The sequence below is a fragment of the Paenibacillus cellulosilyticus genome (assembly GCF_003182255.1).
In the GTDB taxonomy this organism is placed as follows: Bacteria; Bacillota; Bacilli; order Paenibacillales; family Paenibacillaceae; genus Paenibacillus_T; species Paenibacillus_T cellulosilyticus.
The window spans coordinates 1-57671 of record NZ_QGTQ01000010.1 but is presented as its reverse complement, the minus strand read 5'-3'; the positions used below and the strand labels follow the sequence as shown (position 1 = coordinate 57671).

The 57671-nt window shown below is 49.6% G+C and carries 38 protein-coding genes and 1 tRNA gene (1 of these 39 running past the window's edge); 5 read left to right on the top strand and 34 right to left on the bottom strand.

Annotated features, from left to right (window positions below):
- The 10 genes from DFQ01_RS14680 to DFQ01_RS14635 all read right to left on the bottom strand — a co-directional run.
- A protein-coding gene (locus DFQ01_RS14680) for a carbohydrate ABC transporter permease (protein WP_110044650.1) crosses the window boundary here: on the bottom strand, window positions 1-714 show its 5' portion. Its footprint begins 216 nt before the window's first position; only the first 714 of its 930 coding nucleotides appear in the window; the start codon lies at window positions 712-714; its stop codon lies beyond the left edge, outside the window.
- 123 nt (window positions 715-837) lie between these two features.
- Window positions 838-2178 carry a response regulator transcription factor gene (locus DFQ01_RS14675; protein WP_110044649.1) on the bottom strand — a complete coding sequence of 447 codons (1341 nt, stop codon included), beginning with the start codon at window positions 2176-2178 and terminating at the stop codon, window positions 838-840.
- Window positions 2179-2463: 285 nt separating this feature from the next.
- Window positions 2464-4287, bottom strand: a complete 1824-nt coding sequence (locus DFQ01_RS14670) for a cache domain-containing sensor histidine kinase (protein ID WP_342769992.1) — start codon at window positions 4285-4287, stop codon at window positions 2464-2466.
- A gap of 197 nt (window positions 4288-4484) precedes the next feature.
- Window positions 4485-4976, bottom strand: a complete 492-nt coding sequence (locus DFQ01_RS14665) for a hypothetical protein (protein WP_110044648.1) — start codon at window positions 4974-4976, stop codon at window positions 4485-4487.
- A gap of 843 nt (window positions 4977-5819) precedes the next feature.
- Window positions 5820-7217, bottom strand: a complete 1398-nt coding sequence (gene sufB / locus DFQ01_RS14660; protein WP_110044647.1) for a Fe-S cluster assembly protein SufB — start codon at window positions 7215-7217, stop codon at window positions 5820-5822.
- A 69-nt stretch (window positions 7218-7286) separates the two neighbouring features.
- The gene (gene sufU, locus DFQ01_RS14655) at window positions 7287-7715 is read right to left on the bottom strand and encodes a Fe-S cluster assembly sulfur transfer protein SufU (RefSeq protein WP_110044646.1); all 429 of its coding nucleotides are present in this window, start codon (window positions 7713-7715) and stop codon (window positions 7287-7289) included.
- On the bottom strand, window positions 7702-8928 hold the full coding sequence (locus DFQ01_RS14650; RefSeq protein WP_110044645.1) for a cysteine desulfurase: 1227 nt from the start codon (window positions 8926-8928) through the stop codon (window positions 7702-7704). The genes sufU and DFQ01_RS14650 overlap by 14 nt, the downstream gene beginning before the upstream one ends.
- Window positions 8925-10232 carry a Fe-S cluster assembly protein SufD gene (gene sufD, locus DFQ01_RS14645; protein ID WP_110044644.1) on the bottom strand — a complete coding sequence of 436 codons (1308 nt, stop codon included), beginning with the start codon at window positions 10230-10232 and terminating at the stop codon, window positions 8925-8927. Before sufD ends, DFQ01_RS14650 begins: the two co-directional genes overlap by 4 nt.
- Window positions 10233-10251: 19 nt before the next feature.
- On the bottom strand, window positions 10252-11031 hold the full coding sequence (sufC, locus tag DFQ01_RS14640) for a Fe-S cluster assembly ATPase SufC (RefSeq protein ID WP_110044643.1): 780 nt from the start codon (window positions 11029-11031) through the stop codon (window positions 10252-10254).
- Between the two features lie 251 nt (window positions 11032-11282).
- A complete protein-coding gene (locus tag DFQ01_RS14635) occupies window positions 11283-11864 on the bottom strand; it encodes a DUF1802 family protein (RefSeq protein WP_110044642.1) in 582 nt (193 codons plus the stop codon).
- Between the two features lie 330 nt (window positions 11865-12194).
- Between DFQ01_RS14635 and mtnA the strand changes: the two genes are divergently transcribed.
- Window positions 12195-13271 (top strand): S-methyl-5-thioribose-1-phosphate isomerase, encoded by a 1077-nt coding sequence (mtnA, locus tag DFQ01_RS14630; protein ID WP_110044641.1) that lies wholly within the window; start codon window positions 12195-12197, stop codon window positions 13269-13271.
- Window positions 13272-13390: 119 nt separating this feature from the next.
- Here the strand turns inward: mtnA and DFQ01_RS14625 are convergent, their stop codons facing one another.
- The gene (locus DFQ01_RS14625; protein ID WP_110044640.1) at window positions 13391-13696 is read right to left on the bottom strand and encodes a YunC family protein; all 306 of its coding nucleotides are present in this window, start codon (window positions 13694-13696) and stop codon (window positions 13391-13393) included.
- A gap of 197 nt (window positions 13697-13893) precedes the next feature.
- On the opposite strand from DFQ01_RS14625, the gene DFQ01_RS14620 reads away from it, so the two are divergent.
- Window positions 13894-14463 carry a hypothetical protein gene (locus tag DFQ01_RS14620; RefSeq protein ID WP_110044639.1) on the top strand — a complete coding sequence of 190 codons (570 nt, stop codon included), beginning with the start codon at window positions 13894-13896 and terminating at the stop codon, window positions 14461-14463.
- A gap of 100 nt (window positions 14464-14563) precedes the next feature.
- On the opposite strand, the gene DFQ01_RS14615 is transcribed toward DFQ01_RS14620, so the two are convergent.
- Both DFQ01_RS14615 and DFQ01_RS14610 read right to left on the bottom strand, forming a co-directional pair.
- Entirely contained in the window at window positions 14564-16357 is a 1794-nt protein-coding gene (locus tag DFQ01_RS14615; RefSeq protein ID WP_245946688.1) for a putative bifunctional diguanylate cyclase/phosphodiesterase, read from the bottom strand.
- 272 nt (window positions 16358-16629) lie between these two features.
- On the bottom strand, window positions 16630-17025 hold the full coding sequence (locus DFQ01_RS14610; RefSeq protein ID WP_110044749.1) for a DUF423 domain-containing protein: 396 nt from the start codon (window positions 17023-17025) through the stop codon (window positions 16630-16632).
- Between the two features lie 217 nt (window positions 17026-17242).
- On the opposite strand from DFQ01_RS14610, the gene yhbH reads away from it, so the two are divergent.
- Window positions 17243-18409 carry a sporulation protein YhbH gene (gene yhbH, locus DFQ01_RS14605; RefSeq protein ID WP_110044637.1) on the top strand — a complete coding sequence of 389 codons (1167 nt, stop codon included), beginning with the start codon at window positions 17243-17245 and terminating at the stop codon, window positions 18407-18409.
- Between the two features lie 829 nt (window positions 18410-19238).
- Here yhbH and DFQ01_RS14600 read toward each other — a convergent pair.
- The 16 genes from DFQ01_RS14600 to DFQ01_RS14520 all read right to left on the bottom strand — a co-directional run bounded on the left by DFQ01_RS14600 (window position 19239) and on the right by DFQ01_RS14520 (window position 47517).
- Window positions 19239-20966: an ABC transporter ATP-binding protein gene (locus DFQ01_RS14600; RefSeq protein ID WP_110044636.1), complete on the bottom strand. Its 1728-nt coding sequence runs from the start codon at window positions 20964-20966 to the stop codon at window positions 19239-19241.
- Window positions 20967-21009: 43 nt separating this feature from the next.
- Window positions 21010-22035: a FecCD family ABC transporter permease gene (locus DFQ01_RS14595; RefSeq protein ID WP_110044748.1), complete on the bottom strand. Its 1026-nt coding sequence runs from the start codon at window positions 22033-22035 to the stop codon at window positions 21010-21012.
- A gap of 5 nt (window positions 22036-22040) precedes the next feature.
- A complete protein-coding gene (locus tag DFQ01_RS14590; protein WP_245946696.1) occupies window positions 22041-23072 on the bottom strand; it encodes a FecCD family ABC transporter permease in 1032 nt (343 codons plus the stop codon).
- 155 nt (window positions 23073-23227) lie between these two features.
- Window positions 23228-24184 (bottom strand): 3'-5' exoribonuclease YhaM family protein, encoded by a 957-nt coding sequence (locus tag DFQ01_RS14585; protein ID WP_110044634.1) that lies wholly within the window; start codon window positions 24182-24184, stop codon window positions 23228-23230.
- Between the two features lie 346 nt (window positions 24185-24530).
- Window positions 24531-24606, bottom strand: a tRNA-Thr gene (locus DFQ01_RS14580).
- 92 nt (window positions 24607-24698) lie between these two features.
- On the bottom strand, window positions 24699-25637 hold the full coding sequence (gene cysK, locus DFQ01_RS14575) for a cysteine synthase A (RefSeq protein ID WP_110044633.1): 939 nt from the start codon (window positions 25635-25637) through the stop codon (window positions 24699-24701).
- Window positions 25638-25818: 181 nt separating this feature from the next.
- On the bottom strand, window positions 25819-29703 hold the full coding sequence (locus tag DFQ01_RS14570; protein ID WP_110044632.1) for an endo-1,4-beta-xylanase: 3885 nt from the start codon (window positions 29701-29703) through the stop codon (window positions 25819-25821).
- 308 nt (window positions 29704-30011) lie between these two features.
- On the bottom strand, window positions 30012-33107 hold the full coding sequence (locus DFQ01_RS14565; RefSeq protein WP_110044631.1) for an AAA family ATPase: 3096 nt from the start codon (window positions 33105-33107) through the stop codon (window positions 30012-30014).
- A complete protein-coding gene (locus tag DFQ01_RS14560) occupies window positions 33104-34282 on the bottom strand; it encodes an exonuclease SbcCD subunit D (RefSeq protein ID WP_110044630.1) in 1179 nt (392 codons plus the stop codon). Before DFQ01_RS14560 ends, DFQ01_RS14565 begins: the two co-directional genes overlap by 4 nt.
- Before the next feature lie 552 nt (window positions 34283-34834).
- Window positions 34835-35116 carry a hypothetical protein gene (locus DFQ01_RS14555; protein WP_110044629.1) on the bottom strand — a complete coding sequence of 94 codons (282 nt, stop codon included), beginning with the start codon at window positions 35114-35116 and terminating at the stop codon, window positions 34835-34837.
- Window positions 35117-40735: an RHS repeat-associated core domain-containing protein gene (locus tag DFQ01_RS14550; protein ID WP_110044628.1), complete on the bottom strand. Its 5619-nt coding sequence runs from the start codon at window positions 40733-40735 to the stop codon at window positions 35117-35119.
- Window positions 40736-40985: 250 nt separating this feature from the next.
- Window positions 40986-42518: an RCC1 domain-containing protein gene (locus tag DFQ01_RS14545; RefSeq protein ID WP_110044627.1), complete on the bottom strand. Its 1533-nt coding sequence runs from the start codon at window positions 42516-42518 to the stop codon at window positions 40986-40988.
- A 447-nt stretch (window positions 42519-42965) separates the two neighbouring features.
- On the bottom strand, window positions 42966-43286 hold the full coding sequence (locus DFQ01_RS14540) for a hypothetical protein (RefSeq protein ID WP_146216873.1): 321 nt from the start codon (window positions 43284-43286) through the stop codon (window positions 42966-42968).
- A gap of 584 nt (window positions 43287-43870) precedes the next feature.
- Complete coding sequence (locus DFQ01_RS14530; protein ID WP_110044624.1) at window positions 43871-45583, bottom strand: type 2 periplasmic-binding domain-containing protein; 1713 nt, start codon at window positions 45581-45583, stop codon at window positions 43871-43873.
- 31 nt (window positions 45584-45614) lie between these two features.
- Window positions 45615-46484 carry a carbohydrate ABC transporter permease gene (locus DFQ01_RS14525; RefSeq protein ID WP_110044623.1) on the bottom strand — a complete coding sequence of 290 codons (870 nt, stop codon included), beginning with the start codon at window positions 46482-46484 and terminating at the stop codon, window positions 45615-45617.
- Between the two features lie 13 nt (window positions 46485-46497).
- Window positions 46498-47517, bottom strand: coding sequence for an ABC transporter permease (locus DFQ01_RS14520; RefSeq protein WP_110044747.1), 1020 nt, complete (start codon window positions 47515-47517; stop codon window positions 46498-46500).
- A gap of 166 nt (window positions 47518-47683) precedes the next feature.
- Between DFQ01_RS14520 and DFQ01_RS14515 the strand changes: the two genes are divergently transcribed.
- Both DFQ01_RS14515 and DFQ01_RS14510 read left to right on the top strand, forming a co-directional pair.
- Window positions 47684-49387, top strand: coding sequence for a sensor histidine kinase (locus tag DFQ01_RS14515; RefSeq protein ID WP_110044622.1), 1704 nt, complete (start codon window positions 47684-47686; stop codon window positions 49385-49387).
- Window positions 49388-49391: 4 nt separating this feature from the next.
- Window positions 49392-50771 (top strand): response regulator, encoded by a 1380-nt coding sequence (locus DFQ01_RS14510; protein ID WP_110044621.1) that lies wholly within the window; start codon window positions 49392-49394, stop codon window positions 50769-50771.
- Between the two features lie 74 nt (window positions 50772-50845).
- On the opposite strand, the gene DFQ01_RS14505 is transcribed toward DFQ01_RS14510, so the two are convergent.
- The 5 genes from DFQ01_RS14505 to DFQ01_RS14485 form a co-directional block, all read right to left on the bottom strand.
- The gene (locus DFQ01_RS14505) at window positions 50846-52807 is read right to left on the bottom strand and encodes a glycoside hydrolase family 127 protein (protein WP_110044620.1); all 1962 of its coding nucleotides are present in this window, start codon (window positions 52805-52807) and stop codon (window positions 50846-50848) included.
- Between the two features lie 102 nt (window positions 52808-52909).
- Window positions 52910-53950, bottom strand: coding sequence for a LacI family DNA-binding transcriptional regulator (locus DFQ01_RS14500; RefSeq protein WP_110044619.1), 1041 nt, complete (start codon window positions 53948-53950; stop codon window positions 52910-52912).
- Window positions 53951-54600: 650 nt separating this feature from the next.
- Window positions 54601-55899, bottom strand: coding sequence for an NCS2 family permease (locus tag DFQ01_RS14495; protein ID WP_110044618.1), 1299 nt, complete (start codon window positions 55897-55899; stop codon window positions 54601-54603).
- Window positions 55900-56089: 190 nt separating this feature from the next.
- Entirely contained in the window at window positions 56090-56485 is a 396-nt protein-coding gene (locus tag DFQ01_RS14490; RefSeq protein ID WP_245946695.1) for a Uma2 family endonuclease, read from the bottom strand.
- Between the two features lie 233 nt (window positions 56486-56718).
- The gene (locus tag DFQ01_RS14485; protein ID WP_110044616.1) at window positions 56719-57462 is read right to left on the bottom strand and encodes an NAD-dependent deacylase; all 744 of its coding nucleotides are present in this window, start codon (window positions 57460-57462) and stop codon (window positions 56719-56721) included.
- Window positions 57463-57671: the final 209 nt, after the last annotated feature.

The window sequence follows — 57671 nt, the reverse complement described above, 5'->3', positions numbered from 1 at the left end:
CAGCAGCAGCATAAGCACAATCAAGCTTTTTACCGATGGCAGTGTAATATGGCGAATACGCATCCAGACGCCTGCTCCGTCGATCTCCGCTGCTTCGTACCAGTCACGCGGAATACTTAAGATCGCCGCCAGATAGAGCAGCATCGCTGCGCCGAACTGCTGCCATGTCTCCATGAAGACGAGCGAAATCATCGACCAGCTCGTATCCGTCATGAAGGCGATGCCTTCCCCGCCAGCCGTCTTCGTGATGGCTGCATTGATCGGTCCAACCGGATCGTAGAACCAGCGCCATAGTCCATATAGAACGACGACTGGTATAACGTTCGGCAAGTAAGCTGCAATGCGCAGTATACCTTGGAAACGCCGAACCTCCGAGATTGCGATGGCGAATACGATCGGCACCCAGAAGCCGATAACGAGTGCCAGTCCCATGTAGTAAAGCGTGTTGCGAATGGAAATCCCTACGTCCGAATCGTGCAATACCGTCTTGTAGTTGTCGAAACCGACGAACGTGTTCCCTTTAACAAAATCAACATGATAGAAGCTGTAGAAAAACCCTTTAATAATTGGCAACCATAAAAACATTGCAAAAATAAGAAGGGCGGGCAGTAGAAACAGATATCCCCAAAGATGCTTCTCCAGGATCTGTCCGATGCCCGTCCTCCGTTCTCCGATCGCCCCTTGCTGACGCCGTGGAGCTGCTGTGTGGTTCATCTTACGTCCCCCTCATTCCCTGTAGCAAGTAGCTTGCACCTTCATTGTAGAGAAAGCGTCGTCTACTGCACATGTGCGTATCTATTGGAATGATGGGCGATTTTACGTGGCTAAAGCTCCTTGTTATTTTTTCAGCTCGCTTGGGCTGATGCCGTAATATTTCTTGAATATTTTGCTAAAATGCTCCGGCGATTCGTACCCGACCCGCTCGGCAATCTCGTATCTGCGCATGTCGGTCTCCAGCAGAAGCCGCCTGCTTTCTTCCATTCTTAGCTTCATGACGTATTCCCACAGGTTCATCCCATTCGTCTTCTTGAACAAGTAGCTCAAGTAGTTCGGGCTGACATGGTTGTTTTGTGCCACCTCATGCAGCGTCAGCCCCTTCTGGGCGTAGTTGCGATCGATGTACGCCTTCGCGCCCTCGGCGATCCGGTTATGCTGCGCGCGAAGCTCATCCTCCGACGGTTCTTCTTCCTTCGTATAAAGACTTTCGTGAAAATCGCCATAATAAAAAACGTCGTGATCCGGATGCCGTTCACTCCACCGCAGCGCTTGGATAGCCTGCTTATGGAGCAGAACAAGACTCTGCAGTCCGTTGGCGATCTGGCTGATGCCGACGACCGTCGTCAGCCCTAAGTAACGTTTCATGCTCCGGTGCAAGCTGCGGCCGATCATGTCGAGCTGGTCGAGCTTGCTTACGGATGTGTTCTCGTACGATTCCTCATCCCATTGCATCATAATGCTCAGCTCATCCGCGCCTGAATAGAACACGACAGACTCTCGATCGGTTTCGGCTAGCAGTTCAGATGAGATGTTAAGTGCAGCATAGCGAAGCAGCTGCGTGTCCCGCTCGGAAGCAGGGCTTCCTGCAGCGCCTGCTGCACGCGGGAGCAGCTTCAGCTTAAGTACGGCGAAATAAGGGCCTGCTAGACCGATGCCAAGCTTCTGAAGCTCCGATGGAGAGGGCTTCACACTGCCCGTATCCTCGCTTAATAGATTGTTGAGCAGCACGGTCTGCAGCGCCGATGGCTCTTCCACTCGGAACGAATCGCGTAATGTCTCGATGGTCTCTTCGCGAGACTTGGTGCGTTTCTCCAGCTTGAGCAGCGCGTTGCGGACGGAATCGAGCAGCTGCACGCCGTCAAGCGGTTTGATGAGATAGTCCTTCGCTCCCAGCCGCATCGCGAGCTGGGCGTATTGGAACGTTTCGTGGGCGGAGATGACGATCGTCTGGATCCATGGGCGGACCAGCTTCGCTTGGTGCATCAATTCGATACCGCTCATCGCCCCCATCTGGATGTCGGTGATGAGCAGGTCGATATCTTCCATTCGTATATAGTCGAGTGCCTCGTAGCCGTTATGCGCGACAAAGATGCCTTCGATGCCGATTCCAGACGATGCGAGCAGGCTGCTCAGCCCTTGACCGATCAACGGCTCGTCGTCGACGATGAGTATGCGATGCATAAGTGGCCTCCTCAGTCAGTTATGTTGCTTCGCAAAGGCGCTGCGCGTCAGCATCATTCCTACGATCGCTGTTGTATCCAGATTGTTCTGATTAGATAAGATCAGATGAGGTAACAATCCGGATACAAAGGCGACCACTTCGTTTCTACGGAATGACGCTGCCGCTTCGCTTCTTGACTCGCCGTTGACGGATTTTTAAAGATTAGGCAGTTGCCTGCTTTAGAATTGGCAGGCAACTGCTGAATTCGGTTGGCGCTTCGCGCGTTTTATTGTGCCGTTGCGCAGCTACCGTTCCCGTTCTTCCTCCGGCGCTACTGTGACGGCGGGCATGGTGAGGCGGGCGATGGTGCCGCCGCCTTCGCGGCGGCGGTAGGTGAGGCCGAATGCTGTGCCAAAATGCAGTCGTATCCGCTGCTGGATATTGCGAATGCCATAGCCGGACTGTTCGCCTGTGCCATTGCTGGCGATGATGCGCTCGATGGCTTCGGTGTCGACATCTTTGTAGCCATTGTCTTCGATTTGGATGACAATGGCGTTATTTTCGAAAAGAACGGTAATGCCAATCTCGCCATCTTCGCCCATGTGCTTGATGCCGTGGATGATCCCATTTTCGACGAGCGGCTGAAGCGTTATTTTGGGAATGAGGTATGGCAGCACTTCATCTGGTATTTGCCAGTCCACGTTGAAAGTGAAGGCATAACGATGCTGCTGCAGCTTAATATAAGCGCCTGCATGCTCCAGCTCTTCCCCTATCGTGATAAGCTCTCGACCACGGCTAAGGCTGATGCGCATCAGTTTGGACAAATCCTTGATCATCTCAGCCGATTCGGAACGGCCTTCGATTGTGCTTTTCCAATAGATGCTTTCAAGTGTGTTGTAGAGCAGATGCGGGTTGATTTGTTGATAAAGCATTTGGAGCTGGGTTTCTTTCTGCTTAATCTCCATCTGGTATTTATCTTTGATCAGCATGTTGAGACGGCGTGCCATGTCGTAAAGCGAGGACATTAGAATGCCAATCTCATCCCTTCTGCCTTTCGCCGGCGTTCCTGGTACAAGCTTGCCTGGTTCGTATGAGCGGGAGAATGATGCCATCTTCTGAAGCGGTTTCATAAGTGAACGCCAAAAGTACGTCATGACGAAGCAGCACACCACCAAATAAATAATAGACAACACTTGAATGATACGTTTCAGCTCTGTCTGCTGCTTGAGCAGCGGCTGTTTCGGAATGTTGTAGACGAGCTCCTGACCATTATTGCCGAAGGTCGATACATAGATGCTGTCCGCTTCAATGAGGTGAATCGATTTGCCAAGTCCACTCTGCTGCTGCAGTTCTGGCGGTACCGTTAGTTGACTCCCTAGTCGCCCTGTCTCATTCGAGGTAAGAATCGTGCCCTGTCCATCGGTAAAATACACATTGCCGCCTTCCGGCAAATCGACCGAATTCAGCGACTCTCCGATCTGATCCTCCATATTCGTTGCAACGAGCACGCCGATGACGCTGTTCCCGCTGCTCGTATCCCGCACGGCGCGTATATAAGCAAGCGTCTTCGTCTTCGGAACTAACTGTACCTGGCTGTCGATGACCTTCATATAGCCTTCGCCTTTGCGAACTACTGCTTCTTCATACCAGGCCGGTGGAGCCTGCTCCTTGGTGAAGAAATAAACACCGCTCGCTGCCATCTGCCGCTTAGGAGCAAATTCGTACAGGTCATCTGGGTCATACACGTAAAAGGAATAAGCAATCGTGTTCGAGCCATCTGCCGTCGTCGAATAGCCTGACAGCATTTTGTCCGCTGCGGCATATTTGCGTACCCGGTCGATAACCTCGCTGCCTGCCGATGAATCCGTCCGCAGCTGCTGTGTAATTGGATTCGCGATGATCGTTGAAGTGATTTTGCTAATCGTATCGATATCTCTGCTTATTAACGATAGGTTCTGCTTACTCGTCTCCGCGTACGCACTCGTCACATTCCGCGTCATAATTTCCTCTGCCTTCGCACTCCCATACACCTGCAGCACAAAAATCGGAATGACCATAATGAGCAGCAGCATCAGCAATTGACGGTTCACGCTGAACCTTGTTAACGGATTCAAGCTGTATTTGCCCAAATGCTAGCTCCCCCTCCAGCTGATACTTATACGATATCAATTCTCGCACACAATACAATGGCTGATGCTATGCAAATGAGGTGTAATGTTAAGCTTTATTGCTCTCATTCTATCATTATATGGGCATTTATCGGCAGTAAAAAAGCTCCCCACTATCAGCTCGCGAGCTAATAGTGGGGAGCTTCTATGTGCATATATCAACTAGAACTCATTTCACCGGCTTTAGGCACAAACCAGTCATCATTGTCGAATTGCTTCCTGAGCTGATTCTGTGTTTCAACAGCCTGCTCATAATTAGTCCCCGTCACAATAAACAATGAATCCTTCTCATCCCCGCCAAGCCAACTCGCCGCGGTCCAAATGTTAATGTTTTCGAATTCATCATCGAAGTAAATTGTGCTTACAAACGTGAAGTCATGAGGTTTGATTGGCGACGAATAGAATAGCGATCCCATATTGATTCCGTTGTTATGTTTCACAATAGGAATCTTGTTCTGCCAATCCTTCTTGGTCGCTTCAATTCCATCGATAATGAAGCTGCCCTCAAAATAATGCTGCTTGAACAGTGGTTTATGCAACTTCCCATGAATGCGAACAACAGTGGGCTCAATAGAATCCGCCCTGTCATTCGTGATGATTACCGCTGCCGTCTCCACGTCAATCTTCTTCGGCAATTGCAATTGATACAAATAAACACCCGCACCAACTACACATACAAGCACGAACAAACTAACAAATGTAATGATTTTCTTCCAAGTAATAACCTTCCCCTCCCGCTACAACAGCAACTTCCTGAATATGGTTTATAGACGCGTCACTGACCATAAAGTTGCAGTTCAGATATCCCCTCACTCACACCACCCGCTTCAACAAACAAGATTTAGAATATATTTATGTATCCTAGCTCGCCGGTTCAAGCCGAGACTTCATAAATAAGATACGTAAATATACCCTATCAATCCCGAAACGATCGAGCACGGCAGTTAAGATACTTTTATGTTTTCTATCCATCTGTTATCAGCCAAGTGTTACGGTTAGGATACTTTAATGTATTCTATCCGATAGATTGGTCCCTACAGGGGCGGGGAGCCCGACCGCGAAGCGGTCACCCCACTCCCCCACCACCCACATTGCATTCCCAAGCCCCGAGCCGCCTCTAGGCGAGGGGCTTTTTGCTGCCCACCGCAGGTGGAAGGCAGCATTCGCGAAGCGACAAAAGTCTTCTCAGCATCAGCCCAGCGGAGCGGCGGCAATCATGATGGAGAAGCGTCAGCGTTTGCCTTTGTGTCCGGATTGTTACCTTTTCTGATCTTATATAATCAGAACAATCTGGACACAACAGCAATCGGAATCATGTTGCCGTCGCGCAGCGACCAATGTTTTCACGCCCTTTGCTTTCCGCTTTTATCGCTTTTATCGCTTTTATCGCTTTTAATGCTTTTAATGCTTTAATCCCTCAGATTCCATCCCCCTGCGCAATCGCAGCAAAAAGCCCCTCGCTACTAACTAGCGAGGGGCCTGGTATTGCAATGTTAACCGATCGAGCCTTCCATCTCAAATTTAATGAGACGGTTCATTTCGACCGCGTACTCCATCGGCAGCTCTTTCGTGAACGGCTCGATGAAGCCCATAACGATCATTTGTGTTGCTTCATCTTCCGTCAGACCGCGGCTCATCAGGTAGAAGAGCTGGTCCTCGGACACTTTGGATACAGTTGCTTCATGCTCGAGCGTGATGTTGTCGTTCATGATCTCGTTGTACGGGATCGTATCCGACGTCGACTCGTTGTCGAGGATGAGCGTATCGCACTTGATGTTCGCTTTGGAGCCTTCGGAGTTGCGTCCGAACGAAGCGAGACCACGGTACGTTACTTTACCGCCGTGCTTCGAAATCGACTTCGACACGATCGTCGACGTCGTATCCGGCGCGAGGTGGATCATCTTAGCGCCTGCATCTTGGTGCTGGCCTTTGCCTGCTACTGCGATCGACAATACCATGCCTTTCGCGCCGCGGCCTTTGAGCACAACTGCAGGATATTTCATCGTCAGCTTGGAGCCGATGTTGCCGTCGACCCATTCCATCGTTGCATTCTCTTCTGCAACGGCGCGCTTCGTAACGAGGTTGTAGATGTTTGGTGCCCAGTTCTGAATCGTCGTGTAACGAACGCGAGCGTCCTTCTTCACGATGATCTCAACAACTGCGGAGTGCAAGGAGTTCGTGCTGTACACAGGCGCTGTGCAGCCCTCTACGTAGTGCACGAAGCTGCCTTCGTCAGCGATGATGAGCGTGCGCTCGAACTGACCCATGTTCTCCGAGTTGATACGGAAGTAAGCTTGAAGCGGAATTTCACACTGTACGCCTTTTGGCACGTAGATGAAGCTGCCGCCCGACCATACGGCGCTGTTCAGCGCTGCGAACTTGTTGTCCGCTGGCGGGATTACCGTACCGAAGTACTCTTGGAACAGCTCTGGATGCTCGCGCAGCGCCGTATCCGTGTCTGTGAAGATAACGCCTTGCTTAGCAAGATCTTCTTGCATGCTGTGGTAAACAACCTCAGATTCGTACTGAGCGGATACACCAGCAAGGAACTTCTGCTCTGCTTCAGGAATGCCGAGCTTATCGAACGTTTCCTTAATTTCAGCAGGAACCTCTTCCCACGTTTTACCTTGTTTCTCGGATGGCTTAACGTAGTACTGGATGTCGTTGAAATCAAGATCGTCCATGTTGCCGCCCCATTGCGGCATTGGCATCTTGTTGAATTGTTCGAGCGACTTCAGGCGGAAGTTCAACATGAACTCCGGCTCGCCCTTCATCTCCGAAATCGTGCGAACGATCTCAGGCGTCAATCCTTTACCGGATTGAAAAATCGCCTTATGCTCGTCGCGAAAGCCATACTTGTACTCTTCCATTTCTGGCATACTTTTTGCCATGGCAGTCACGCCTCCTTATCAAGTGGATCTGTATAGGAATACTCGATCTAATATCGAGCGTGTTAGAAACTATGATTGCTGCTGGTTCTCAATTCCTTTGCGAAGCGCGTTCCACGAAAGCGTCGCGCACTTAATGCGTGCAGGGAATTTGTTGACACCAGACAGTGCTTCAATATCTTCAAGCTCTTCGAACTCAACCTCTTCGCCCTTCATAAGAGCAGAGAAACGTTCAGCGAGCTCAAGCGCTTGCTCATACGTCTTGCCCTTCACGACTTCGGTCATCATCGAGGCCGACGACAGGCTGATGGAGCAGCCTTCGCCGCTGAACTTCGCATTGATGACTTTACCATCCTCAACCTGGAGCTGAAGCGCAATGCGGTCGCCGCAGGTTGGGTTGTTAAGGTTAATCGTCACCGATTCGTTGTCCAAAGTTCCCCGATTTCTCGGGTTCTTATAGTGATCCATGATCACTCTGCGATACAAATCATCCAATTGCATGGCCGAAAAACTCCTTTGTCCGCTGCAGCGAAGCTGCAAGCCGGTCAATCTCTTCTTCGGTATTGTATAGATAGAAGCTTGCCCGCGCCGTTGAGCTGACATTCAGCCAACGCATCAGCGGTTGGCAGCAGTGATGGCCTGCACGTACCGCGATTCCTTCGGAATCAAGCGCGGTTGCCACGTCATGCGGATGGACATCATCCAGATTGAATGTGACCAGCCCGACACGGCCTTCCTTCGGTCCATAGATCGTAATACCGTCGATCGCCGACAGCTGCTCGTAAGCATAGGCTGCAAGCTTTTGCTCATGATGATGAATATGGTCCAGCCCGATCTCTTGGAGAAAATCAATCGCAGCCGCAAGTCCAATTGCTCCGGCAATGATTGGCGTACCACCCTCAAAACGCGTCGGCGCATCCTTCCAAGTCGATTCGTACAAATCGACGAAGTCGATCATCTCGCCGCCGTATTCGATCGGCTCCATCCGGTTCAGAATCGCCTTCTTGCCGTACAGCGCGCCGAAACCGGTAGGTCCGCACATCTTGTGCGCGGAGAATGCATAGAAATCGCAATCGAGATCTTGCACATCCACCTTCAGATGGGGCGTACTTTGCGCACCGTCGACAACCATTACAGCGCCGTTACGGTGAGCGATCGCGGCCACTTCCTTCACTGGATTAATGACGCCCAGCACGTTCGAAGCATAAGTCATCGAGACGACTTTCGTACGGCTCGTTACAGTCGCTTCCACGTCTGCTAGGCTAATCGTACCGTCAGGCTGAAGCGGAATGTACTTGAGCGTCGCGCCGGTTGCTTTTGCAGCCTGCTGCCAAGGAATCAGGTTACTGTGATGCTCCATTGGCGTAATCACGATCTCGTCGCCTTCGCCGCACACTGTACGCGCATAGCTGCTTGCAACAAGGTTGATTGCTGTCGTTGTACCGCGTGTAAACACGATTTCCTCTTCGCTTGACGCGTTCAGGAATGCAGCTACTTTTGCACGAGCAGCTTCATAGCCTTCCGTCGCACGGGAGCCAAGCGTGTGTACACCACGGTGAACATTCGCATTATCCCACTCATAATAACGTTTTACCGCATCAATGACGGAACGCGGCTTCTGTGAAGTCGCCGCGCTGTCCAGGTAAACGAGCGGATGCCCGTTTATCTCTTGATGCAATATCGGGAATTGCTCCCGTATCGCATTTACATTCATGCTTCCAGCTTCCTTTCGAGCAGACGCTGAAGCTGCTCACGGACGGCGTCAATCGGAATTTCCGATACGACAGGCGCCAAGAAACCGTAAATAATGAGCCGTTCAGCATCAATCTTGGCAATGCCTCGGGACATCAGATAGTATACTTGCTCTGGATTGACTTGACCTACGCTCGCTGCGTGGCCAGCCGTTACATCATCTTCATCGATCAGGAGGATCGGGTTCGCGTCACCGCGCGATTTCGGGCTGAGCATAAGAACTTTTTCCGTTTGCTCGCCGTTCGCTTTCGTTGCGCCTTTCTCGATCTTCGTAATGCCGTTGATGATTGCCGTTGCTTCTTCACGCATAACCGCACGCGTAATCATCTGGCTGTCCGTGCTCTTGCCCCAGTGAACAGCTTGCGTCGTCAGGGACAGCTTCTGCTTCTTCGAGCCGATGCTGATTACCTTCGAATCGGACGAAGAACCGCGGCCGTTCAGAACCGACTTCGTGTCCGACAGCGTGTTGCCGTCGTTCAAGTCACCGATAATCCATTCTACGCGTGCATCATTGTCGAGGGCCGCGCGGCGGATCGAAATATCGACAACTTCTTCGCCCATGCTGTGAATGGAAGCGAAGCTTACTTTCGCGCCGGCTTTTGCAACAACTTCAACGATACCGTGATGGATTGCTGCAACTTGAGCTGCGCTGCCCGTCGTAATGACGTTGTCTACGTATGTTACACGGCTGTTCGCCTCTGCAACGATCAGCACATGCGGTGCGAACGTCGCTTCAGCATCGTCGTTGTACAGCAACGCTTGCAGCGGAAGCTCTACCTCTACGTTCTTCGGCACGTATACGAATACGCCGCCGTTCCAGAGCGCGCTGTGCAGTGCCGTCAATTTATCTTCATTGCTCGGCACGACCGTGTGCAGGTACTGTTGTACGATTGCACCATGCTCGCGAGCAGCTGTTTCGAGATCTGTGAAAATAACGCCTTGCGCCTTCAGTTCATCCGACAGCGTGCTGAATACTGCGCCCGATCCACGCGTAACGAGAAGACCAGCTTGCGATTCCGTTACGAATGCTTGGATGTCTTGGGACAGCTCTTGTGCGCTGCTAACCGGTTGAGCTGCTTTATATTGACCGTACGCCGACAGATTCCAGCGATCGATTCTCGTTTTCTCTACCTTCGGTAGTTCCAGTGTCTCCACCAGTTCAGCTGCATCGGCGCGTTTGGCCGTCAGCCATTCTGGCTCTCCCTTGCTGCGCGACAACGCTTCGGCTGCTTGCCGGTTTACGGGAGTCGATAATTGAATACTCATGCTCGATTTCCCCCTCCGATTAAGCTTGGCCTACAGTTTCGTCCACGATGCCGAGTTCTTCTTTCACCCAATCATAACCTTCGTTCTCCAGGCGCTCTGCAAGTTCAGGACCACCGGATTTAACGATACGGCCTTGCATCATAACGTGTACGAAGTCTGGCTTGATGTAGTTAAGCAGACGTTGGTAGTGCGTGATCACGAGGAAGCCGCGGTCTTCCGAACGCATAGCGTTTACGCCGTTCGATACGATTCTCAGGGCGTCGATATCAAGACCGGAGTCGATTTCGTCAAGAATAACAAGCTTCGGATCGAGAAGCATCATTTGAAGAATCTCGTTACGCTTCTTCTCACCACCGGAGAAGCCTTCGTTCAGGTAACGGTGAGCGAACTCTGGGTTCATCTCGAGCTCTTTCATTTTGCCTTCCATTTGACGGATGAACTTAATGAGAGAGATCTCGTTGCCTTCTTCGCGACGAGCGTTGATTGCGCTGCGCAGGAAGTCTGCGTTCGTTACGCCCGTAATTTCGCTTGGATATTGCATAGCAAGGAACATGCCTGCACGTGCGCGCTCGTCAACTTCCATCTCGAGGATGTCTTCGCCGTTCAGATGCGCCGTGCCGTCTGTCACTTCATATTTCGGATGGCCCATGAGTGCCGATGCGAGCGTGGATTTACCCGTACCGTTTGGACCCATGATTGCGTGGATCTCGCCACCTTTAATTTCAAGATTGATGCCCTTCAATATTTCCTTACCTTCAACCGACGCTTTCAGGTCGTTGATGATGAATTGTGTCGACATACATGCCGCTCCTTCCAAATAGGTGAAATGTATCTTCTAGTTATGGGGGTCCACTCACTAGCCAGATCAAGGCTGAGCGGGTCAATCGTCCCGTAAGTGTAGCGTTGTTCGCCTCATAACATACAAGCATTCGTGATTCTCAATGATTCTCAATAATTATTTTATTATAAGTCTTGTTACAAATCAATGTGCGTTTCATGGTGGAAGCCTGAGCATTTGATGAAGAACGTGAAGCAATCGCCATTCTCTATCTATCCTTGCAGCTTTTCCCTGATCCTATTAACCTTGTCGGCGAATTCCGTATCACTTAACACAGGCGTCATGCCGACTTGTGGCACATGATCTTCAAGCGTAACCCAAGACTTACAGCCCGTATAGGCGGGCTGCATCGGAACTGTAATCGGACGATCCAGCTTATAAACCCTCAGCAGCAGCACGTGAAGCGGATTTTTCTTCTTCCACTTCAGCCTCTCCTCAGCGAATGTTTCCGTCCAAATATGCTCGCCAAAAATACGCTCCAGCGTCTCGCCGTCGTATACCTCGATGTCTTCAACAGCCTCCGCATAAGCTTCGATCGTCATCGTCTCTGCATCCTTGGACCATCCCTCTAGCGTGCCAGCGATACGTCCTTGATAAGGAGCCTTCAGCAGCTCTTCGCGCTGATGCTCGAATGCAGGCATTAAGTAAAAGCTAGGTCTAATCAGCCGAAAATCACGAGTTTCTTCAATTATGCCGCCTTTGCGCATGACCATAATCATTTCGCCTTCGGCCAGCGACCGAACCGTCACGGCCCATTCTTTGAGCGCGACCGGTTGATTCAATTGATCACTCATTGTATGTATTCCCTCCTGACCTATCGATTCATACCGTCCGTCCGGCAGTCAAATCGTCCAAGCCCCATTATACCAAGAACATATTCCAACGCGAAACATATTTCAGTATACTAAGTGGTGTTGCCCCAAGACATGGATTTATTCGATAAATATATGGACAACAAAGGATTTTCGTGACATTCGCGCCTCTCCTAAGGGATAAAACCTTACAACTCGAGGAAATTAACGGTTAGCAAACTTTCCCGCATACCCTATTGCATGTGAATGGGCCTGTTCTCATACTCCGCTTGAGCAAGCCGAACTAATTATAATAATGAAGAAGAAAGAAGGATGATACGTGTGACGACCGCATCAACTTATGCCGGGCTGCAATCGGTAATTTGGGCTTCCACCCATCTCGATCTGCTTGACCAGCGCCTACTACCAGGCGAAGTTGTCTACCTCGAGCTGCGGACGGCTGAAGGCGTGTGGGATGCGATCAAGCATCTGGCCGTTCGTGGCGCGCCTGCCATCGGCATCGCGGCTGCTTATGGCGTTGTACTTGGTTCCCGTGATACAGAAGGCACGACTGAGCAGTGGCTTTCTGCTGTTAATCAAGCTGCGGAACATCTCGCAACATCCCGCCCGACTGCTGTCAATTTATTCTGGGCACTCGACCGGATGAAGGCACGCGCAGCATCTCTCGTTGCCGACGGCGCGGATCTTGCACATTGTAAGCAAGTGCTTCTGGACGATGCGATCGCGATTCAGAGCGAAGACGAAGAAACCTGCCGTCTGATCGGTGAGCATGCTCTCGAGTTATTCGAGGATGGCATGGGGGTTCTGACGCACTGTAATGCAGGTGGACTGGCAACTGCGAAGTACGGTACGGCGCTTTCGCCATTTTACCTCGCACAAGAGAAAGGCATGAACCTGAAAGTGTTCGCTGATGAAACACGGCCTGTGTTGCAAGGTGCTCGCCTTACTGCATTCGAGCTGCAGCAAGCAGGCGTTGACGTGACGCTCATCTGCGACAACATGGCGGGTATGGTCATGTCTAAGGGCTGGATCAATGCCGTCATCGTCGGTACGGACCGCGTTGCAGCAAACGGCGATGTGGCGAATAAAATCGGTACGTACAGCGTTGCTGTCCTTGCCAAAGCGCACGGTATACCCTTCTACGTCGCTTGTCCATTGTCCACGATCGACTTGAATACGCCAAACGGCGATCTCATCCCGATCGAAGAGCGCCATGCGGAAGAGATTACGGAAGCGTTCGGCAAACGAACTGCTCCAGAAGGCGTCAAAGTGTTCAATCCGGCATTCGATGTTACGCCAAACGATTTCGTAACGGCGATCATCACTGAGAAAGGTATCGTGAAACCGCCTTACCAGGTTAACCTCCAGAAGCTGTTCCAACACGATTAAACGATTAAAACTAGCATTCCATCATAAAAGCCTCTGCGTCAGACTGGTCGGATCCTCTCCGGCCGTCCTGATACAGAGGCTTTAAATTGGTTTACAATTGCCAGCATCTGAATCGTTCATCAAGCCAACAGCTTCAGCGCTTCTCTGCCGCTCATTCCTACATGGATACCAAGCAGCTCGGCATGCGTCGTCACGGATTCGAGCGGCGCTTCCATCAACTGCTCCAGCGTACGAACGCCAACCGCGCGGCCAGCGAGTATGCCGCGATCCGCAAGATCACGGTTCAATAGACCTACATCTAACGCCCCGCACATAATGTAACCTTTATCCGTCATCCAGGCTAAAAGTGTCGTCTTCGGAAGCTTAACTTCAATGCCGACGACCGTTTGGCCGTTATCCAATTCATAGGGAACCATGCGCATCATTGGTGTCCCGTTCCCCTCCTCCAGCATGGCATTGCTTGACGTGCCAACACATTCCGCACGTATTCACTATATGCACGGGTTCATGACTGGTGCGGATCAATAATATGCTACTTGAATGCTTGTTCGCGCCAAGGTCAATCTGATATAGTAGTAACGTTCACAATTACTTAACAATACAGATTGGCCGGAGGAGCCTCATGATTTCAACTAATAAAGGTCAACAAACACATTTATTTCAAGTCGAAATTCTCGTCGAAGGTGATACGAACGCCAAAGCAATGGAACAGCTGATTCATGTCCTAAACAATGGCGGCTTCCCTGATTACCGTGTACTGTCGGGCAGCAGTCTTGGACAACTCATTGACACGATGCGTGAGCAGCACCAAAGCGGACAACTCAAGCCCGAACAACCTGCTAAGACGACAGCCGCCGAGTCACAGCCAGCACTTGCCGTGAAGTCTCAGACTGGAGCAGAGCAGTCAAAGGTCCACTCCGGGGCCGAAAGCCAATCCAAGCACAAGATCGAACAGACAGCCTCCTCTTCCCACGCAAGTCCATTCGCATCAATTGCAGCTCAGTTCCGCGAATATATGGAGAAGAACAAGCTGATTCGATTGAAAGTTAATAAAGGTCTAGGTGTATCGCTTAGCATTCCCGGTAGAATCATTAACGTCGATGAAGCCTCTGAGCTTCTGACGGTTTACCATGTGGATGAGAAGCAGGTTTACACGTTCAAGTTAAATGAGATAGATGACTTCTCGATTTAATTTTATATTTGTACATCAAGCATCATTACGAAATAAGCCGGCCCAATAGTGTGCTCACACACTATTGGGCCGGCTTATTCATTACCACGCAACTGCTTGCTTACGCAGCAAGCATCTCTGCAATACGTTCACTCGGTACTGGCGGGCTGCCGTAGTAGCCTTGCATTTCATCGCATAGATGCATCTTGAGAAAATGCACCTGCTGCGCCGTCTCGACGCCTTCTGCAATAACCTGCATATGCAGATTGTGCGCCATCGCAATAATGGCTGCCACGATCTCAGCATCATCCGGGTCGTCCTCAATATCGCTCACAAAGGAACGATCGATCTTCAGCCGATCAATCGGGAAATGCTTCAAATAGCTGAACGAGCTGTAGCCCGTGCCGAAATCGTCGATGCTGATGCCGATGCCGATATCGGTTAAACGAAGAAGGCTATTCGTTAGCTTATCCGCATCCATGGTCATGGATTCCGTAATCTCCAGTTCCAAGTAACGCGGCTCCAAGCCAAAGCGTTCTAGCACAGCGGCTACCGATTCTGGGAAGTTCGGCTGCCAGAATTGGCGCATGGATAGATTCACCGATACTGGAATTTTCAGAAGACCAGCGTCCTGCCATTCCTTGTTCTGACGGCATGCCTCCTCCAGCACCCATTGACCGATCTGTACAATAATGCCGCTGTCTTCGGCGATCGGAATGAACTGCGATGGCGGGATCATACCACGCTCAGGGTGATGCCAGCGCAGCAATGCTTCAACCCCAACAATCGCACCTGTGTGCATATCGTACTGCGGCTGATAATGAAGCATGAACTCTTGATTAATAAGCGCACGGCGCAAGTCGTGTTGAATGCGAAGACGCTCAAGCGAAGCTTCATCCCACTCTTCCCGATAGACCTGACACTCGTTAGGGCCGCTCTCCTTCGCCTTGATCAATGCGAGATTCGCATTGCGTATCAGCTTATCGGATCCATGCGGCTCCTGCTTGCTCGTCGAGTAGCCAGCGCTCGCCGTAATATGTATGGGAACGCCCTGTAGTTCAAACGGCTCCTCGAGTGCTGCCATGAGATTAAGAATGGCTTCACCTGAATGCTCTCCACCAGTCGTATCCATCAACACGATGCCGAATTTATCGCCTTCCATCCGGCAGATCAAATCGCCCTCTCCGCAGCTGCGGAGCAGCCGGCCAGCGATCTGGAGCAGCAGCATATCGCCGCAGTCATGGCCGAAGGATGCATTGATTAGCTTAAAGTGATCAATATCGATACAGCATACGGTTAACACCGTATCGTAATCGGAATTGTCCTCCATCGCCGCAAGCATGACTTCAAGCTGCTCGGTGAACAGCCTGCGATTCGGCAAGCCTGTCCGGTCGTCGTAATGCGTCAAATGACGTGTAAGCTCGTCGTTTCGTCTGCGTTCGTTGACGTCCTGGGCAATCAGAATGCACCCGACTGGACAACCGACGGAACCAGCTGGTGCAAGGAGTGCTTTCCAATAGGAAATCTCGCCAGATACGTTTCGAAGTCCGATCATAATTTGCGTTGATTTGCCGCTTGCGGCAAGCTCAGCATGCTCAGACAACAACGGGATATCAGACGCGTCGACATAACGATCGAATCTCTCGCCAAGTGGCGCATGTGAAGAAGGCTCATAGCCGAGCGACGCTGCCGCCGCTTCATTCAGCTGGACAATGCGCCCGTCGCGATCCATCGCATAGAACGGAAGTGGATTATGCCGGATTCCCATCCAAGCTGCCTCAATACTTGCTCGTTCATGCAGCATCCGTCTCAGCATAATAGCCATACCAATTGCACTAGCAGCTGCAATTATGAATAGCAGCGTGTTCTTGAAACTAGCATGCCCTGTTACCGCAATACCTGTAAAAACACACATAGCGATTGCAACGCACCATATGCCCGCATACTGCCATTGTAAGGTTCGGACACTCATGGGTTTACCAGTGTATGGAGCCCTTGCGGGCTTTAACTTCCGACTTGTCACCTGAAAACGTCCTTCCTCTATCCGATGTGCATTCTCAACTTGTTTAGTTGGGTTTATTATAATACGAATGCCGATCTTAGGGATAGAAAAAAATGCTAATGTTTGTCGTTAGTTGCGAGATTGGTCAGACTGTTGTCGAAACGGATTAACCCCGCGTCAGCTTCTTAATTACCGCTGCGAGAATCTCCGCGACCAGACCAAAGCGCCCAAGCGATCATTGCCCAGCCTGCCAGGAAGCAAACACCGCCAAGTGGTGTAATCGCACCAAGCACTTTAACGCCGCTCAAGCTCAAAACATAGAGGCTTCCGGAGAACAAAATGATTCCGATATGGAGCAGCATTGCGCCTCGGCGAATCAATCGTATATTGCTCACTCGGTCCGAAAGCGCGGCAACTACGAGGATGCCTAGACCGTGATACATTTGGTAACGGACGCCCGTCTCGAATACTTCCAGCATGTCCTCATCCAGCATATCCTTCAGGCTGTGTGCCCCGAATGCGCCGAATGCGACAGCAAGCAGAGCGTAGAGCGCGCCGAGCGCACCGTATTTGTTCAACATTGACATTGCAGCTTCTTCCCTTCTCTTCTATCTAGTACTGCGTCGTTCATAGGACGGCGACAGCCATTTCACCTTGCGCCATTATATCACATTCCAGAACAAGGACATCTGCCAACATATCGTAATCTCCCGCTGAATATAGTAAGGAACATAAAGCGTTGACGAGTTGCACAGCTCAGCGTGCAATTGACTGGCTATAGACGGGAGGTGCTCCGGCATGGGCACATTGGATAATCATCGTTCGTTCATCGTATCCCGCGAGGATTGGTCGCTCCACCGTAAAGGTTATCAGGATCAGGCGCGCCACCAGCAGAAGGTGAAGGAAGCGATCAAGCAGAACCTGCCCGACCTCGTCTCCGAGGAGAGCATTGTTATGTCAGACGGCAAGCAGGTCATTAAGGTGCCGATCCGCAGCCTGGATGAATATCGAATTATTTATAATTTCAACAAAAACAAGCATGTCGGGCAAGGCGATGGCGACAGCCAAGTCGGCGACGTGCTTGGCGTTGATCCGCAGGCGGCACAAGGCCCTGGCAAGGGAGAAGGTGCAGGCGACCAGCCCGGCGAGGACGTCATCGAGGCTGAGATCAGTCTGGCGGAGCTCGAAGCGATGCTGTTCGAGGAGCTTGAGCTCCCTTTTCTCAAGCAGAAAGATCGCGATCAACTGGAGACGAAAGAAGTTCGTTTCAACGACATTCGCAAGAAGGGCATCATGTCCAACATCGACAAGAAGCGGACGATCATGGAAAATCTCCGCCGCAACGCGACGAGCGGTCAGCCGGGCATCCACCATATCTCGCCGGATGATCTCCGCTACAAGACTTGGGAAGAAATCATCAAACCTCAGTCCAACGCGGTCATTATTGCGATGATGGATACATCTGGCTCCATGGGTTCCTTCGAAAAATATTGCGCGCGCAGCTTCTTCTTCTGGATGACCCGCTTCCTGCGCCACCAATATGAAAAAGTGGAACTCGTCTTCATCGCGCACCATACGGAAGCGAAGGAAGTTACGGAGGAAGAGTTTTTCACACGCGGCGAAAGCGGCGGCACCATCTGCTCCTCCGCTTACATTAAGGCAATCGAAATCATCGACAGCCGTTACCCGCCAAATATGTATAACATCTATCCGTTCCATTTCTCTGACGGCGACAATCTGACGAGCGACAATGAGCGCTGCGTCAAGCTGATCGGCGAGCTGCTGAAACGCGCGAACCTGTTCGGCTACGGTGAAGTGAACCAATACAACCGTTCGAGTACGCTCATGTCCGCATACAAGCACATTCAATTCCCGCATTTCATGTATCATGTGATCCGTGAGAAAACCGAGGTGTACAATGCGTTGAAGTCTTTCTTCAGGAAGCGGGACCTGATTCCTCAGTAGGACCCATGGGGCTTCGCCCCCTGTACCCTTGCTACTTTCGTTCAATTTATTTTAAAAGTTTCTACCCACCTAGAGATTTTCTACCACCTGAATCAAGATTTTCTACCCACCTAGAGATTTTCTACCCACCTAAATCCTCCCTGCTAGGGAGGACCCCCGGGGTTTCCCAACCCCGGGACCCCGGAAGGGGCGTTGGCGGGACTTTTTTCAGTGTAAGTTACTGCGTGCTAAGAGACGCTTGCCCCTTTGGGGGCATAACTTTTGTTCGAGCGATTGTAGGGATGGAGATACAGAGACGCTTATAAGTTACTGTGTGCTGAGTGTCGCGTGACCCTCTGGGTCACAGCTTTCGTTCGAGCGTAATAGTTTGTTTGGAGTTCGAAACAGATGAATCGGCAGTCTCAAATTTACTCACATGCGTAAGTGCATTTCTACACCTACAATCGTCATTTTACTGCTTTTTGCCCTGCGTAAGCGCATTTCTGCACCTACAATCGCCATTTCACTGCTTTCTGCCCTGCATAAGTGCATTTCTGCACCTACAGTCGCCATTTCACTGTTTTCTGCCTTATCTGTACAAACAGAAAGAAGCGTTGCTCAGCAACGCTTCTTTCTGTTTGACACCAGTGCTCGAACGAGAGTTGTGACCCACAGGGTCACACGACTCCCAGCACGCGGCAACTTCCAAACGCCTCTCTTCCACTGCCGCCCCCTTCCGGGGTCCAGGGGACGGGAGTCCCATGGGGTCCTCCCTTGCAGGGAGGATTTAGGTGGGTAGATATCCTGAGGATTTAGGTGGGTAGAAATCCTTTAGGTGGGTAGAAATCCTTTAGGTGGGTAGGAGCGCCCCGAACTGCGCCTCGTGCAGGCGGCTGTAGATGCCGCCGGCGCCCACGAGATCTTCGTGGCGGCCCTGCTCGGCGATGCCGTCAGGTGTGACAACGACGATGCGGTCGGCATTCTTGATCGTTGCCAGACGGTGAGCGATGACGAGCGTCGTGCGGCCTTGCGACAGGTCGCTAAGCGACTGCTGGATCATCATCTCGGTCTCGGTGTCGAGCGCAGAAGTAGCTTCATCCAAGATCAGAATCGGTGGATTTTTAAGGAACATACGAGCAATCGCCAGACGCTGTTTCTGTCCGCCGGACAACTTCACGCCCCGCTCGCCGATTACCGTATCCATGCCTTCCGGCTGCGACTGAATGAATTCTTCCAATCGTGCGCGGCGTGCTGCATCCCACAGGTCAGCTTCGGGAGCACCAAGCTTACCGTACAACAAGTTCTCACGAATCGTGCCTGCGAACAGGAAAACATCTTGTTGGACGATACCAATCTGACGGCGCAGCGAGTCCAGCGTAACATCGCGAATGTCAGATCCGTCGACCGTAATGCGGCCGTCTGCTACTTCATAAAAGCGCGGCAGCAAGCTGCAAAGCGTTGTTTTACCAGCACCGGATGGGCCAACGAAAGCGACTGTCTCGCCTTTGCGAATCGTCAGGTCGATACCTTTGAGTATCGTGGCCTCATTCTCATAGCCAAATGATACGTTCTCGAATTGGATCGCCTGCTTCAGCTCGCCAAGCGGGGCTGCTTTCGGCGAATCTTGAATGTCCGGCTCCGTATCAAGCAGTTCGATGTACCGTTTGAAGCCTGCAATACCTTGCGGATAGCTTTCGATAATTGCGTTGATTTTCTCGATTGGACGGAAGAATACGTTCGTCAGAAGCAGGAAGCCGATAAATTCGCCATACGTCAACCCGCCTTTAATAACGAACCAAGTACCGCACACCATGACGAACAGCGTAACGAAACGCATCATCATGTAGCTGATGGAGCTATTCTTCGCAATAAGCTTGTAGGACATCAGCTTCGTTAGACGGAAACGGCTGTTGTTCTCGGTGAATTGATTAATTTCATGCTTCTCATTCGTGAACGCCTGCACAACGCGAATGCCACCAACGTTGTCTTCGATGCGAGCATTGAAATCACCAATATCGCCGAACAACTGATGAATCGCTTTGGTCATCTTGCCATTGAAGTAGATGACGACCCAAATAATGGCAGGCACGATAATGAACGTCATCACCGCCAGCTTCCAATGGATGAGCATCATCAGCGTGAAAGCACCCAGCAGTGTCATGACGGCTATAAATAAGTCCTCCGGCCCATGGTGAGCAACCTCACCGATCTGCATCATGTCATTCGTCAGACGGCTGAGCAGATGACCGGTTTTCGTATTGTCGAAATAACGGAATGACAGCTTCTGAATATGCCCGAACAGCTTCTTGCGCATATCCGTCTCAATGTTAATCCCCAGCATATGACCGTAATAGTTCACGATATACATAAGGAACATGTTCAAAATATAAAGGGCAAGCAGGCCAATGGATGCGCCTACAATAATTCCCCATTCACCTTTAGGAAGAAGGTCATCGACAAATTTATTAATCGCAATCGGGAAGCCAAGCTCGATCAGGCCGGCAAGCACCGCGCAGCCAAAATCGAGCAAGAACAACCCTCTATACGGTCGATAATAAGAGAAAAAACGTTTTATCAATAGTTCCAAGCTCCTTTGCGATAGCGATAATTCACGCACGGCACTAATTCTTTGCGCGCGCAAGCAAGTACAAGAAATAAGGAGCGCCGATAACGGCGACAACGACACCTGTCGGTATGGAAGCAGAAGACATGGAACGGCTGATCGTATCGGCCACAATCACGAGTAATGAACCAACCATTGCGGATGCAGGAAGCAGCTGCTGATGCTTGGGACCAACTAGCGTTCGAGCCAGGTGCGGACCAATCAAACCAACGAAGCCAATCCCTCCGCTCACAGCGACACAGGAGCCAGCTAATGCGACAGCCGCAAACATCAGCTTACGACGGCCCGCTTCGATTGGAGCACCAAGTCCAGCAGCCGTATGCTCACTTAAGTTAAGAACGTTCATCAAATTCGCTTTCCATATCACATAAGGCAGCAGAACAATAATCCAAGGAAGCAGTGCCAGCACGAACTTCCAAGTTGTTCCCCAGATGCTGCCGGCAATCCACGTAGCAACAAACTGGTATTGTTCGGGGCTTAGTGTCAGCGTAAGGACAATCATCGCAGCGTTGATCCCCGCGGCAACCGCGATACCTGTCAGAATAAGACTCGTCGGCGAGACGCCCTCATTCTTCTTATGAGCCAAGCCGTAAATAAGCAAAGCGGTCAAACCAGCACCGAGCAATGCGAGCAGTGGAAGCAAGAACACTGGAACGGTGCTCGTCGTAGGATAGAAGCAGACGAATAGGATAACCGCAAGACCTGCGCCCGCATTGATACCAAGCAGCCCCGGATCCGCAAGCGCATTGCGTGATACGCCTTGCAGAACACAACCCGATACTGCAAGTCCCGCTCCGATGAGAACCGATATAACGATGCGCGGGAGTCGGAAATCAAATAATATGAGCTCTTGCTTGTCTGTCCCCATACCGAACAACGTCTTTATGACATCAAGCGGCGACAATCGGATATAGCCCGTATTCATGCTAATAATGAAAGTGATAATGATAAGAGCTCCTAGAATGGAAAGCACTAGCATACTGCGCTTCCGACGACGCTCCTCGATACCAAACCGATTCATCATATCCACTAGAGCCCCCTCCTCTCGTTGCGTGCCAAGTAGAGGAAGAATGGAACGCCTAACATCGCAATCAATGCACCGATCGGGAATTCATATGGTGGGTTAATCATTCGTGCACCTAAGTCGGCAAGCACAACAAGCAAACCGCCAAGAATCGCTGAACAAGGGATGATCCAGCGGTAGTCCACCCCGACCAAGTAACGTGTAATGTGCGGGACAATCAAACCGACGAAGGAGACAGCCCCTACCACCGATACAGATGATCCTGCCAAAATAACAATGATCACTACCGCGATGACTCGAATCAATTGTGTACGCTGGCCCAGATTGATTGCAATCTCTTCTCCGAGACTGAGCAATGTAATCGAACGAGATATAACGATGGCAGCTAGAATCGCAACGATTACCCATGGCGTTATCGTTTTCAACTGTTCCCACTTTACATTCGCTACGCCACCGGCGAACCAGAAGGCAAGGTCCTGGCCTATTTTGAAATGCAGCGCAATTCCTTCACTTAACGCGTAGAGCAGCGATGATACAGCAGAGCCGGCCAGCACAAGCCGTACTGGTGTAAACCCACCTCTCGATACCGCGCTGATCCCGAATACGATGACCGCACCAATCGAAGCACCGATGAAGCATAACAGCAGAATCATGTTGTAGGACAACCCTGGCACTAGTGCGAAGCATAGGGCAAGCACTAACGCCGCGCCTGCGTTTAAGCCGAGAATACCAGAGTCCGCCATCGGATTACGGGTAATCCCTTGCATCAGTGCACCTGCCACCGCAAATGCCGCCCCGACTAATGCGGATGCCAGCACCCTTGGCAGTCGAATCTCCTGGATGATCTGATGATGCGTAATATCCGGGTTGAACGCAAACACTGCCGACCACACCGTCGACAGACTCATATGTACGGCGCCGAATGAAACCGATAATGCAATGCCGAACACCAGCGCTACTGTTCCGAACATAAGAATAAGCGAAGCTGCGATCGGTCTTGACCGAAGCGGCGGCAGCTCTTCAATCTCGGCTTCCATGGCCTGGTCAGCCCTGTTGTGATTCGTAGTAGAAGACATGATGGCCAATCGATCCTTTCCCGTTCTCAATTACTGGATAACGATAATCATTCTCATTGTATCAAAGTCGATTCGTCATCGCTATGACAAATCGACATTTTGTTCAAATAATTTTATTAGACCGGGGTACGATAGACCGCTTTATTTTCTAGACCACGAATCATTGGTGTCCAAGACTCCGACTCGGGCGTGGAATCAAGCGCATCTTCAACCATCTGAAGCTTCGCATCGAGCGAATCAATATAATGAAGGGCAACAGCTTCTGCCGTTTGCGGCTGAACGGGACTTCCCCACTCGCCTGTATTATGATGCGACAGTACCAAATGCTGCAGACCAAGCACACGTTCCGACTCCAGCGGAATGTCGCAGCGAATGGCAGCTTCCGTAATCCAAGATGATGCGAGCGCAATATGACCGATCAGCTTGCCAGGTACGCTATAGTCCGACACGACACCAAGGCGGGCATTCAGCTCCTCCGTCTTCGCCACGTCATGTAAAATGATTCCCGCACGCACCATATCCGCATTCAAGAATGGACGCTGACGGCAAATAAATTCGCCAAGCTCCAGCATCCGTACAATATGATAGGCCAGTCCGGCATAGTAGGCATGATGATGTGTCTTGGCAGCCGGATAATGCATCAGCTTCTCCTCTGCCTTATTAATACAGTATTCCACAATCGTCCTTACTTCATCGTTCACGATGGACGCAGTCGTGTTCTTGATGGTATGAACAAGATCGATCGGCCGAATCGGCGCAGATCGAATAAATTCAGTGATCGAGACGCCGTCCTCAGGCGTAGCCAGGCGCATCTGCCCAATCTTAATTTGCAGCCGCTCCCGATAAGTCTGGACGATGCCTCTAACTTTGACCAATCCCATAGGGAAAAAGGTTTCTTTGTCCGTCGACGATACATCCCACATTTTGGCAGACAACTGTCCGGTTGAATCACTTAACACAATATCAAAATAGTCCTTCGGGGGTGTCGAGTTCGTCTGACGAACCTCAAGCTCCTTGAGCAAATAAAAGCCAACAAACTCGTCTTGGCTTACTAATTGTTTAATTTGCGTCATGCCAGTCCTCCATCGTTCAGTAAAGTGCTTCTATTATACTATAAAAACCCACCTAAATCAGGTTCTCTACCCACCTAAATCTGGACTTCTACCCACCTAAATCCTCCCTGCTAGGGAGGACCCCATGGGTTTCCCAACCCCTGGACCCCGGAAGGAGAAACGTTGGGCCAAAAGAGGCGGTTGTGAGTTACTGCGTGCTAGGAGTCGCGTGCCCCTTTGGGGCAAGCTTACTTGTGGTGCGTGAAAGAGTTTCTTAACTACAAAAGATAATAATAAATGAACAAATATACTACGTGGGCAAACAAAAAAACGCGATCCGTGAGGATCGCGTCATCATTTTGAAATATGGTGCTGATGAAGGGATTCGAACCCCCGACCTACGCATTACGAATGCGTTGCTCTACCAGCTGAGCTACATCAGCGTGTCCGTCGTTTGCGTTAGCAGCGACTTTTATAGAATACACGTCTCATCCATTGAAGTCAACTACATTTCGCGAAAAAACGACAGGATTCCTTATTCCATGTTGCCGTACAAGCCGGCGGACAAATAACGTTCGCCTGTATCTGGCAGAAGCGCAACGATACGCTTACCTGCGAATTCAGGCTTACGTGCCAGCAGCGAAGCTGCATAGATGGCCGCACCGGATGAAATACCAACGAGCAGCCCTTCGCAGCGCGCCAGAATACGGGACGTCTCATAAGCCTGATCTGCAGGAATCTGCATAATCTCGTCGATAACGTCCCGACGAAGCACGCCCGGCACAAAGCCTGCGCCGATGCCTTGGATACGGTGCGCGCCTGGTCTGCCGCCAGACAGAACTGGTGACTCCGCAGGCTCAACCGCGACGATATGAACGTTCGGATTGCGCTCCTTCAGCACCGAGCCAACGCCTGTAACCGTGCCGCCAGTGCCAACGCCAGCAATGAATACGTCGATTTCTCCGTCCGTGTCCTTCCAAATCTCTTCTGCTGTCGTTACACGATGGATCGCAGGATTCGCTTCATTCTCGAACTGCTGTGGAATATAAGCGTCTTTGAGCTCTGCCTTGAGCTCTTCCGCACGATTAATCGCTCCGCGCATCCCTTCTGACGCAGGCGTCAGAATAAGCTCAGCACCAAGCGCCTTCATCAGCAGGCGCCGTTCAAGACTGAACGATTCCGGCAATACGATCATGAGGCGATAACCAAGTGCTGCCGCTGCGAAAGCGAGCGCAATACCCGTGTTACCGCTTGTTGGTTCAATGATCACGGAGCCTGGGCGAAGCAGCCCTTTCTCTTCCGCGTCTTTAATCATTGCGAAGCCGATACGGTCCTTTACACTGCCCGCCGGGTTAAAGTATTCTAGTTTACCGATAATTTGAGCTGGCAGATCCAGCTTCTTCTCATAATTCGACAGCCGCAGCAGCGGTGTTCCGCCGATCAATTCGGTTAAATTCGATGCGATGTGTGCCATATGTGCCTCCTTTATGTAGTAGACTAAATAGTCATGGATGGTGAAAAGCAATGCATATCATGCAAAGCTTTACTTTACTCAATATAGCTATTGTAGTACATTTCTCCTCATTTATTCTACCGCTGATCGGATTGCAGATACAAGAAAGGCCCGCTCGCAGCTTCTGCGAACAGGCCATTTCTTATGCTTGGTCGTCCAATTGTGACGCCAGCAAAACAAGCATTCTATCGACCAATACGGCTGTCTCGGCACGCGTAATGGAGCCTTGCGGGCGGAAATTTCCCGTAGGGTCGCCTGTGACGAGGCCAAGCCCTACAGCTGCAGATATATCGTCCGCTGACCATTTCGAAAGCTGACCGCCATCTTTGAATTTCGCGATGATATCCGTTTTGACTTCGGCGATATCGAGACCTAACACATCTGCTGCATAACGATAAGCTCTCATCAAGACAACAACCGCTTCTTCGCGCGTCATCGCGTCATTTGGACGGAAGCTGTCACCGCTGCCTTGAATCAGCCCAGCTTGTACAGCTGCAGCAATCGCGCCGGCATCGGTTCGATCGGCCGGTACATCGTTGAACACCGCTGCGCCGGTAGTTACCGGTTCCAGTTCAAGTGCGCGGACAAGCATAAGCACAAGCTGCGAGCGTTTCACCAATGCCTTGGGATCAAAAGTCGATGCTGCCACACCGTTGATGATGCCAAGCGCTGCAAGCCGGTTAATCGCTTCTGTCGCCCACGGTACCGATCCGATATCCGTAAATGCAGGTGCTTGCTGCGAGCCTCCTGATGTCGAATTGTCAGTCGTATTCGAGTGTTCCTCAGCGTTATCGCCGTTGTCGTCTGTCGTTGCTGATGTAGTAGGCGCTGCTGGCGTTAATGTTCCAGACGAGGTAGAGCTGTTTCCCTTGCCCTCAAACTTAAGTACGCCATAAACTGACGTATCCATATAGCCTGTGCCCGTCGTATCATTCCAGGCGGATACGCTCTGGCGAGCTCCTGCTTTGCCATCATTAATTTGCACGTCGAAACCGACCTCCGATCCGTTCGCTGGCGTAATCGCCGTAAGAGGAATCTTCATTTCAATCGCATAATTGGTTCCCGATATTGCGGTTGCCGACTCGAAGCCAGCTGCGATGGAGGAAGGATTAAAGGTCGTCTCATTCATATAGCTGACGCGATATTGCCCATCATCATCTTGATAGGAGGACGTCTTTGCATTATTTTGATCCAAGAAAACTTCAACAGAGTCTTGCTCCCAAGCATTCGGGCTGGAATGGTCCAGCTCTGCGTTACTGACTTGAACCAACACATACAGATTCTTGTCGTCCCACAGCACCTTCGCCACACCACTTGCGCCCTGCCATGCCAGCTGATAACGGTTCACGTTAAGTTCAGAAGCTTTACTCCATACGGAATCAATGGTTCCGTCAATCTTAGGCGTTCCGTATGCAGCATTCGCTTGATTCGCTTGCGTTGCTTCTGGCTGGTGATCTGCCAAATATTGCGCTGGATCGATGACCCCGTAGTAGGCCGGCTTCGCCTGCAGGTTTTTATCGAACAGCAGCGGGTTGGAGGAAGCGCGCCAGCTTGTGTTGTCGTCCATCCCCCAGATCGTAACGCGTGCGATTGAGTCCGCATGCTCGTGGTAGAGCTTCATTAATTGTGCATACAAATACGCCTGCGCGACAGCTTGTTTATCCGTCAAGGTGTAGTTGCTGCCCGCTGTAATATCCAATTCCGTGATGCTGATCTCAACTCCCAGCGAAATGAATTTCTCTAGCGAGAGCTTCACATTATCCGGGTTCGTATTGATGTTATAGTGAGCCTGCATGCCGATGCCGTCGATCAGCAGCTTGCCATTATGTGCCGCAGCATACCGATCATTGATATCTTTGACCATGTTGTAAATTGCGGTTGCTTTGTTCTGATTGTCATCATTGTAGTCGTTGTAGTAGAGCTTAATATCCCAGTCTGGGTGAGCGTCCAGCACGGCTCTCGCCGCCAAGAAAGCCTGCTCGACATAATCGTCGCCGATCGCTTGATACCATGGTGATTGGCGCAGCGACGCTTTGTAGTCAGCAGGGTTCCCAGGATTATCGTTCATCGCCTCGTTCACAACGTCCCACGAGATGACTTTGTTCCCGAAATGCTCCATAACACCGCTAATATGCGCCTGCATGTTCGCCAGCGCCTCAGTGCGGCTTAATGGCACAGTTGCGCCCTGCTCATCCTCCGTTGTGTTCAGCCAAGCCGGCGACTGTTGGTGCCACACGAGAACGTGGCCATGCATTTTCATGCCTGCCGCAAGCACTTTGTCCACCATTGCATCGGCCGCATCGAACGTGAAGTTGCCCTTCGTTGGCTGCAGTGCATCCGGCTTCATCGCATTGCCTGCTGTTGCGACATTATTATGCTTCTTGAGCAGGTCGAATCTGACGCCTTCCAAATCCTCAGCCGTAATTGCGTTGCCGATCAGGAAGTCATTCTCATAAACGTCCTTGATCGAAGGAATATCGGTCTGAATCGAGACCGGACCTGAGCCCGTGCTTGCAAAGCTAATATCATCGATATAGTAAGAAGCCGTCGCGTTGCTCGAACTCTCAATATAGATCGTCAAATATTCGTCGCCTACATTGTTGTAGCGATACGTTCCTTCGTATTGGACCCAGCCATCGGCTGCATTGATGGTTTTGGCTGAGAGCGTGACGTAGTTCGCGCTGCTTCCGCTGCCAACTTGCGTCGACAGCTGAAGCTGCGAGCTTTCAGGAGAGATCAGCTTCACCCAAGCCGTAATTTTATACTCATATCCTTTGTCAACGAACGTTTCAACTCGCAGGGAAGGTCCATGCCAAGTGTTTGTTCTGCCCTCTACCTTCAAGGCATAAGCGCCGTTTGCCGTGTGGTTGTCTTCGTCTGTAACCGTCAGCGTCTCCGTGCCTGCACGTCCGATAAATCCGCCAGCCGTTTGATCCTCGAAGGTGATCGTATCGAATGGCTTAGCGGCTTCACGAGGTGTTTCGGTTTCATTATCAGTTGCGACCTTCTCGGTAATGCGCACATCGCCAATGTAATAAGGAACGGCTTTACCCGCAGCGTTGGAGTTGATGCGCAGCGCTTTATCCGCACTCGTGTCGACCGTAAATTCCTTCGTCAGCGTAACCGCTTGACCTGCTGCCATCGCGGCTTCCGCGTAGTTGCCGTAGCTGTCTACCGTCTGCAGCGCCGCAGCAGCTCCTTCTGGCACGGTTACGTCCGTGTCTACATAGACCGACGCCGTCACGGTGTAGGTCTTACCGTTCTCGAGGCCGATGTCGGCAAACTTGAAATCCGCCGAGTCCCAGTTGTTCACGCGATTGCTGACATAGAGCGCAGCGCCGTCGTCATTGCCGGCAAATACTTTCCCGGTTACCTGCGACAAGCTCGCACTGCCTGCTTGTGTCGCTTTGCCTTGATCGGCAGCAAACGACTCGTGATAAACCTCCTGCTCCGTCGTTGATGTAGACGTATTAGGCGTTGTAATCACGATATCTCCGATGTAATAAGGCACCGCTTTGCCGGCAGCATTGGAATTGATGCGCAGCGCTTTATCTGCACTGGTGTCGACCGTAAACTGCTTCGTCAGCGTAACGGCCTGCCCCGCTTCCATCGCTGCTTCCGCGTAGTTACCGTAGCTGTCTACCGTCTGCAGCGCGGCTGTGGCACCTTCTGGTATCGTCTCGCCCTCGTCTACATAGATCGTTGCCGTGACCGTATACGTTTTGCCGTTCTCGAGGCCAATGTCGGCAAATTTAAAATCCGCTGAATCCCAGTTGTTCACGCGATTGCTTACATACAGCGCAGCACCATCATCATTACCGGCAAATACCTTGTTGGTTACTTGCGACAGGCTCGCGCTGCCGGCTTGCGTCGCTTTGCCCTTATCAGCTGCAAAATCCTCGTGATAGACCGTAATCGTGTCCACTGCTGCGGCAGCCTGCTCGACACCCGTCGCAAGCCAGCCCGATGGTATAAGCAATGCTGCAGCAAGCACGCCGGAGATCATTTTCTTAAACACTCTACTCATGCCATATTCCCCCTGTTATCGGATCATAAAACGATAAATAGTAAAGCGCTTTCAAATGGAATCAACTTGGTCTCCTTCCTCTCCTATTAGTATAGCTTTGGTAAAAATACGTTTAACTTGAATAATTTTAGATTGTACTTAGAAAATTTTAATGACTTTAAGAGATGATTGGATATTTGTGTATAAAAAGGTGGGATCAGACTGTAGGTCGAGGGATGACTCGCGGACGACATAAAGCCGAGCACAGATGCACGGTGCTCGGCTGAATAAGAAGGATGCGATGATTACGATTGTTTGTTGTGTGACCATTATTTTACGACGATGGATGTTCGGCTGTGGCCTTCCTTCGTTTTGGTGACCTCGAGCATCGCTGGGAACGCCTGCTTCAGCTCTTGTACATGGGAAATCACGCCGATCATCCGGCCTGCCTTCTGCAGATCGATGAGGGTCATGATCGCTTTGCCCAGCGACTCTTCGTCAAGAGAACCAAAGCCCTCGTCGATGAACATCATTTCGATCGAAATGCCGCCTTGGTGAGATTGAATGACATCGGTCATGCCAAGCGCCAATGCGAGTGATGCGTTGAACTTCTCGCCGCCGGACAGCGATTTGACGTCGCGGTTCTGCCCGGTGTAGGCATCATAAACATCAAGCCCCAGGCCGCTTTGCTTGCCTCGCGCCTCCAACCGGTCGCTGCGCTGCAGCACGAATTGTCCATCGGACAGACCCCGCAGCCGCACGTTTGCCGCATGAAGAATCTGATCGAGATATTCGATGAGAATATAGCGTTCGAATGAAATTTTTAGCGCGTTGTCGCCCTTCATCATGCTGTACAGGTCTGCCACTTGCTCCAGCCGTCGTTCGAGCTCTGTGCATCGTCCACCCGCTTCTGCTACCGCCGCGCGTAGACGATCTGCTTCGTTCGCATATTGGACGGCTGTCTGAAGATGGGATAGCGATTGTTCCAGCTCGCTTCTAAGTGTGACGAGCGATTGTTCAAGTGGTGCTATATCCATCGGCGATAGATCGGCAAGCTCCTGCTCCAGCTGGGCGATGCCTTCGGCTGCCGCTGCCACGGCAGTCCGATAGGCCTGCGCTTCGGCCTTTAGTGATGCTCGAGTCGATTCGGGCAGCTTGACTGCACGGTAGCTGTCTACGTCTGAGAATCCGTCCTTCGCAAGCTCGGATCGGAATCTTGCTGCCGCTTCTGACTGCTCCGCTTCAGCTTCCGTCACCGTATGGGCGAGCTGCTCCGCCGCCGCACGCTGTTCCGCACACTTCGTTGTCGCAGCTTGCAGTGCTTCCTCGGCCAACTTCCACGCGGCGCCCAGCTTGTCTGCTGCTTGACGAATTGCTGTGAGTTTGGCGTTCAACTGCTCCGGTGTGCGCAGCTGCTCTTCGATCGCTTCCAGCTCGGTTTCGAGGCGGGACTGCTTCGCGCTGCGGTCAGCCGTGACCGCTTGTAATCGGGCAGCCAGCTCGTCCTTCTCACGCAAACGCGCGTCGAGCTGACGATCCGCTTCCGCGGATTGCTCACGGAGCGCGGCTAGTTCGGAGTAGATTTGCTTCAGCCGATCTGTCTCCTCTCGCAAACGTGAGCCTTCCTTCGTCGTCGCAGCCTGCTGCTCTGCAAGATCGGCGTTAAGCAGAATACCATACTCCGCAATGTCGCCGCTTCGACGATCTCGGCCTTCCTGTGCCGATGCAGCTTGTGCTGATGCTGTGCTGAGCTCGTGCTCCGCCTTCTGCAGCTGCTGCTTCAATTGCTGCAGCGCCTCACGCGATGGCAGCTCCGCGGATGGCTGTGCCTTCGCCGGATGGTCCGCGCTGCCGCAGACCGGACACGGCTTACCGTCATGAAGATGGACAGCAAGCAGGCTAGCTTGTCCTTCCAGCCATGCGGATTCCAAACGATCATGCTCACTACGAAGCTTCTGAACGACCTGCTTATGTTCGGCTTCCAAGCGAGTGAATTCATTGAAGCGCTTCGACGCTTCCGTCAGCTCCATAAGCAGTCTAAGCTTGTCCCGCAGCCGCTGAAGCTGCTCCTGCAGCTCCGGCAGCTTAGCCGTTGCTGCCTCCGCTTCCGCGATGCGCGCAGCCGTCGCCTGCTTCGTCTCGCGCAGCTGCGCGAGCGCGCGGTCCGCTTCCTGCTGCTTCGCCGCAAGCGTGCGCTCCGCGCCGAGCAGACGCTCGACCTCGCCGCGCCGCTCGGCGAGCGTCTGCACGAGCGGCGCCAACGCCGCCAGCCGCTCCGCTTCGCGCTCAGCCGCGCGCCGCTCCGGCTCGCGCGCTGCCTCCGCGCGCTGGCGCTGCTCCGCGTCCGCGAGCGAAGCAGCGGCCGCTTCCGCCGCAGCTAACGCCGCGGCGAGCCGCTCGCGCTTCGCGGCCGCGTCGGCTGCCGCGCGGGCCGCGCGCTCCTCGTGCGGCTCAAGTCGCGCCGCACGCTCGGCGAGCGCCAGCTGCTGCTCGCGCGCCTCCGCCGCAGGCCGCTGCTGCGCAAGCTCGGCCGCGCGCGCCTTCCGCGCCGCGAGCTCCGCGAAGCGGCCATTGCGCGCGAGCGCCTCGCGCAGCTGCGCCTCCTCGGCGGCGAGCCGCTCGCTGGCGGCCGCCTTGCGCCCTTCGGCAGCGCCGGCCGCTTCGCGGTAGTGCGCCGCCTCCTGCGCGAGCGCATCCAGCATCTGCGCAACGCCGCGATACTGCTGCGCGAGCACATCGGCGAGCGCGCTCTCCGCGCGCTGCGGAAGCGTATCGCCCGCTTGCCCGATCACGACGTCGAGGCGCGTCCGCGCCTTCGTCGCCTCGTCCTTCAGCTCGCGATGCTGCTGCTGGAATCGCTCCTCCAGCTTGCGATACAGGTCCGTGCGGAAGATGCGCCGCAAGATATCTTCCTTATTATCTGTATCGGATGTGAGCAGCTTGCGGAATTCGCCTTGCGGCAGCATCACGATCTGGTTGAACTGATCTTTGGTCAGTCCGATGATCGACTCCAGCTTGTTGTTTACATCCGTAATCATGAATCGGTCGACACAAGGCACCGCTTCGCCCGATGTCGTCTCGTACAGCTCCGCTTTACCCGGCGTTTCGTTCTTGTTGCCCGCCTTGCGGTGCGGCAATTGGCGGAACACCCGATACGACCGCTTCCCAACGGCAAAATCAAATTCAACCGACGTAAACGAATCATCCCCTGCAAAATGGCTTCGCAGCATGCGCGTCTCCGCGCGATCCTCTCCGCTCGCCGCCCCATACAGTGCGAAGCAGATGGCGTCAAATATCGTTGTTTTACCCGCGCCCGTATTACCCGAAATGACGAACAAACGATGGTTGCCAAGCTCAGTGAAATCGATCGTCTCGCCATCGCGATACGGTCCGAAGGCGGTCAGCGTTAGCTTTATCGGTCTCATACGGCGTCACCTTCCTTCTTCATGACGTCCATGAATGTCTCGGCGAACAACTTACGCTTCTCATCCTCCAGCGGCATGCCCTTCACTTCTCGGTAAAAGCTTGCGAACAGATCGACCGGATCGGCGTCACGCCGGCTTCCGGCACGGTTCTCCTCGTTATCTCCGTCCACCGAATCATCGATCTGCAGCGAACGAACACGACGTTCGACATGAAGGGCGTTCGGATACACCGCACGCACCTTTTCCATCGGGAACAGCACCGGATTGTCGTTCTGCAGCGTCACGAACACATAGTCGTCGCTGGTCTTGTGCTCGGTCTCAATCTCTTCAATAGAGGCCGACACGCGGCGCATGTCGCGCAGCGGCTTGATTTCCCGCTTCTCAACGGATGCATTGCCCGCATCGTCGAGCTCGACGACGAGCCAACCCTTACGGTGATTCTCCTCCGAGATCGAATATTTGAGCGGCGAGCCTGCATAACGAATGCGCTCATCGCCGACATGATGCGCCTGATGCAGATGTCCGAGCGCTGTATAATGGAAGCTCTTGAAGTGACCCGCACTCACATGCTCCGCGCCACCAATCGCAAGCGGACGCTCTGACTCGCTTGTGTTCGGCTGCGGCTCTCCTCCAGGTGTCACGAAAGCATGTCCGACGAAAATCCGACGCGCGTTCGGATCAGCATCCGCCTCAATGCGAGCGACTATCGCACGCATCGCATCATCGTGCGAGCGGATCGTCTCGTCGTCCAGCGTAATCCGCACCTGCGCCGGATCAGCGTAAGGCACAAGATACACATGGACAGGACCATGTTCGTCATGGAGGACAACAGGCTTCAAACCCGCGCGCAGACGTCCTGCTAGATGCAGACCGCGGCTCTCCATCAGCCGTGTGCCAAAATCGAGTCGGTCCGGGCTGTCGTGGTTGCCCGATATCGCAAGCACCGGCGTCTCGCATTCGATAACGAGCTTGCGAAGCAGCTCGTCGAGCAGCTCTACCGCTTCCGTCGGCGGAATCGCGCGATCATATAGATCGCCTGCAATAATGATCGCATCGGGCTTTTCCTCTGCGACCGCTTGGACGAATTGCTCCAGCACGCAACGCTGGTCGTCCGTCATATAAACGCCTTGCACGAGCTTGCCGAGATGCCAATCGGCCGTATGAAACAGCTTCATTCGTTCGTCACGCTCCATTAATAGTGATGAGTTTCGTAGTGAATCTATTTATTTTCGATAAGTAGAAAGTAGTAGTCGAGCGCTTGAAGCAATCTCTAAACCTAACAACCAAGCTGCTAATTGTCCGCTCAGCCAATTAAACTATTCTATCAACAACTCTACTTCCTATTGTAGCCCAACTTTCTGGCAGATGGCAGTGTGCGAACAAATGTTTTGTCGGAAAATGAATTGCAAAAAAAGCCTGCATCTTATCAGCGAATTGTACCCCTTATAGTAGACATTGTTAAAACACCCTGTTACCTCCCACCAGCAGAAGGAAGCGGTGAGACTCCGCTTAAAAGAACTGTGGAGTTATCCGATGATCATAGAGAAATTCAGAATTAAAAGTGACATTCAATCATGAATTGGGTCCGTACCAATCTGACACCTGCCGAATGTAAGAAAAGCCACATGGAGTAGTTACACTCGCAAGTGGCAAGGAGAGGTTATGATTCAGTTGCTGAAACTGAGATCTTCTTTTACTATCAGCCATTTTTAAAATGTAATTTCCAGCTAGTTCTTTAGATACTTTCTAAGCCAATTTGGAGCAAAAAAGGTGCTGGAAGGAGTGCCTTGATATTCATTATGTTCGTCATTGTACTGAAGTATATTATTTATACCGATTGCACGATCTTCTGCTTCAGTAAGATCATTATCCTCTTCTTTCAAATAATATTTTTTACAATAAAGGCATTTGAACATATTGGTTTTACTTGACATACCAGCATACCAATTCAACTCATGCGAACATATTGGACAAAACACACCATACTTCTTAATAATATATTTTTTCAATTAGTTCACCCCAAAGAGTGTTTTAAGCATATCAATCTGCGCTGGACTCGGGGCAGGCCAATTGTTCGCACCTGCAAATCCAGAACCAGTGATATTCCATCGCCCATCGTAATAAGACATATTAAATCCAACATCATCCGCAGCTAATCCCAACGCTTTATGAGAAGTCGTTAACCCACCAACATTCAGGTGAGCTTCAATAGTTCCATCACTTCTTATTATGCCAGTAATATAGGTGTTGCCTTTTTCTAGTGCCGATTGAGCTAGCTTATTTAGTGCTGGTACAGCCCCAGGTGTTTTAGCTCCCTTTAATATTGTTACGAAAACTGAGGCCCCACCAGAAACTGTTGCAGCATTGTAAGTAAACGTTCCTGTTGATGCAACCTCTAATGATGCTAATCCTGCACTTGGAAATGCTAGAGAGAAACCTGTCAATACACCTGCAGAAAACCATGTAAAGGCCTCGCCCCAAGTCCAATCACTCTTAGCCATTCTTATTAATTGCTGTTTGTCACTTTCAGATGCCCCTTCATATGCGGATGCATCACCGGCGTACCACCTTGCATACCTTAGTTCGATTGGATACTGATAGATCGCCCCAGCTGGCTCATATCCATCAAACCTCATCTGCCCACCATCATGTAACATGTCGTCACTATATATTGAAGTAGGATCGCTACATGCACCCGAATGAGCCCATTTACCGTCTGAAGATGTACACCAATGCCCTGAAGGGTCTGAATAAATCAACGGATTATTATGCACATAAGTGTAAAGGTTCTGACTAAGCGGATTCGTAATATCGCCCTGATACGTATCCTCATTAATAAACCGTCCAAGGCTTGGAGCATACCAGCGCGCCCGAAGATACTGCAAGTCCGCAGACTCGTCCCAGAATTCCCCTGAATAGCGGAATGGATTAGTCATTGTACCGACTGGATACGATACTTGTTCGATAGATGCTACTGGATTGCCCCAGATATCATAATCGTAGGCATTAATAAGAAGTCCAGTAGTATCCCGCATTTCCATAACATCACCATGACCATTAAAGAGGTAATACCCCTCCATGTTGGTCGAAGTGTCTATCTTTGAGATCAAGCCATTACCACGAATGAAGCTACTAGTTATTGTTACTGAACCATCAGCTGCTACAGTTCCTTCAGCAATAATATCAGATCCGAGATAATAGTACCTGGTAGTGATACCATTCTCCGTTCGACTTACTAACAGATCGTCACCATTATAAGTATACTTCACTTGATGTCCATCAGTTGTCGTAACACTCTTCAATCTATTCCATGCATCATAAGAATTTCTCGCACTGGTGGGCAGGACTAATTGATCAGACTTTAAGGTTTGCCGATTTCCTCTTGAGTCATAATTATACACCTCATTATTGGGAGAGGCCGTCGTAATTCGGTTTTGAGAATCATAGGTGAAATCTGAAGTCACAGATTGACCATTTCCGCTCGCATTAAGGTTGATAATCGTTTGATCGATATTACCTCTATTGTCTGTTTGATAATGATAAGAATTTAGTATGAGACCGTTACTAGTCTTCTTATCGACAACATCAGATAAGTATAGGCCGTCGTAAGTTCTGATAGTAGTGATACCATTACCAAGAATGGTTGTCTTTGTCAATCCATTCTTGTAGTAATCATAAGATGCTTTTAATTGATTATTTACTTTTACCTGATATAAGCCATCCTGTGAATAGCTGTAATCAATTATTTTATTTGCTGGATCTATCATCTGTGTCAGTCTGCCATTTGCATCATAGCTATTCATTTTCAATATTTTTCCATCGGGATATGTGATAGAAGTAACTTCACCAGTATCCGAGTTGTAAGAATAGCTCGTTGTATCTGTGGCTTCAGTCATATTTGCACGAGTTCCATCAGCATTGTACGTATATCCGATAACCGGCTCGCCGGCCACGCTCTTGCTAACTAACCAATTACGTGAGTTATATTGATAGTATAGCGTGTTTTGGTTACGATCAATCTTCTTGGTCAGATTTCCGTTCTTGTCATAACCATACTTCGTGATCATGCCATTCTGATCCACTTGTTTTACCAATTGGCCCAGTTCATCATATTCCATGGTTGTCGTACTAGTTGGATCCTTAGCAACCGTCTGGTTACCTAGCATGTCATATTTATAAGAATAATTTGCTCCCTCAGCATACGCTTGAGTAACTGTTAATAGTTGCCCAAGAGAGTCATAAGAGTATGTTATATTGCTATAATTTAGTGCATCTCCTACTGTCTTCAGCCTTCCTTGTTGATCGTAGGTTTGCTGTGATACTATAGTAAAGTTGCCAGATACCCCACGTTTTTCCGCGGTAGTTATTGTTTGACCATAGATGTTTGTTTTAGTCTTGGATTGATTTCCTTCCGCATCTGTGGATACCACTTCTCTAGCCATATCGTTATATGTTGTACTGACTATTCCTTGATTAGGCTGGGTTACTTTAATTACCCTACCCCAGTCATCATAAGCATACGTTACCCGATTTGCTAACGCATCTTCTGCCCAGAGCATACTGCCATTCAAATTATAGCTTGTCATGCTTTTCTTTGTGTATTGTCCTGCCTCATATTGATCCTGTTCAATAAACCAACCAAGTGCATTCCACTTGCTCTTTGTTTTTTTGCCTAACTCATCAGTTGTAGTCAACTCATTATTTATATCATCGTACGTATACTGTTTAAGAGTTAAATCTGGATTTTTAACTGTCTTAATACGGTTTAATGCATCGTAAGTATATGTTGTTGTATTTTGGTTAGCGTCGATGTAAGTCAACAAATTACCCGTTAAGTTATCGTAAGTTGCACTAATCGCACGGGATGTTATTGTCCCATCCATATCGGTATAATTTGATGACATTTGTATTGGGAAAGCATGGGTCGTGTTATCATAATTTATTGTGGTAATTTGATCATTCTCGCCATTTTCCCTAATAATACTTATGGTATTTCCGTAAATATCGTACCCATACTCCTGCTTTCTCAAGAGGCTGCTATTGGGATTATCTCGAACTTCTACTTTTGTAACAGAACCTAATCCATTACGTGTAAGTGATGTAAATAGGTTGGTACTCCCGTTAGTTGCCGAGGATAGGGTTGAGTTATCCAAGAGATGCGTAGAAGAATTATAGACATTGGTTATTTTATTCTTTCTTTCATCGATAGATGTTAGTAAATTACCATAATCGTCATAGGTAGTAGATGTGATCAGGTGTGGTGTTTGAGTCGTCGTTGTAGTTGAGGTTTGTTCTTCCGTGTAAGACTCCGTATTAATTGGATTTGGATTACCTTTCACCTCGTCATACGTATAGATTGTCTTATGACTCAAGTTCGATTGTTGAACGCCGGTTACATCTACATTAGTAAGATAATATTGTGGTGCGACGTCTTCGTTTGGGAAAACTTTCCTGAATGTGTAATTTGTCATAGTATCCGTAGTAAACAGGTTCGAAGAGATAGACATACCTGTAGTAGTATATGTTGCACCCATATCTTGCGGATAAGTTACAAATGCTTCATTGTAAGTGGTCTTCTGACCCCCCTCTGTCAATTCTTCACTTCGATCATGTAAACGATAGACCTGATTTACTTTATTGGTAGCAACGAATCGTGTGATAGGTTCTGTTTCGTAATGGAATACAGTTCTTGCACCTGTAGGATGCGAAATGCTCTTCAATAATGCATAAGGATTATCTGTAATCGGTGTTGTTCCCAGGTTATTAAATTTCGCACTCGCGATATCATAGGTATAGCTTGTTGATTGGCCCAAGGGGTTAACAACACTAGTCAACATTTCTTTTCCGTTCTGTGAAATTTTGTTATAAACAACGGTCTTCAGTCCACTGGTTAGTGTTACTTTAGTGGTCGTATAACTAATTTGAATCATATTCCCGATTGCATCGGTTATAGTCGTTAACACTTGGCCATATGGACTTACGGATACGTATTTGAATGTAACTGTATTGTTATATGCATCCGAGATCTGTAGTAGTTTTCCATCACTAGCGAAAAACATCTTTGTACCGTCGATACGCTGGAGCGCATACTGTGATTGTATGTTATTGACTTGTACAGAAGTATTACTTACGAATTGTAGGTCTTTCCACGGATATCCTTTCAGATATGTACCACTGATTTCATATGATCCAGACTCCCCCAGATTAACATACTGTTTTCCACCATATGTTGCAACATATGGAATATTCCAACTCCAGCCTTTACCGATTGGGTAACGGTTCTCGTCATCAGGAGTGTACACTGTATTTCTGCTTGAGTTAGAACCACTTTGTTTGATTTGAGCATTTGGTGAACTTGACGTGTATGTCCTAATATAATATTGAACTTGATTATCGCTTCCGTTCTTAATTGAGGAGAGAAGCGTATTCGCATTACTATTTATCGTACTCTGCACTACTTGTGCGTCCGAATAGTAGTAATAAGGCCCTGCTGTCCCTGATGAGCCCACCGAAGAAGAATCTGTGATGTACTCAGAAGGGGACGATTTACTTCGAAATGAATAAGTATAGATATATTTCTTATCTGTTCCTATCTCACCACATGAATGGACAGTATCCGAGGCTATAGATGGAACTGATGCCGAAATAGCAGCATTGTACGTGGAAAAAGTCGCTGATGTCGTATAGCTCTGACCAGAACCAGTAGTTGAAAGAACGTTACCTGTACTGCAAAGAATCGTTTGTAAATATTTATCATAGGTATAAGATACGCTGTAGCCTACCGTATCTGTTTGTACTCGCGTAGCATAGCTAACCGTGTAACTTGCATAAGTATATGATGCACCTGTGTCATAGAACTGCGATCCGCTTGAATTATAGGTTCTAGTTAGAGCAAAGCCCAATCCATTCCGACCAGGAAGAGTTAAATCTGTTTCTGAGGTTGATAACGAGCCTGATAGAAATGAGATCGTATCGTCATGTAGGGATGTTTGATACGGAGCCTCATTTATCTTAGGCGTAACTTGCCGTATCTCAGGCTCTGGAACCACACTTGCGGCTGCTTGTTTAGTAGTCTGCTGCATCATGCTCTCACTCGATTCCATAGATACCTGTGAAAATAGATTAACCAGCGTTAGGTCTACATTGTCACCATAATCCGAGGTTACAGGATTCGTAGATTCCGGAATTTCTATCGTTTGTAGCTCCATCACAGGATTCAAACGACTTAAGGAGGATTGTTCCTTACTGAAACTCTCGTTTTCATCTACGAGAGCAACGTATATCTGTGACAGAGTCTTCCCCGTGTCCAATTTATTTTGAATCGATGATTCTGTTACACCGAATTCATCAATAATTTGAGATATTGTAAGTTTACCTTCTTGTTCTGCGAGGGACTGATTAGCTTGTTGAACGCTATTCATCTGCTCCATATAAGTAGCAATGGCCTGTTCCTCTTCACTTAAAGTTGCAGTTTGAGGAGTTTGATCGAGGATTATATTTTCGGGTTCCATTATTGTATTTAGATCTGTTCCATCATTGGAAGTTACATTATTTTCAGCTAGGATAGGCTCATAAGTTAATGTAAATAATAAAGAAAAGATTATTAAGATATTAGTGATTTTTCTCAAGTGAAGTTCCTCCAGTTATCAATTTTATACACTTGGATTTAGACTTCTAGTAATCTTTCTCTTCAGTGTGACCTTAAGCTACTCCTGATATTGACTGGATACGATGTAATTTCATCAATCCACTATTATTTACTATTCGCATTCGAAATTGAAAGCGGATTCATAAGAAGTCAGCGATATCTTGCATTGATCAAGTTTCATAAGTATGCTTCACTGCTACATCGAGTGGGGACCAATGATTTCATTGATTTCATTGAAAAAAACGGGCAAAAGTTGCGAGGACTTCACTAGTCTCATTATTGTTTGGATATGTTATATTGCTCTGTTGATCTTCTAATTTTTCAATTTCGTCATTTGTACTAGTCATGTCAGTAATTAGATCGGTCATAGTTATTGTTTGATGTCTTGTTCTCAGTTCTAATTTTCTATTTCGGGTTTCTATTTCGCTTGAACTTTCATTTAAACTCATGAGTAGTTGTTGGCTAGAGATGACAGATTGAGAGGCTTCTACTTTTTGTACATTTATTAAATTCCCATTTAGATCATAGGTGAAATTAATAACAACCCCTGTAGAAGATGTGATTCGAGATAGTCTATTAGCGGAATCGTAAATATAAGTTGCAGTTTCAGATGGTAGTTGCAAATTTGTAGGAACATTCCGATTAATAAAATCCCCTAGACCAAGATCCCCATATTCGTTATATCCCCATGCGAAGATCTTACCATCTTGTTGTACTGCATAGGAGCCGATTTGACTAACTGCTATATGAACCACAGTTGTAAGCCCTGGAATTACTGTCGGAATTAATCGATCAACTCTATCCCCTAGACCTAATGATCCGTAAAAATTGTATCCCATAGCTCTAATCTCCCCATTCAACATCAAAACAAGCGTGTAATCATATGCTGCTTCGATTTGAACTGCTCCGTATAGATCAGGTACATTAGTTGGAATATAATAATCGGTTGTATTTCCTAATCCTAGCTGGCCATATTCATTATATCCCCATGCTTTTACTGTACCGTCATTTAAGATGGCAAACGAGACATCATGTCCTGCACTAATCTGTTGTACATTACTTAAATTAAGAGTTGTTGGTGTATTTCTATCAATGTTATCACCCAGCCCTAAGCCTCCATTTCCGTTATATCCCCATGCTTTTATAGTTCCGTCATTTAAGATCGCAAATACATGGTAGTAACCAGCTATTATTTGTTTCACATTACTTAGATTGGGTATTAAAGTAGGAGTTCCTTTATCTACATAATCCCCCAATCCTAATTGGCCATAGCCATTCCATCCCCATGCCATTACTGTTCCATTTTCTAATAATGCATAAGAGCTTATTTCTCCTGTTGCAATTTGTTTAACTCCTGTTAATCCTGGTATAGTAATAGGTGTGCTACGGTGAATTGTATCCCCATATCCTGCTGCACCATAAGAATTCCATCCAGTAGATTTAACTGTCCCATTATTCATTAAAAACAGGGTATAATCGTACCCACCTGCTATTTGTTTAACCTCTGATAGTCCGGAAATTAGTGTTGGTGTAATTCGATCAGTATTCTCTCCATTACCTATTACGCCAAAGACATTTTCCCCCCATCCAAAGACACGGTCATTGTAAAGAACATGTGTAGCATATCCTTTGGATGGATAAATACTTGGAAGATTTAGATTTCCCTGACTAGATGCGTATACTTCTCCATTAAAAACAGGAATTGAAGAAACAAGAATAATTAGAACTAAACAGAAAACAAAATTGATTCTTTGAAAATACATTTCACTTCATCTCCTCGGTTTATTTTAACAACATTCCAATTTTACCTTTTTATTACACTTACAACCACTTCTATTTTTGTCGTAAAATGTAGTTAAATGTAATTTGTAAACAACCTTTTACACACTTATTAAAATCAAAATCCGTATGGGTAATAGCAAATGTTAAAGAAAACACATACGGCAGCAGAAAACAGCGAGATTGACCTAATCGCTTGCAAGGAGGTTATCATAGAGCTTTGATGGCTAAGTACGTGCGCCAAGGCAGCCGCATGATCAAGGGGCCTTTACAGGTACTGTAGGTGATAGATGCAATTCGATCAGGCGGCGAAAAGAACGGAAAAGAAGGAAAGAAGGGGCAGGATGCGCCGACGGAAGGATGGAATGAGCTTCCGTATAGGGCGACGCCTCGGCGGACAACCGTTTGCTTTTAAAACTACGACTGACCAATTAACGAACAATGCCTCTGTTATTCTTCATGAAGGTATTTCTGTGGTCACGTCTGAAGCGGCTACGTTTCGTTGGTTCTTCCAATCGTTTAGACCATCTTTCACGTTCTTTCCGGAAGGTATCGTAACTACCGTCCTGAAGTCTTTTGAGCAGGTTTTGTTGGCGAAGAGCATCATCCACGAACACGACAAACTCTCCGGAACGAACGATGTATTCGTTCCAGCTGCTCTTTACACTTTTAGCAACTAAAATAGTGCCGCTGAATACCTCCCGGACAACATACAAGGTTTCGTCACCTTTTTCGGGTTGAACTCCGTCCATGGAGATTATACCTCCATGTGTATCTACAACCTGCTTAAGTTCATCTTTCACGTGATCAGTGACGCTTGAACGCAACAACGTCAATACTCCTCGTATAGTCGCTGAGAATTACGTTCAGATGTAGCAATTCCTCCGTTTGTAAGTTCTGCAATTGTCATGTTGTATTTAAAACGGAGCTGACCCACAAGCGCCAACACGTCGAAACCGTAAGAGGTGTGTTACATCACAAGCGATTCCACTTTTCAAGATTTGTAGTAGGTATCTTGATAGTTGCAATCTGAATTAGGGCATGCATAATCCATGCTCCATACTTGGATAACCTCATGAAGGGTCGAGATGTTCTTTTTCCAGGCTGTATGACTTCTCTTGAGCTTTCACCACAATGGAGGCAGTGCTCAAACTCTGGTCTGAAGTAAATTTTCTCCTTTGGCGTGATTCGATTTTTAGGCAATAGCATAGAATAACCTCCATCGAAAGTGAGTAGGTAAAACTTCGACAGAGGTTATTAAAAAATCTTGATAGTCAATTGGTCAGTCGCAGAAAAAAAGCCAGTGTAGGATATACACCGGCTCCCATCAACCTTTTTACTTCAACCCCATGGCGCTCATGAAGTCCACTTTGCTTGCATTGGCATACCAATCGTTGACCTCTTGCGTAATTTGCGTTCCGCCCTTGTCATTCCACTGCTTGACGAAGTCATCGAAGGAATCAATGGACTCCTTGCCATAAATGATCTTGGTGAACGTTTCCTTCTCCATCGTATACAGCTGCTCCCAGTTCGTCTGCATCGTCTTCGTAGGCGGTCCGTTGAACGCTGATGGAAGCAGGGAATCCCGATTGTTATACGAAATCAGGTAGCCGTCTTTCATGGTTGGATCAAGTGCATTTGAATGGATCAGTACGCCGGTATTAGGCTCCGCGCCGTTCGCCAAATCATAGAACGATTTGCCCGGGCCATCCACAGAAGGCGTATTCTTGGTGAAGGACATCTTGCCTACGCCTTGAATCGTTGCCAGCGGTTTATTGAATTTGGTTGAATCATACGTCACTTGCCCGTCGACGATATCGTAATCATAGCCCTGTGCATACCCGTATTGGAAGTCGCCCGTCCCGAAGGCAGCATCGTAAAGCTTGTCATAGTACAAGAAGAAGGCTTCCATGTTATTGAAATTTTTGTTGAACATGAATACGCCGTCGTTGAGCTGCGCCGTTTGGTACGTCCGGTCACCGCTCGTGCCATTGATCGTCGGAGCGGCGGCTATTTTCGCGCCTGGAACGTTCTTCTCGAGATCCTTAACGCTTCCATAGAGCCAAGGTCGGCCGATGATGATGCCGGCTTTGCCCTCCGTAAAGTCGGCGATCGCATCCCAAGCGCCTTTAACCGCTAGATCTTTATTCAGGTATCCCTTGGTGTACCAATCGTGCAGTTTAGCCAGCGCATCCTTATTGCCAGGCGCCACGGAGCCGTACGTCAATTGGCCGTTGTCGTTATTCCAGGCACCAGGAAGGTTCTTGCCCGTGAAGGCGCTGAAAATCATGATCGGATCGCTGACCCAGCCTGTATTGTAGCCGTCTTTGCCCGAGAACGTGAATCCGTACGTATCCTTCTTGCCATTGCCGTCTGGATCTTCATTCGTGAACGCGGCAATAACCTTCTCGAATTCATCGATCGTCGTAGGCGCCTTCAGATTCAGCTTGTCCAGCCAGTCTTGACGAATCAGCATAACTTCGCCTTCCACCAGGTTCGGGGCGATGGCCATGCCATAGATCTTGCCGTCCTTCACGACCGGATTGAACGTCGTTGGATATTGAGAATAAATCTCCTTCAGACGGTCGGGCATATACTTCTTGATGTCCTCGGTAATATCACGTACCGCTCCGGATTGGACAAGGTCATTGACCAGCGACGTGTCATAGACCGGCACGACATCCGGCAATTTCTCCGCAGTCGTAAGCGCAAGCCGCAGCTTCGTATTATAAGTGCCGGCATCTCCGCCAACCAGCGTCGTATTGATTTGGATGCCGAGATTGTTCGCTCCCCAACGAGTCAGGACGTTATCGTTTAGGCTTTCGCCAGGCAAATAGTTGCCGGCGTTCTCATCCTGCTGCTTGGCAATTGTAATGGTGATCGGCGGATCGTATTTGCCGTCTTTCAGCGTCGCTTCTGACGAAGAGCCGCTAGGCGAGGTTCCCGACGCTCCGTCCGACCCCTTCTCGCTAGAACTGCAGCCAGCCAACACGCCCGTCATAAGGACTGCTGAAGAAAGAACGGAAAGCATAACCTTTACTTTTTTCATTGTCTTCTACCCCTTTTTTTATGAAAATAACTTACTCCTTGACAGCGCCAAGAACGATGCCTTTGACAAAATAACGCTGCAAGAACGGATAAACGAGAATGATCGGCAAGGTGCTGATGAAAATTTGCGCCGCCTTGATGCTCTGCTCGGACAGCGCAGCAGCTTCGGATGCGCTAAGTGCCATGCCTTGCGCCGAATTCTGGACAACGACGGTCTGTAGGAATGAAGCCAGCGGGTATCTGCTAGTGTCGGACATATATAAGATGCCGTCAAACCAGGAGTTCCAGTGACCTACCATAATGAATAGTCCAACTGTAGCCAGTCCCGGCAGCGAGAGCGGCAGGTACACCCTAACGAAGGTCTGGAAGAAAGACGCCCCATCTATGAAGGCGGCCTCCTCAAGCGCCTTAGGTATCGTTTTGAAGAAGTTCATAATCAGAATGAGATTATAAGCCCCGAACGCCCCTGGAAGCACAAGTGCCCATAATGTATCTTTTAATCCCAGACTGGAAATTAAAATGTAGGACGGAATCAAGCCGCCAGAGAACAGCATCGTGAAGACAAAAAACCACATCAGCGCCGTCCGTCCGCGAAACTCTTTGGATAGCGCATATCCCGCCGTTGTGATCACGAACATGCTCAGCAGGGTGCCGCCAACCGTTCGCACGACCGATATCCACATGGAGCCGGTGAAGTTCGAATTGCGGAATGTCTTCACATAAGCATCCCAGTTGAATTCAACCGGCCAGAATAAGACTAAATCGCCGTTGACAGCAGCCTTGCTGCTGAACGATTGCGCCAGCAAATGCAGCAATGGCAGGAAGCAGGACAGCGCGATCACGATCAGCAAGAAATGGTTAACGACTGAGAAGCATTTGTAGCCTAATGTCTTGTGGTACACCGTTGGTCCCTCCTTAGAAGATTTTGTAGCCAGCCACTTTGTAGGCGATGCGGTACGAGATGACAATCAGGATCAAGCTGATTCCCGATTTGAACAATCCGACTGCGGTACCGAAGCCGTATTGGCCGCTCAGTAAGGAGGAGCGATAAACATACGTGTCTATGATGTCGCCGGTGCTGTAGACAAGCGGGTTGTACAAGTTGAAAATTTGATCAAACCCAGCATCGAGAATGCCACCTAGAGCAAGCGTCGAAATAACAATAATCATTGGCATCATGCTAGGCAGCGTTACAAATCGGGTTTGCTGAAAGCGCGTTGCCCCATCTATCTCCGCTGCTTCGTAATAGGAAGGATCGATACTGACGATGGTAGCCAGGTAGACGATCATACTGAAGCCGAAATTTTTCCACAGGTCGCTGATGATGACAGTCGCCCGGAAGTAAGCGGGATCGCCTAAGAAATAAATGGGCTCCATTCCGAACACACGATGCAATAAGGCATTAATTCCCCCGTCCAAGCTGAGAATATCAATCATAATGCCAGCGATCGTAACCCAGGATAAGAAATGCGGCAGATAGACTAAGGTCTGAATACCTCTCTTCAGCCCCATGAAACGAATCTCATTGAGCAGGATCGCCATGATGACGGGAACGACAATGCCGACAACAATCTTGATGACAGCGATAACAAGCGTGTTGACGATCGCCTGCTTGGACTCTTCATATTGGAATATCCGAGCGAAATTGTCGAGCCCGATCCAATTCGAATGAAGCATGCCCAGCCATGGCTTATAATCTTGAAAAGCAATGACAACCCCGACCATCGGCGCATACGAGAAAATGATGACCAGAACGATCGCCGGAAGGCAGAGCAGATACAGCGGCCAGTTTTTTTTCGTCTCTTTTTTCCAGGTGGTTTTCTTTGTCCTCGGGATACCCTTCTGTAAGTTTAAAGTAGCGATTTTCGTTTCCCCCTCTTCCCAGTTGTGTGTGCAACCTGATGTATAATGCAATGCTACCAAAAGCGCTTTCATCTCGATATGCCTCGAAATTAACATCATAACCACGCCGTTAACCTCTTTAGAGCGCTTTCATTTTTATGCGCTTCATCTGCTTCTTCTATGGGAGGATATGATTTATGATAGATGAACGACTTTACTACATCGAAGGATCAGACCTTATGCAGACAGGAGCAAGCCTATGTTCAAGTGGATGACGATGAAGCGGTTCATTTATTTCTTTGTTCTCTTCCTGCTGCTTACGCTCAGCCTATTCTATTGGTTGAACGCCATAAGCTCCCGCACTTTGGAAGACAATCTCATACAATCATCGATGAATCAGCTGGACTACGCGGACAGCATTCTCGACAGCGTCGTAGCGGAATCGAGCCAAGCGGGCATGCAGTATACGGTAGACAACCGGGTCCGCTTGTATGATCACGACAAGAAGGTATTGGACAATTACGATGTCCAGATGAACAAGAACGACATTCATGATCGGATGATGGAATCGGTTCTGTTCAGCCAGTCGATCGACTCGCTCAACATCTATTGGAAGACGGATGGCGATTTTATTACCACAGGCCATGATTCGAATATAGAGAAGCTCCTGATGGACGCGACTTCCCAAGGCTGGCAAGTGATCGATGGAGGGCTTTATTATTTCTCGGTCTCTTCGATCATGAAGCCTTCCTTCAAGCCGTCCGACATCCAATATGTAGTCGGGATTAAGCTGAAGACGCAAGCGTTGACCGATTTATTGAACAAAGCGGTGAACAGTAAAAGCTCCAATGCATTCTATCTCATTGGAGAGAACTTGCTGACCAATGGCACAACGGTTGAAGCGTCTATTGTAGAGGAAGTTAAACGCACCGTTGAAGCTAACAATCAAACCATTATGAAATTCGACTATCACAGCAAGAACGGCGATTATTATATTTTGTCCAAGTATTCGCCGGAGATTGACACCTATATGGTGACCTATACGAGAGTCAGCGATTTTCTTGTCCCGCTTAATCGTACAAGGCAGGTATTCTTCACTGGCATCGCTATCATCTTTCTCATCGGCCTGGTCGTCATCTTCACGTTCTATCGAAACTTCTACCGCAGCGTATACTTGCTAGACAAGAAGTTCTCCCAGGTGGAGCAGGGCAATTACGGCACGCGGATCAGGGAAGGCGTGAACAAGGAATTCGATCGGTTGTTCCGCAGCTTCAACCATATGGTGACCCAGATTCAGAGCTTGTTCTCCTCGCTCAAGCTCGAAACCGAGCTTCGCAAGACGGCGGAGTTCAAGCAGCTGCAAGCGCAAATCAATCCGCATTTTCTATATAACAGCTTGTTCTTCATTATGTCGGCAGCTCGCACTTCTCCCGATTCTGTGGAGCAGATGAGCAAGCACTTGGCGGAATACTACCGCTACAATACGAAGCTGGACTCGCGAGAGGTCACCTTCGGTTCAGAGCTGGAGCTTGCTAAGCATTACTTGATTATCATGTCGCTATGCAAGGAGCTGGAATATGACATTCAGCTCCCCGAGACGTTCGAGACGCTCCCGATTATCCCGCTGATCATTCAGCCGATGGTCGAGAACGCCATTCAGCACGGGATTGAAGGGCGTCAGGGCGCTCACCAAGTAGCCATTGAAGTACGACAGCGTGAAGAGGAAGTGCAGATTGTAATCCGTGACGATGGGAAAGGAATGAATTCGGAGGAGATCGAACGGCTGCTGCGCCGGATTGAGTCCGAGCATGCGCCTGCCGAATCGCGGGGAATCGGGCTATGGAATGTTAATCAGCGGCTCAAGAACGAATATGGCAAGGCAAGCGGACTACGCTTTTCCCCCAATGATTGGGGAGGCTTGACCGTTACCGCACACATCCAACTCACCCAAAGCGAGGTCTAAACCGATGCGATTGTTAATCGTAGATGATGGGCAATACATTGTTGAATATTTGAAGCACTTACTGGATTGGAGAAAGATCGGAATTGAGCACGTCCAAACCACTACGAATCCGCAGGAGGCGAAGCGAATTCTGGCGAGCGCGCAGGTCGATATTCTGCTAACAGACATTCGAATGCCTGAGATATCCGGGGTCGATCTATTGAAATGGCTTCACGAACGCCAGTCGTCGTGCAAGGTAATATTTTTGTCCGGCTATTCCGATTTCGAATATACCCAAAGCGCCATTCGTTATGGCGCTGCCGATTATTTGCTGAAGCCGGTGGATAAGAATGAAATGGAGAAAACGATTGTTAGAGCCGTGCAGGCGGTTAAGAAGGATCGGCCAACAGCTGTCACCGAGCCGTCAGAGCTGGATGGTGCGGGCTTCCTGCTCGCCGTTCTCGCGGACAACCATCAGCTGCAGGATCGGCTTGCCGCTGTCCCGCAATCCTTGTCATCGGAGTCATTCGTCTTTGTTCAAGCTATACAGCCGTCTTCTGAATCGATGCAAAGCTTGCTTCGCGACACTTCTGGTCCCTTGAACCAACTGGTTTGGGTCGTCGATGGCATGTGTGCACGAATGGTGGCGCTGCTGCCTCAATCCTATGCGCAATCGCTCTCGGTGAAGAACGACACGCTTCTGATGTCGGGTCCTTTCCTTCTCCAGGAGAGGAATTCGGCTCGCAGCGAATATATGCGATTCTATTACAGGGAGAAGATTAGCCTGACGGACTCCATCTTCATGCGCAACCTACAGAAAGATTGGGTCTTGAAACCGGACGAATGGGAGTCGAATAAGAAGTCCATGCAGAAGCTGTTTCTAAGCTGCCAATCCCGAAGTCGACAGCTTCTCTTTCTCATTGAACTGGTCAGCCGTCTCTACGCGATATACCCGAAGTTGGCTGCCGATCAAGCCGCTTGCTGGTTGTTTCATCCGTTGGAAGCGACGGAGGCGATCTTTTCTGACATACTTGCCGCCGTTTCCCAGCTAGAGCGGCCTGCCCGGCAGTCCGGCCAGGACATCGTTACCGTCATACAAGCCTATATCCTTGACCATTTGGATAAACCGCTCAATCTGGAGGAGATCGCCAGTCTGGTGCATCTACACCCCGTCTATTTGTCCAAATACTATAAACAGGAGACCGACGAGAACTTATCCAGCTTCCTGCTCGCACAACGAATGAAGAAGGCTGCCCAGCTGCTGCAGGAGTCTGCGCTCCACATTGTCGACATCTCTCAGATGGTAGGATACAAGAAATCGCAGCATTTCATTAAACTGTTCAAAGAGGAGTACGGCATTACGCCTTATCAGTACCGCCGGATGCACATTGCGGATGGTTCGTAACATGGGATCAGAGAATAAGTCCCATCCCTTAAGCAACCGATGCATAAGAGATGGGACTATTATCGCTGAAGCAATTACAATAATTCCTTGACCCAGACGGTCATTTCGCCTTCGCCGCGATTCGCCCAAGCATAATAAGGGATGAATGTGGCGGTCACCGGCGTCGGCCTCCACTCCGCATCTTTACGATACAAAGCGCCATCCTGCCAAGCATCGGACGTATCTCCGCGAACAGCCTCCGTCGTAATGACGTGAACACCGCCTAGCAAATCCTTGCTCGACTGCGCCTGAAGCTCGCTGTCTCTTGGGATGTAGAGCTGATGCAGGCTCGCGCCATTATCCGCTTCCTCCAAGCAATAGACGAACGGGCCGCGCTGAAGTGCGATCCGGCCTGCCGTATGACGCACAAGCGGATGACCCTTCATCCGATGAATCGGCATTCCAAATTCCAGCTCAATACGGTCGTTCGTCGACCATACACGGTTAATCTCGATGTACCCGTTATCGCCGATAAACGCCGCATATGGCATTCCATTAAGCGTGATCGATACGCTGTCCGTCCAATCCGGCACACGCAGTGCCATTGTGAATGCGGTTGGCTTAGCTGCTGTGATTCGGAACTGAACTTTGCCTTCCCAAGCGTAATCGGACTGCTGTTCTAAGGTGATGCTGCTGCCATCAAGCTCCCACTCGGCGTGACCGCCGATATAAAGCTGCGTGTAGACCGTACGGTCACGGAACGTATAAATATAGCTGCCAAGCGAGGCAAGCAGACGGGCGATGTTCGGCGGACAGCAGGCACAGCCGAACCAGCCTTGACGCTGCGTTTTGATATGATGATAGATCGCATTGTTGTGGACAGCACCTGGATTAACCTCCAGCGGATTCACATAGAAGAAATGCTTGCCGTCCTGCGACATTCCACTTACGACGGTGTTGTACAGCGCCCGCTCCATCACGTCGGCATATTCGCTCTTCGGCTCTATGGACAACATCCGATGGGCGAAGAAGATAAGGCCGATCGAGGCACAGGTTTCCGCATAGACCGTATCGCCTGGCAGATCATAGTCCGAGGTGAACGATTCGCCGTAGGACTGGGAACCGATCGCTCCTGTAATGTACATGCGACGGCTCACGATATTGCCCCATAGTGTCTTGCATGCTTCCAGCAGCCTCGTGTCGCCGGTTAATGCCGCTACATCCGCCATCCCCGTCAGCATATAAACCGCTCGCACGGAATGGCCTTCCGCTGTCTGCTGCTCGCGTACCGGAAGATGCGCTTGGCTGTATGGATAGTCATGCGACATCCGCAGCTCCTTGAAATGAACGGTCCCACCGCGCTTCTCCCATTCCTGCTCATAGAAGTGAGGACGAGTGCCGCGCTGGTTCAGGAAAAATTCACTCAGCTTCAAATACCGCTCTTCGCCTGTCGCGCGATAGAGCTTCACAAGCGCCAGCTCGATTTCTTGATGCCCGTCATAGCCCTTCAGCTTCTCCGGTTCCGGACCAAATACGGAATCGATATGATCCGCGAAGCGGCATACGATGTCGAGCAGCTTGCGCTTGCCGGTCGCCCGGTCATAAGCGACCGCCGCTTCAATCATATGTCCTGCGCAATACAGCTCATGGCACTCTGCAAGATTCGTCCAGCGCTGGCCGGGCTCTTTGATCGTGAAATAGGTGTTCAAGTAGCCATCCGGCTGCTGGGCCAATGCAATAATGTCGATCATGCCATCAGCCAGGCTCTCGAGCTCAGGGTCCGGCTTCGTCTCTAGCAAATAAGCGGCGGCTTCCAGCCATTTGGCCACATCGCTGTCTTGGAACACCATGCCCTCGAAATTGCCGGACAATTGGCCGGCTGCGATCTTGAAATTGTGCACCGCGTGACTTGGCTCTGCCTCAGGCACCTCATCATTCAACGCCCGCCATTGGTAGGGCACAACAACCTCTCGTACAAGACGAACATATTCTGACCAGAATCGATCCTCGATTCTAATGTTGCGCAGCGGTATGAACTTCGTTTGACTAGTCGCCATGATCAGACTCCTTAAAGGTATGAATTCCAACGCCAGTTACAGGAATACAATTAAGCCCAATTCTTCATCTAAACGTTTAAGTAAATGAGCGAGAGAAAAGCGCTACTCCTGCCGAGGAGGAGCGACCGATTCTCGTTCCAGCAGCCTGCACAGCGGCTGTTCTTCCTGCTTCACTTCTTTTTCATTGATTAATCCAGTAAGCATGCTCATTGAAGAATACCCCATCTCATGAAGAGGCAGGTCCATCGTTGTAATACGAGGATTGAGGTAGTCACTGAATTCACGATTATCGAATCCGACGACGGACAAATCGCGTGGAATCTGGCATCCGCACTCGTCAGCTGCTCGAAGCGTGCCTACAGCCATGACGTCGTTCATAACGAGTACAGCAGTTGGCGGCTCAGACAGCGTCAGCAGTTCTTTGGTCAATCGGTAACCCGAATCAAGTCCCCAGTCACCAATCTTTATATATTGAGGGTTGAACGGCAGTTGAAACTCGGTAACGGCTTTGTAGTAACCATTGAATCGCAGCCGTGAAGGCGTTGAATCCATCAATCCGCTAATGATCGCAATACGCTTATGGCCTTGCTTCACTAGATATTGCATTGCATCGAAGGAAGCCTGCTCATCGTTATATTGGATTGAAACATTTTGATCCGTATAGCAGTACGTGTATACAATTGGCTTGCCGTATGTATTGATCAAGCCTGTAACATCGCGCGGATGAACGCCAATATAGATGATTCCTTCGACTTGCTTGGACAGCAGATCCGATACCGCGCTCTCCGCATATTTGCGATAAGCATCCACGTTCGAATAGTTATGACCTACCCGCCGGTGCAAACGCAAGTTCGTCAAAATGATATGCAGGTCATGCTTATCCGCAAATTCGTTAATCCCGTCGATAATCTCCGGTACGTTGAATACGGTCACGTCCTCCGCAATAACGCCGATCGTGTTCGTACGCCTGCTCTTCAGGCTCTTCGCAATATCATTGGGCCGATAGTTCAGTTCTTCAATAACCTTGACTACCCGTTCTCTCGTCTTCGGCCGAACATTGCGAGTACCGTTAAGCACATAAGACACGGTGGCCGTAGATACGTTAGCTTTGGCCGCGATTTCTTTGATCCCTACTTTGTTCACCACCGTCCACCCTTTCTAATCGTTTAATTCTCTTATGTCTGTTATATCACGTCCCCTTTGGCCGTACAAGTGAAAGCGCATAACTTATTCCTGACGACAGTACTCGATCCATTCGGCTTACCGTCATTCTTGCTAGCCTTTAATGCCTATCGGAGCTATTCCTTCTATAAAAATATAGCTGTCCGAACAATGCTGTCCAAACGAGCAGCATGATAATGAGGGAATAAACCGGTAACTATCCCGCGCTCTATCCATTAGATCGGGAACAAGAATAGAATCGCATTTTTCTAAACGATTAGATTTAATTGTGTATAAGCGATGCCGTGGCTTGCGTGTGATGTGCTCCTCTTTTTAGATGCTGAACGAAGGGAAAAGCCCTGGCATCGGATGCGAATCTCGCACGCTGCTGGGCTTCTGGCTAGGCGATTGCTGCAAAAGTGCAGTTTACGAACGGTTCCCAGCCGATGAATCCCCGATTGCTGCAATCGTGCATCTTTCTCACTCGATAGGAGCAATAGGTTATTCATTCGGGCTGAATACCTGCACTTTCGCAGGTATTCAGCCGAGGCACGGCTTGGAAGGGGGTTAATCCTGCACATCTGCAGGATTAACCCAAGGAACTAACGGCGTTCGGAACCATATTCCGTTCTCTACTCCCCCAAGAACACGATCTGAATCACAAACAATACGGCGAACAGATACAGAATCGGATGAACCTCCCGGTACTTCCCTCTGAGCACCTTAATAAGCGGGTAGGCAATGAAGCCTATGCCAATCCCCGTTGCGATGCTGTACGTAAGCGGCATTAGTACGACGATTAGAAAAGCCGGGAACGCCTCTTCGATGTCGGTCCATTCAATCTGGCGCAGCACGTTAATCATGAGAAATCCGACGATGATCAACGCCGGAGCCGTAATGGCCGGAATGTTGGCAAGTACTGCCACAACTGGCGAGAAGAACAATGTCAATGCGAGCAAAATACTCACGAATACAGCAGTAAGACCCGTTCGCCCACCCACTGCAACGCCTGCGCTTGATTCGATATACGCCGAGGTTGGGCTCGTTCCAAGCAGAGCACCACCTGTCGTCCCTACCGCATCAGCTAGCAAAGCCCCTCGCGAACGAGGAAATTTGTTATCCTTCATCAATCCCGCTTGTTCGGCCACCCCCAACATCGTGCCGGTCGTATCGAACAATGTAATTAACAAGAATGTAAAGACAACCCCGTACATCCCTTCTGAAAATACCGTTCCAATGTCCAATTGGAACGCCGTCGCGTTTAATCCCGAAGGCAGCGAGACGAGCTTATCCGGCAGCTCGATCAGCCCCATGATCCATGCCAGAACAGCTGTGATGAGCATGCCAATGAATAGAAATCCACGCACGCCATAGGACATTAAGATCAATGCGATCGTCACGCCGATCAGCGTCAAATAGGTCATCGGCTCCGACAACGAACCAAGTGTTAGCAGCGTGGAGGGCGAAGCGACGACGATGCTTGCTTTTTGCAAACCGATGAATGTAATGAACAAGCCAATCCCCGCCGTAATCGCATGCTTCAAGCCAACAGGGATCGCATCCAGCAGCATGTAGCGGAACGAGGTGAGCGAGAGCGCAATGAACAGAACGCCTGCGACAAACACGGCACCAAGCGCAGTCTGCCACGACACACCTTCACCCACAACGACGCTGTAGGCAAAATAAGCGTTCAGCCCCATCCCTGGTGCGATTGCAATCGGATAGTTCGCGAAGATTCCCATAATGAGAGTCGCCAATATACTCGCCAGCACCGTGGCGACGAACACACCGTGGAAATCCATGCCCGACTCGCTTAGAATACCGGGATTCACAATGACGATGTAAACCATCGTCAGGAATGTCGTCACCCCTGCCAGGAGCTCTGTCGACACCGTCGTCCCGCGTTCCTGCAGCTTGAACCAGCGTTCCATCTATCATCGCCTCCATGAATAAGAACATTCGCAATGTAAGTTAAGTTTGTCTTTTCCTTACAATGTCCCAAGGGAGGAAGAAATAGTCATGAGCGAAAGTGTGGTACTTCCCGCTTTACTGTGAGATATCTTCTTTGTGAAAATAAAAAAACGGATCTTTGTAAGATCCGATTCCTAGCTTCCGCAGGTTTCATTGTTGTTCCAAACCAAACATCTTGCTCACAGGTATTTGCAGATCATGGAATACAATGGACTGAATATGATCAAGTTCCGTAAACAGATTACGAACTTGATAAACACCATTCTCCAGTGTGTACACATGAACAGTCCGATTGCCCGGGTCTACGATCCAATACTCCTGTACGCCATACTTCTGATATAAATTAAATTTCTCATTAAAGTCCTTCAAAGCAGTCGCTGGAGACAAAACCTCAATAATGATGGTCGGGGCGCCCTGACAGCCGTTCTTTGCCATTTGGTTCTTACTGCATACAACCGATAAATCCGGCTGCGTGATATGATCAGGCGAGTCATACTGACCGCTTTCACTAAAAACACATCGAAAGGAGCCACGAAAACGAAGCAGCTGCGATTTTGAAAAAAAGTACGTAACGAAAAATGAAGTTCTCCAACGATGAACTGGTGTAACGAATTCGGGGCGGGTAACATGTTGTATGCTTTACCGTTAATCAACTCCCATGACCCGTCCCAAGTTAGCCAATCTTGATAGGTGTGAGTCTTTCTCTCCTCCGGTTTTGACACCATAGCCCTGCCCCTTCTAACCGTCCATTATTTCCTATCATTTTACCACATTCTCGATTAACCCAATCGGCTCAGTCCACCCAACGCTGCATCCGCCTCACGCAGTGTCGCTCCGATTGACTCATGGATGACGAGATCGGCGTAGCGATCCGTTGCCGTCGGCTCATAGTTAACGATGACGAGCTTCGCACCGTTCGCCTTCGCCTGCATGGGAAATTGGTTAGCTGGACTTACGGACAGCGAGGAGCCAAGCACGATGAACAGGTCTGCTTCTCGCATAAGCTGAGCTGCGAACTGCAGCGAGGTCTGGGATAACATTTCGCCGAACAACACCACATTAGGGCGGATAAATCCGCCGCAGCTGCTGCAACTGGTCGTCTCATGCGACGGCAGATAGATTTGTGAAGAATACTGCTCATTACAATTCATACAGCGCATGGTGCCCAGATCCCCGTGCAGCTTAGCGATTCTGCGTGTGCCAGCGAGGTCATGGTAGTTTTCTACATTTTGCGTGATGATGCCGTTGATCAGTCCCCGACGTTCCCAATCCGCTAGCATATGGTGCCCCTCATTCGGCTGGTGATTGTTCATCTCCTGGACGCGCCACTTATAGAATCGAATGAATTCGTCACGGTTCGTGCCAATCGCTTCAATATCCGCAAGCTCGATCGGATTGCGATTGTTCCACATCCCCCGGTCTGCCGACCGAAAATCCATCAGCCCGCTCTCCGTCGACATTCCCGCACCCGAGAAAATCACTGTCGACTGCGACACTTCAATCAGCTTCGCTAATTCGCTCATCTTTAATCACCACTATAGGTCGTTGATATGATTATTCTATCAAAATAATGGATGCGTTTCACTGCATCCTGAAGATGAAGGGGCTGTCCCAAAAGTCATTAGACTTTGGGACGGCCCTTGTGTTTCAATGAACTGCAAGAGCAGCTGCGCAGAGCGAATGTTCTTACGATCGCTGTTGTCACCGGATTGCTCTGAATGGGTAAGATCGT

Coding starts and splice junctions, on each gene's coding strand:
- DFQ01_RS14675 (WP_110044649.1), bottom strand. CDS start 2,178: ATGCATCGCATACTCATCGTCGACGACGAGCCGTTGATCGGTCAAGGG.
- sufB (WP_110044647.1), bottom strand. CDS start 7,217: ATGGCAAAAAGTATGCCAGAAATGGAAGAGTACAAGTATGGCTTTCGC.
- sufU (WP_110044646.1), bottom strand. CDS start 7,715: ATGCAATTGGATGATTTGTATCGCAGAGTGATCATGGATCACTATAAG.
- DFQ01_RS14650 (WP_110044645.1), bottom strand. CDS start 8,928: ATGAATGTAAATGCGATACGGGAGCAATTCCCGATATTGCATCAAGAG.
- sufD (WP_110044644.1), bottom strand. CDS start 10,232: ATGAGTATTCAATTATCGACTCCCGTAAACCGGCAAGCAGCCGAAGCG.
- sufC (WP_110044643.1), bottom strand. CDS start 11,031: ATGTCGACACAATTCATCATCAACGACCTGAAAGCGTCGGTTGAAGGT.
- DFQ01_RS14635 (WP_110044642.1), bottom strand. CDS start 11,864: ATGAGTGATCAATTGAATCAACCGGTCGCGCTCAAAGAATGGGCCGTG.
- mtnA (WP_110044641.1), top strand. CDS start 12,195: ATGATACGTGTGACGACCGCATCAACTTATGCCGGGCTGCAATCGGTA.
- DFQ01_RS14625 (WP_110044640.1), bottom strand. CDS start 13,696: ATGATGCGCATGGTTCCCTATGAATTGGATAACGGCCAAACGGTCGTC.
- DFQ01_RS14620 (WP_110044639.1), top strand. CDS start 13,894: ATGATTTCAACTAATAAAGGTCAACAAACACATTTATTTCAAGTCGAA.
- DFQ01_RS14615 (WP_245946688.1), bottom strand. CDS start 16,357: ATGTGTGTTTTTACAGGTATTGCGGTAACAGGGCATGCTAGTTTCAAG.
- DFQ01_RS14610 (WP_110044749.1), bottom strand. CDS start 17,025: ATGTTGAACAAATACGGTGCGCTCGGCGCGCTCTACGCTCTGCTTGCT.
- yhbH (WP_110044637.1), top strand. CDS start 17,243: ATGGGCACATTGGATAATCATCGTTCGTTCATCGTATCCCGCGAGGAT.
- DFQ01_RS14595 (WP_110044748.1), bottom strand. CDS start 22,035: ATGATGAATCGGTTTGGTATCGAGGAGCGTCGTCGGAAGCGCAGTATG.
- DFQ01_RS14590 (WP_245946696.1), bottom strand. CDS start 23,072: ATGGAAGCCGAGATTGAAGAGCTGCCGCCGCTTCGGTCAAGACCGATC.
- DFQ01_RS14585 (WP_110044634.1), bottom strand. CDS start 24,184: ATGACGCAAATTAAACAATTAGTAAGCCAAGACGAGTTTGTTGGCTTT.
- cysK (WP_110044633.1), bottom strand. CDS start 25,637: ATGGCACACATCGCATCGAATTTAACCGAATTGATCGGCGGAACACCG.
- DFQ01_RS14570 (WP_110044632.1), bottom strand. CDS start 29,703: ATGAGTAGAGTGTTTAAGAAAATGATCTCCGGCGTGCTTGCTGCAGCA.
- DFQ01_RS14565 (WP_110044631.1), bottom strand. CDS start 33,107: ATGAGACCGATAAAGCTAACGCTGACCGCCTTCGGACCGTATCGCGAT.
- DFQ01_RS14560 (WP_110044630.1), bottom strand. CDS start 34,282: ATGAAGCTGTTTCATACGGCCGATTGGCATCTCGGCAAGCTCGTGCAA.
- DFQ01_RS14545 (WP_110044627.1), bottom strand. CDS start 42,518: ATGTATTTTCAAAGAATCAATTTTGTTTTCTGTTTAGTTCTAATTATT.
- DFQ01_RS14540 (WP_146216873.1), bottom strand. CDS start 43,286: ATGGACGGAGTTCAACCCGAAAAAGGTGACGAAACCTTGTATGTTGTC.
- DFQ01_RS14530 (WP_110044624.1), bottom strand. CDS start 45,583: ATGAAAAAAGTAAAGGTTATGCTTTCCGTTCTTTCTTCAGCAGTCCTT.
- DFQ01_RS14520 (WP_110044747.1), bottom strand. CDS start 47,517: ATGAAAGCGCTTTTGGTAGCATTGCATTATACATCAGGTTGCACACAC.
- DFQ01_RS14515 (WP_110044622.1), top strand. CDS start 47,684: ATGTTCAAGTGGATGACGATGAAGCGGTTCATTTATTTCTTTGTTCTC.
- DFQ01_RS14510 (WP_110044621.1), top strand. CDS start 49,392: ATGCGATTGTTAATCGTAGATGATGGGCAATACATTGTTGAATATTTG.
- DFQ01_RS14505 (WP_110044620.1), bottom strand. CDS start 52,807: ATGGCGACTAGTCAAACGAAGTTCATACCGCTGCGCAACATTAGAATC.
- DFQ01_RS14495 (WP_110044618.1), bottom strand. CDS start 55,899: ATGGAACGCTGGTTCAAGCTGCAGGAACGCGGGACGACGGTGTCGACA.
- DFQ01_RS14485 (WP_110044616.1), bottom strand. CDS start 57,462: ATGAGCGAATTAGCGAAGCTGATTGAAGTGTCGCAGTCGACAGTGATT.